The 57,671-nt window shown below is 65.9% G+C and carries 47 protein-coding genes, 1 tRNA gene and 3 pseudogenes (2 of these 51 running past the window's edge); 28 read left to right on the forward strand and 23 right to left on the reverse strand.

What is annotated here, in order from left to right; translation table 11 throughout:
- The 3 genes in view from J2853_RS35845 to J2853_RS35855 are tightly spaced (each overlapping or abutting the next) and all read right to left on the reverse strand, a layout consistent with a single transcriptional unit that may run on beyond the window.
- On the reverse strand, nt 1–1,530 hold the 5' portion of the coding sequence (locus J2853_RS35845) for a DUF499 family protein (protein ID WP_307565177.1). The gene continues 1,407 nt to the left of window position 1, outside the view; the window shows 1,530 of its 2,937 coding nt (coding positions 1–1,530); the start codon lies at nt 1,528–1,530; the stop codon falls past the left edge of the window.
- Nucleotides 1,527–4,391: a hypothetical protein gene (locus J2853_RS35850; RefSeq protein WP_307565179.1), complete on the reverse strand. Its 2,865-nt coding sequence runs from the start codon at nt 4,389–4,391 to the stop codon at nt 1,527–1,529. Before J2853_RS35850 ends, J2853_RS35845 begins: the two co-directional genes overlap by 4 nt.
- On the reverse strand, nt 4,388–7,612 hold the full coding sequence (locus tag J2853_RS35855; RefSeq protein WP_307565181.1) for a helicase-related protein: 3,225 nt from the start codon (nt 7,610–7,612) through the stop codon (nt 4,388–4,390). The genes J2853_RS35850 and J2853_RS35855 overlap by 4 nt, the downstream gene beginning before the upstream one ends.
- A gap of 249 nt (nt 7,613–7,861) precedes the next feature.
- Here J2853_RS35855 and J2853_RS35860 point away from each other — a divergent pair, with 249 nt between their 5' ends.
- Nucleotides 7,862–8,263, forward strand: a complete 402-nt coding sequence (locus J2853_RS35860; RefSeq protein ID WP_307565183.1) for a transposase — start codon at nt 7,862–7,864, stop codon at nt 8,261–8,263.
- Here J2853_RS35860 and J2853_RS35865 read toward each other — a convergent pair.
- The 9 genes from J2853_RS35865 to J2853_RS35905 all read right to left on the reverse strand — a co-directional run bounded on the left by J2853_RS35865 (nt 8,214) and on the right by J2853_RS35905 (nt 17,408).
- The gene (locus J2853_RS35865) at nt 8,214–9,035 is read right to left on the reverse strand and encodes a transposase (RefSeq protein WP_307565185.1); all 822 of its coding nucleotides are present in this window, start codon (nt 9,033–9,035) and stop codon (nt 8,214–8,216) included. The two genes, J2853_RS35860 and J2853_RS35865, sit on opposite strands and share 50 nt — an antisense overlap.
- A gap of 41 nt (nt 9,036–9,076) precedes the next feature.
- Nucleotides 9,077–10,195 (reverse strand): hypothetical protein, encoded by a 1,119-nt coding sequence (locus J2853_RS35870; RefSeq protein WP_307565187.1) that lies wholly within the window; start codon nt 10,193–10,195, stop codon nt 9,077–9,079.
- Nucleotides 10,196–10,209: 14 nt separating this feature from the next.
- Nucleotides 10,210–12,258 carry a methyltransferase, FxLD system gene (gene fxlM / locus J2853_RS35875; RefSeq protein WP_307565190.1) on the reverse strand — a complete coding sequence of 683 codons (2,049 nt, stop codon included), beginning with the start codon at nt 12,256–12,258 and terminating at the stop codon, nt 10,210–10,212.
- Between the two features lie 36 nt (nt 12,259–12,294).
- Nucleotides 12,295–13,356, reverse strand: a complete 1,062-nt coding sequence (locus tag J2853_RS35880) for a lanthionine synthetase C family protein (RefSeq protein ID WP_307565192.1) — start codon at nt 13,354–13,356, stop codon at nt 12,295–12,297.
- Entirely contained in the window at nt 13,353–15,377 is a 2,025-nt protein-coding gene (locus J2853_RS35885) for a lantibiotic dehydratase family protein (protein WP_307565194.1), read from the reverse strand. The genes J2853_RS35880 and J2853_RS35885 overlap by 4 nt, the downstream gene beginning before the upstream one ends.
- 62 nt (nt 15,378–15,439) lie before the next feature.
- The gene (locus J2853_RS35890; RefSeq protein WP_307565196.1) at nt 15,440–15,613 is read right to left on the reverse strand and encodes an FxLD family lanthipeptide; all 174 of its coding nucleotides are present in this window, start codon (nt 15,611–15,613) and stop codon (nt 15,440–15,442) included.
- Nucleotides 15,614–15,681: 68 nt separating this feature from the next.
- On the reverse strand, nt 15,682–16,002 hold the full coding sequence (locus tag J2853_RS35895) for a hypothetical protein (protein ID WP_093892002.1): 321 nt from the start codon (nt 16,000–16,002) through the stop codon (nt 15,682–15,684).
- Between the two features lie 349 nt (nt 16,003–16,351).
- Nucleotides 16,352–16,972, reverse strand: a complete 621-nt coding sequence (locus tag J2853_RS35900) for a hypothetical protein (protein ID WP_307565199.1) — start codon at nt 16,970–16,972, stop codon at nt 16,352–16,354.
- On the reverse strand, nt 16,965–17,408 hold the full coding sequence (locus J2853_RS35905; RefSeq protein WP_307565201.1) for a recombinase family protein: 444 nt from the start codon (nt 17,406–17,408) through the stop codon (nt 16,965–16,967). The genes J2853_RS35900 and J2853_RS35905 overlap by 8 nt, the downstream gene beginning before the upstream one ends.
- Nucleotides 17,409–17,565: 157 nt before the next feature.
- On the opposite strand from J2853_RS35905, the gene J2853_RS35910 reads away from it, so the two are divergent.
- From J2853_RS35910 to J2853_RS35955, 10 genes and pseudogenes are all read left to right on the forward strand, one after another.
- Complete coding sequence (locus tag J2853_RS35910) at nt 17,566–18,684, forward strand: helix-turn-helix domain-containing protein (RefSeq protein ID WP_307565202.1); 1,119 nt, start codon at nt 17,566–17,568, stop codon at nt 18,682–18,684.
- A complete protein-coding gene (locus tag J2853_RS35915) occupies nt 18,681–19,352 on the forward strand; it encodes a YdcF family protein (protein ID WP_307565204.1) in 672 nt (223 codons plus the stop codon). The genes J2853_RS35910 and J2853_RS35915 overlap by 4 nt, the downstream gene beginning before the upstream one ends.
- Complete coding sequence (locus tag J2853_RS35920) at nt 19,294–20,094, forward strand: WbqC family protein (RefSeq protein ID WP_307565206.1); 801 nt, start codon at nt 19,294–19,296, stop codon at nt 20,092–20,094. The genes J2853_RS35915 and J2853_RS35920 overlap by 59 nt, the downstream gene beginning before the upstream one ends.
- Before the next feature lie 355 nt (nt 20,095–20,449).
- Nucleotides 20,450–22,195: an HsdM family class I SAM-dependent methyltransferase gene (locus J2853_RS35925; RefSeq protein ID WP_307565208.1), complete on the forward strand. Its 1,746-nt coding sequence runs from the start codon at nt 20,450–20,452 to the stop codon at nt 22,193–22,195.
- A complete protein-coding gene (locus J2853_RS35930) occupies nt 22,192–23,427 on the forward strand; it encodes a restriction endonuclease subunit S (RefSeq protein WP_307565210.1) in 1,236 nt (411 codons plus the stop codon). Before J2853_RS35925 ends, J2853_RS35930 begins: the two co-directional genes overlap by 4 nt.
- Complete coding sequence (locus J2853_RS35935) at nt 23,427–26,600, forward strand: type I restriction endonuclease subunit R (RefSeq protein WP_307565212.1); 3,174 nt, start codon at nt 23,427–23,429, stop codon at nt 26,598–26,600. Before J2853_RS35930 ends, J2853_RS35935 begins: the two co-directional genes overlap by 1 nt.
- Nucleotides 26,601–26,838: 238 nt before the next feature.
- Nucleotides 26,839–26,972: pseudogene (locus J2853_RS35940) on the forward strand (IS701 family transposase); the annotation flags it as partial.
- Nucleotides 26,973–27,084: 112 nt separating this feature from the next.
- On the forward strand, nt 27,085–27,531 hold the full coding sequence (locus tag J2853_RS35945; protein ID WP_307565214.1) for a hypothetical protein: 447 nt from the start codon (nt 27,085–27,087) through the stop codon (nt 27,529–27,531).
- Between the two features lie 121 nt (nt 27,532–27,652).
- Nucleotides 27,653–28,435, forward strand: coding sequence for a transposase family protein (locus J2853_RS35950; RefSeq protein ID WP_307565215.1), 783 nt, complete (start codon nt 27,653–27,655; stop codon nt 28,433–28,435).
- A pseudogene (locus J2853_RS35955) lies at nt 28,436–28,714 on the forward strand (IS701 family transposase); the annotation flags it as partial.
- 218 nt (nt 28,715–28,932) lie between these two features.
- Here J2853_RS35955 and J2853_RS35960 read toward each other — a convergent pair.
- From J2853_RS35960 to J2853_RS35970, 4 genes are all read right to left on the reverse strand, one after another.
- Complete coding sequence (locus J2853_RS35960) at nt 28,933–30,198, reverse strand: MFS transporter (protein ID WP_307565217.1); 1,266 nt, start codon at nt 30,196–30,198, stop codon at nt 28,933–28,935.
- A gap of 65 nt (nt 30,199–30,263) precedes the next feature.
- Nucleotides 30,264–31,019 (reverse strand): putative dsRNA-binding protein, encoded by a 756-nt coding sequence (locus tag J2853_RS35965; RefSeq protein WP_307565219.1) that lies wholly within the window; start codon nt 31,017–31,019, stop codon nt 30,264–30,266.
- Nucleotides 31,020–31,448: 429 nt separating this feature from the next.
- Entirely contained in the window at nt 31,449–31,826 is a 378-nt protein-coding gene (locus J2853_RS48040) for an STAS domain-containing protein (RefSeq protein ID WP_370879476.1), read from the reverse strand.
- 231 nt (nt 31,827–32,057) lie between these two features.
- Nucleotides 32,058–32,345, reverse strand: coding sequence for a hypothetical protein (locus J2853_RS35970; protein ID WP_307565221.1), 288 nt, complete (start codon nt 32,343–32,345; stop codon nt 32,058–32,060).
- 6 nt (nt 32,346–32,351) lie between these two features.
- On the opposite strand from J2853_RS35970, the gene J2853_RS35975 reads away from it, so the two are divergent.
- Entirely contained in the window at nt 32,352–32,840 is a 489-nt protein-coding gene (locus tag J2853_RS35975) for a P-loop NTPase family protein (protein ID WP_307565223.1), read from the forward strand.
- A 60-nt stretch (nt 32,841–32,900) separates the two neighbouring features.
- Here J2853_RS35975 and J2853_RS35980 read toward each other — a convergent pair whose 3' ends face one another.
- The gene (locus J2853_RS35980; RefSeq protein WP_307565224.1) at nt 32,901–33,923 is read right to left on the reverse strand and encodes a serine hydrolase domain-containing protein; all 1,023 of its coding nucleotides are present in this window, start codon (nt 33,921–33,923) and stop codon (nt 32,901–32,903) included.
- 330 nt (nt 33,924–34,253) lie between these two features.
- On the opposite strand from J2853_RS35980, the gene J2853_RS35985 reads away from it, so the two are divergent.
- Complete coding sequence (locus J2853_RS35985; RefSeq protein ID WP_307565225.1) at nt 34,254–34,418, forward strand: hypothetical protein; 165 nt, start codon at nt 34,254–34,256, stop codon at nt 34,416–34,418.
- Between the two features lie 147 nt (nt 34,419–34,565).
- Nucleotides 34,566–36,197, forward strand: coding sequence for an ISL3 family transposase (locus J2853_RS35990; protein WP_307565226.1), 1,632 nt, complete (start codon nt 34,566–34,568; stop codon nt 36,195–36,197).
- A 53-nt stretch (nt 36,198–36,250) separates the two neighbouring features.
- Here the strand turns inward: J2853_RS35990 and J2853_RS35995 are convergent, their stop codons facing one another.
- Nucleotides 36,251–36,721, reverse strand: coding sequence for a hypothetical protein (locus J2853_RS35995; protein ID WP_307565228.1), 471 nt, complete (start codon nt 36,719–36,721; stop codon nt 36,251–36,253).
- A gap of 293 nt (nt 36,722–37,014) precedes the next feature.
- Here J2853_RS35995 and J2853_RS36000 point away from each other — a divergent pair, with 293 nt between their 5' ends.
- The 4 genes from J2853_RS36000 (at nt 37,015) to J2853_RS36015 (ending at nt 41,204) form a co-directional block, all read left to right on the forward strand.
- A complete protein-coding gene (locus J2853_RS36000; RefSeq protein WP_307565229.1) occupies nt 37,015–37,836 on the forward strand; it encodes an HAD family hydrolase in 822 nt (273 codons plus the stop codon).
- Between the two features lie 567 nt (nt 37,837–38,403).
- Nucleotides 38,404–38,916 carry a plasmid mobilization protein gene (locus J2853_RS36005; RefSeq protein WP_307565230.1) on the forward strand — a complete coding sequence of 171 codons (513 nt, stop codon included), beginning with the start codon at nt 38,404–38,406 and terminating at the stop codon, nt 38,914–38,916.
- On the forward strand, nt 38,913–40,481 hold the full coding sequence (locus J2853_RS36010; protein ID WP_307565232.1) for a relaxase/mobilization nuclease domain-containing protein: 1,569 nt from the start codon (nt 38,913–38,915) through the stop codon (nt 40,479–40,481). Before J2853_RS36005 ends, J2853_RS36010 begins: the two co-directional genes overlap by 4 nt.
- 216 nt (nt 40,482–40,697) lie before the next feature.
- The gene (locus J2853_RS36015; RefSeq protein WP_307565234.1) at nt 40,698–41,204 is read left to right on the forward strand and encodes a hypothetical protein; all 507 of its coding nucleotides are present in this window, start codon (nt 40,698–40,700) and stop codon (nt 41,202–41,204) included.
- A 309-nt stretch (nt 41,205–41,513) separates the two neighbouring features.
- Here J2853_RS36015 and J2853_RS36020 read toward each other — a convergent pair whose 3' ends face one another.
- The 3 genes from J2853_RS36020 to J2853_RS36030 all read right to left on the reverse strand — a co-directional run bounded on the left by J2853_RS36020 (nt 41,514) and on the right by J2853_RS36030 (nt 43,660).
- Nucleotides 41,514–41,948 (reverse strand): hypothetical protein, encoded by a 435-nt coding sequence (locus tag J2853_RS36020; protein ID WP_307565236.1) that lies wholly within the window; start codon nt 41,946–41,948, stop codon nt 41,514–41,516.
- A gap of 302 nt (nt 41,949–42,250) precedes the next feature.
- Complete coding sequence (locus J2853_RS36025) at nt 42,251–42,478, reverse strand: hypothetical protein (protein ID WP_307565238.1); 228 nt, start codon at nt 42,476–42,478, stop codon at nt 42,251–42,253.
- A gap of 162 nt (nt 42,479–42,640) precedes the next feature.
- On the reverse strand, nt 42,641–43,660 hold the full coding sequence (locus J2853_RS36030) for a phosphotransferase (protein WP_307565240.1): 1,020 nt from the start codon (nt 43,658–43,660) through the stop codon (nt 42,641–42,643).
- A 904-nt stretch (nt 43,661–44,564) separates the two neighbouring features.
- Between J2853_RS36030 and J2853_RS36035 the strand changes: the two genes are divergently transcribed.
- The 5 genes from J2853_RS36035 (at nt 44,565) to J2853_RS36055 (ending at nt 48,872) form a co-directional block, all read left to right on the forward strand.
- Entirely contained in the window at nt 44,565–45,902 is a 1,338-nt protein-coding gene (locus tag J2853_RS36035) for an AlbA family DNA-binding domain-containing protein (protein ID WP_307565242.1), read from the forward strand.
- A gap of 77 nt (nt 45,903–45,979) precedes the next feature.
- Nucleotides 45,980–46,225, forward strand: coding sequence for a hypothetical protein (locus J2853_RS36040; RefSeq protein ID WP_307565244.1), 246 nt, complete (start codon nt 45,980–45,982; stop codon nt 46,223–46,225).
- A gap of 537 nt (nt 46,226–46,762) precedes the next feature.
- Entirely contained in the window at nt 46,763–47,074 is a 312-nt protein-coding gene (locus J2853_RS36045) for a hypothetical protein (RefSeq protein WP_307565246.1), read from the forward strand.
- The gene (locus tag J2853_RS36050) at nt 47,071–47,568 is read left to right on the forward strand and encodes a sigma factor-like helix-turn-helix DNA-binding protein (RefSeq protein ID WP_307565247.1); all 498 of its coding nucleotides are present in this window, start codon (nt 47,071–47,073) and stop codon (nt 47,566–47,568) included. The genes J2853_RS36045 and J2853_RS36050 overlap by 4 nt, the downstream gene beginning before the upstream one ends.
- A 218-nt stretch (nt 47,569–47,786) precedes the next feature.
- Nucleotides 47,787–48,872, forward strand: a complete 1,086-nt coding sequence (locus J2853_RS36055) for a tyrosine-type recombinase/integrase (protein WP_307565249.1) — start codon at nt 47,787–47,789, stop codon at nt 48,870–48,872.
- Between the two features lie 481 nt (nt 48,873–49,353).
- Here J2853_RS36055 and J2853_RS36060 read toward each other — a convergent pair whose 3' ends face one another.
- Nucleotides 49,354–49,695 (reverse strand): GntR family transcriptional regulator, encoded by a 342-nt coding sequence (locus J2853_RS36060; protein WP_307565251.1) that lies wholly within the window; start codon nt 49,693–49,695, stop codon nt 49,354–49,356.
- 703 nt (nt 49,696–50,398) lie between these two features.
- On the opposite strand from J2853_RS36060, the gene J2853_RS36065 reads away from it, so the two are divergent.
- The 3 genes and pseudogenes from J2853_RS36065 to J2853_RS48045 all read left to right on the forward strand — a co-directional run.
- Nucleotides 50,399–50,797, forward strand: coding sequence for a hypothetical protein (locus tag J2853_RS36065; RefSeq protein ID WP_307565252.1), 399 nt, complete (start codon nt 50,399–50,401; stop codon nt 50,795–50,797).
- Nucleotides 50,798–51,685: a hypothetical protein gene (locus J2853_RS36070; protein WP_307565255.1), complete on the forward strand. Its 888-nt coding sequence runs from the start codon at nt 50,798–50,800 to the stop codon at nt 51,683–51,685. It begins immediately after the preceding gene.
- 381 nt (nt 51,686–52,066) lie between these two features.
- A pseudogene (locus tag J2853_RS48045) lies at nt 52,067–53,179 on the forward strand (recombinase family protein); the annotation flags it as partial.
- A gap of 541 nt (nt 53,180–53,720) precedes the next feature.
- On the opposite strand, the gene J2853_RS36085 reads toward J2853_RS48045, so the two are convergent.
- A tRNA-Leu gene (locus tag J2853_RS36085) sits at nt 53,721–53,806 on the reverse strand.
- Nucleotides 53,807–53,972: 166 nt separating this feature from the next.
- On the opposite strand from J2853_RS36085, the gene J2853_RS36090 reads away from it, so the two are divergent.
- Both J2853_RS36090 and J2853_RS36095 read left to right on the forward strand, forming a co-directional pair.
- Nucleotides 53,973–55,280 carry a M20/M25/M40 family metallo-hydrolase gene (locus J2853_RS36090; protein ID WP_307565263.1) on the forward strand — a complete coding sequence of 436 codons (1,308 nt, stop codon included), beginning with the start codon at nt 53,973–53,975 and terminating at the stop codon, nt 55,278–55,280.
- 973 nt (nt 55,281–56,253) lie between these two features.
- Nucleotides 56,254–57,671, forward strand: the 5' portion of a protein-coding gene (locus J2853_RS36095) for a chaplin family protein (protein WP_307565265.1). The gene runs 862 nt beyond the window's last position; 1,418 of the gene's 2,280 nt are visible here — the first part of the coding sequence; its start codon is at nt 56,254–56,256; its stop codon lies beyond the right edge, outside the window.

Consider the following 57,671-nt stretch of genomic DNA (forward strand, 5'->3'; position numbering starts at 1 on the left):
CGCGTACTGCACGTCCTGGCCGGCGATGGCAGCTATCAGCTCGGGCTTGGTTGCTCCACGGGCAGCTTGGGCCCGAGGAACCAGGCTGTAGGCAAAGCACGCGGTTGCCATCCGTACGGCGGGTGCTGGTTGGCCGGCCGACACGCCGTTGACGGCGAGCGCGGAGTCCATGATGAAGGCTGTGCCGCCACCTCCGCCGGAGCGGACGATGTCAGTGTTGGCCACCGCGCGGAATCCTTGTATGGCGCGGGCGCTGCCAGCCAGTACACCGGACGACAACAGGGCCTCTAAAGCGTTGGTGTGCAGAGGGATGTCTCCAGGACCGATCAGATCGGGTGCCCATCGTCCCGCTTCATGCTCGATCGCCCAGTGTAGGACTGTGCGCGCGAAGATATCGACGGTGGAACGAACCTGCTGGAAGGCTTGGACGACCGACCATTCTTTGGCGATCAACTCGAAGAGGTCAGGGTGGAAGGGGTAAGTCTCGGCGGTCCGGTCGGGGAGGCTGGTAAGCGTACGGGCCGAACCGAGCTTGCTGTATACCTCCTTGGACCAAGTTTCATCAGCGGCGATAACGTAGGCGGTGCCGATCCTTCGGGCGGCTGCGTCTTCGATGTCGTTGGCGAACAGACGACGGCGGATGATCTGAGCGAAGTCGGCAGGCTCAGTAACCGTGACGGTTTCGCCGTTACGTCGCAGCCGAGTTGCGATGTACTCTCGGATTTCTTCGGCAGCCACAGGGTAGCCAGCTTGGTCCTTGTCGCTGCGAATCATCACCACGATCAGTGCGACGTGCGGTTGGTCATCGACAGCGTCGGCAAGAGCGTTGAGGAAAGCTTGTTCTCCAGGCAGACCGCCGATGGCATCCTGGTCATTCAACATCATCACGTAGTCCATGAGCTCATCGATGACTACCAGCACAGGGCGATCGATCTCAGCGAATGCAGCCTGCAGAGTTGCCTTGTTAGCGCCGAGGGAAACGTAGTGTTGCCAGCGGCTCATACGGTCTGGGTGGCTATGGAATAACAGCCACAGGAACCGCCCGAACAGGTCTGTGGCCGGTCCGAATCGAGGATCGGTTTTTCCTGGGGACATCGAATCACCGATGAGAATGATCGGGGCGACCGCGCTGAGATCCAGTTCATGTCCGCCTGCGGTGGCTTCGGCAGCGACAGCAAGCCCGAGCTCAGTGGCGAGGAACAGTCCAGTGTCGTTGATCATATGCCAGATACCGACGAGTGCATGGCTTTTACCTCCGCCCATGCCCTGGTCGAGGTGGAAACATGCCTTGGCCTCGACACCCGCCACCCAGAGCCGACGAGCGACCCGTCCTAGAAAGCCGACCAGCAACGGAGTGGGCTGAGTGATGTCGGTGTAATAGCCACACTTGGCGTAAGGGACCGGAACGGTCTGGTAGACAGCCTTAGCCAGGCTCATCTGCAGTTCGCCCACCGACCCGTCAGTGCGGCGGACTTCGTCACGGAGGTTGAGGACATTGGCCCAATGGGCGCCGTGAGCGGGTTCGGTCACGAGGTCTCCTCGAACAAGCTGAGGGGGGTGGCCGCTACATGGGTGGTGCCGCTAGACACGGCAATGGCTTGGATGGACGCGCGGTTGCGCTTCACTGCAGCCAAGGCGACTCTGACTGGGTCAGAGGCAGGAAGTTTGGTGGCCAGCCAATCGACCAGCGCCCATACCTGTGCATCGGTCGGGGAGCGTTCTGCGGAGGTGAGACATGCGGCGGCGGCAACCGTTCCCTCAGGCCACCTCGCCGCCATTCCGCGAACGACCTCATAGGTGCTGGAAGTGGAAAAGAGCTGGCCGGGGGCGTCGTGGCGGAGCCGGTATCCGGCCTTGGTCTCGATCAAGATGGGACCGCGTAGGTCCTCTATTCGCAACGCGTCGGATTGGGCGAAGAAACGGGCTTCTCCCTTGGGGACATCCATGCGGCCATGGACTTCATGCCAGAAGATTGCCAGCCGGGTGTGTGGGTCGAAGATCTCCAGTGGCGATTCGTCTAGTCGCAGGGCGACGGCATCACGGACGGCGCGGCGGGCCAGGGTCATGTAGTGCTCCAGGGACACGGCGGTCCCATCTGGCGTAATGACTTTGCTATAGCGACCCACTACCTGAAGGGCCGCCCCGTAGGAGGCCATGAGTTGGTCTTCGAGAGCTAGCCCATCGCCATCCCAGGTGCGGCAGCGGGTCTTAACTTGGTTGATCACCTCGGCATCGACCTGTGCTGCGATACCAATGGGTCGGTTGGGTGGGGCGACCCGCGCCCCTATGGAAACGGTCACGGAGATGGTCGCGACACCGGTGACGGCCGTCTCGGTGCGCGAGGGCCAAGACGAGGTGACCACGAAGCCGGCATTCGTCAGGGCGGCCAGCAGTCGTTTCCAGGCTTGGGGATCGGAGTGACCGAAGATGACGGTCATGTGCCCGTTAGCCTTAAGTACGCGCCGGGCTTCTGCAAAGGAGCGGGCCAACATGGACTCGTAGAAGTCCTGCGTGCGGTGATCACCGTTTGCCTTGGCTCCGCGTTTGACGATGATCTCTTCGCTCTTGTCCTGTAGTCCGTCCGTGCCATCGAGTGCGCCATCGAAGAGATCCTTGAGAGCCCCCCGCAGCGCGCGCTTGAACCAGGCGTAGGACAGATCTGAGGAATCAGCGTAAGCGATCATGTCGTAGTAGGGCGGATCGGTCACGATCACATCGATTGTAGCGTCGCGAAATGGTAGTGCCACCGAGGAAGCACGGCGCAAGCGGGCAGGGGGTGACTCGAATGTGTTCTCGAGCAGCACTTTGCGAAGCGCGTTCAGCAAACTGGAGGAGACTGAACTCCAAGTTCCCGGTCCGGCGCCCGGTCCTACTTCGAGGTAGTCAAACGCATGCGTAACGGTGCTCTGGTTGGTGAAGACGTCACCTGAATAGACACGATTCTGCGCTGACCCATCAGGCCTTCCACGACTTTCTTTACGCGAGCCGCGGGTCGCCCGGCGTAGTTGCCGAGCAATGTTGGAGGCGGCATATGAACACAGAGCGGCGGCGTACTCTGGGCTCACCGCTTCGCGCAGCTCATGATGCAGTTCAGCGATGATTTTCGCAGTGGTGGCGAACAATATCGTTTGCCGAGGGTTCATCAACGACCCATAGGTCGTGTAACCGTAGCCACTTGCGCGGACGTTGTCCTTGTTTCCGCGAGGGATCGCCTCATCGGGGAAGGGAGACAGCCCAGCGATGGTAGATAGGGCCGATAGATCTGCACGTGCAGCAGCAGCGCTCTCGTCTGGCCGGGGCACCCGGAATTCTTTGCGGTTCGTGTTGGGGTCGATCTCGGCTACGGCCAGCATCGCGTCGATGTACTGACCAGCGAATCCTTTCGCTTTGACCACGTCCAAGGTGTGAACGTGGCCGCAATTAGGGAACGGGCACCGTGCGGATTTGCCTTGCTTTCCGACAGGCGCAGAGAATGTTGGCTGTTGTTGTGGAAGGCCGTCCTTGACGTGCGGGAGCCAGTGATCGCCATCTACAATCAGCTCAAGGGCTTGTCCTTCATCCCTAGTGCGGTTGTAAGGGTTCCGCAAGACCATCGAGCCGATCAAGGGAAACCGACGGCTGCAGCCGTCGCAGGGAATGGTGACAGCCCACAGATACGCCCACGGCACCTGGCCACCCAGAGCGGCGTTTCCAGGGTAGTGGGCGGTCATCTGTTTAGCGACGCGGCGACCTACCTCAGATAGAACAGTCCGCACATCACCGAGTAAGCGTGGCTCTCCTGCCAGACCTGCGAGTCCCAGCTGACCGGTTGTGGCCGACTTTCGCCGTTTACTGTTCGGTGAGGCGGCTTCTTTTTCCTCCCTGGCAAATTCAGTTGCGGGAGAATAAGGTAGCGGGGGTTCAGCGGACCAATCACGTAGAGGGTAATCGGCCAGCAGTCGACCAGCGAGGGTTGCGACGGGGGAGAGGTCAATGCCGATGGCTGTGGCCCCGGCGCGGGTTGCCTCTAGCGAGATGATCCCTCGGCCAGAGTAGATATCGAGCACAACGGGTGGCTTGGCCCCATACTGCTCGGCGATGCGACTGCGCAGGCGCAGCATCGCGGCCTTCTCGCCCTTGAGGACAGCCGCTTGTATGTCGAAACGATTCTCCAGGGTGTCCGGCAGAAGCGAGCACAACACGGCAGCACGTGCCTGTGCGATGGGCCGGGAGGCAAACCAGGTGAACAGCGCCTTCTCGCTGAGACCTGATCCGGCAGGAGTGCCGACTGCTTTGTCCACCTCAGGGCAGGGAAACCAGGTGTCGATCAGGCGAGCAGGTGTCGCAGTCTGATCGGTCAAGCCACCGGTGGCGCTACTTTCGGCAGCGGTGACGGTCGGCGAGGTGCTCATGCCTGGGCTCCGATCAGTCGCTTGAGCTCTGACAGGGGGATTTGGAAGCGTTCGATACGTCGCGGGCCACCGAGCACCGCGGCGGGATCTTGCTGACGGAGCCGGACAGCGGGCTTGGTGACGCAGGAGTCGACCACGTATAGCCAGTACTCGCTGCCGCGCTGCTGAGCTTGGGCCCATTCGTTCTGCTCCAGCCATACCGCGCGCAGCGGTCCTTGCACTCCCTTGACTTCGACCAGGCGCTGCTCACGGGTGGCGCGGTGCCGCGCGTAGAGGTCGTAACCGAGGCCGGCAGTCTGCCTGTCGTCGACCTCGTAGCCGCGCCGTTCCAGTTCGGAGACGACCACAGAGATCGCGACCTTCTCGGAGTCTGGGTCATAACCCAGTTGATCCACGCGGGCGCCGCCAGTAACCGCGATCCAGCCGACCAGTCGTACGGCGCTGCTGTTGACCTGGGCGATGTCTTCCAGTACAGCCAAGCGCTGGTCCTTGGCGACCGTGAATTGCCTCAGCAACTGGGTGCGGTCGAGGAGTGGTCGGTCGGCGATGGATTCCTCGAACCGGTATTGCGTAGCGTCCAGTTGCTGCCTGGCGGCTTTGATCCACGCTTGACGCTCGACGGCTAAGGCAGCAACCTGGGTGCGCAATTCGGTCTTGGCTGCTTCAGTGGCATCGTGGCGGGTAGCTGGCGACAACGAGGTGGGCCCTGCCGGTGGTGGGTCATTCGGATCCGGACTGCGCAAGGTCAGAAGCGATTCCCACGCCACGGGTAGGGCCTGACCAGCCGAGCAGCGGATGAGCAGCGGGGCCTTACGTGTGGCGCGTGTGGCACCGTCATGGAGCTGGATGTCAGCGTCGAACAGGGCCAGCACATACGAGGTGAGTGCAGCGCTGTCGACGAGGGCTGCGCCGCGGACCAGGTCTTCCTCTCCTGTGGAGAGTGCGTGCGCGATGAGCTGCTGAAAGGGATCCTCGGTCGGCCCCAGGACGATAACGTCGTCCAGCCCAGTCGCGCCATCATTGATTGCTTGGCGCACCGAGGCGCCGTCAGCTGCGATGTACGCGTGGCTGCCCCCGCCAAGCGACTCGGGAAGCTTCCCCTTGTCGGCGACGGTGAGCCGGCGGATTCCCTTTGCCGGGCCTGGCCCGATGTTCCAACTGCAACTGCGGGCAAGCTGGTCGACCATCGCGTCGACGATGACCGGATTGATCGCCTCCAGTCGGTCAGCGGCGAAACGCTCCAACGCGTCGCCAGTCTTGGCCGGCGTGCTCAGCGAACGTTCATCGGCGACCAGGACGCGAGCGGTCTCGATGAGCGCGGCGGCTTCGGGGATGGTGACATGCCGTCCGCTCTGGGCGTCGACCATCGCCTTCCCCCAGTCGAAGCCAGCGCTGAAAGAAGTGGCGTCTAGTAGGTCATACAGCTTCCCCTCTAGCGCTTCGGCTGCGCTTTCGAGGTTGTTCAACATGACCTCCTGGACGCGGCCCTCGCGGGTGTGCGGGGCGACCAGGTGGTAGACGTGGACCGGGTTGCGCTGGCCGACCCGGTGCAGGCGTCCCATCCGCTGTTCGAGGCGCACCATCGACCAGGGCAGGTCCCAATCGACCATGACGTGAGCCGATTGCAGGTCGATGCCTTCCCCGCCCGCGTCTGTGGACACCAGGACTTGGAATTGTCCGGCAAGGAAGCGCTCCTGGAGTGAGTCCCGGCTACGGTGGTCGACGGCACCTTCCAGAATGTCGGCGCTGAAGCCCGCCGCAGTAAATCGTGCGAGTAACCATCGGGCGGTGTCCGCGAATTCGGTGAATACCAGCAATTGTCCGTACTTGTGGCGGATGTTGTGCTGGTCGAGCAGCGTTAGGAGTGCCTGCCATTTGGCCGGGGAGGCTGCCTCTTCGGCCTGGCGCAGCGTCTCCAGGACGGTGGCGACACGAGAAAGTTCAGCGCTCTTGTCGCGTGTTCTGGAGGTGACGAGAGCGCTTTCTGCGCGTGCCCAGGTGTCGTCGTCGTCGGCAGCTGCTCCTAAGCCGTCAGCTGTGAGGAGATCATCGGGTACTACGACGGTACTGCGTTCGTGCGCGGCACCCTTAAGGGCGGCCTCGCGGCGACGAATCGTCTGCGTGACGGCGTACAAGCTGGATGCCGCCCGCTTGCCATAGATGGAGCGGGCCAGGGTGGCGTTGTCAGCATAGAAGGCGTCGACGTAGTCCATTACGGCGTCGTAGGCCACTTCCTCGTACGGGTTGAGACGGACGGGTATCGTCTTGGAGAAGCGGCGGGGGAAGAGCTGGTTGCCGTCGTGGTCGACCAGATCCTCTTTCATCCGTCGTAGAAAAGACAGCTTGCTGGGTACTAGCGCGATGTCGTAGTCGCTCTGGCGCGGCTCCCACGGGTACAGCGTCGGATCCAGCAAATTCATCAGGCCGCGAAAATAGTGTTCCTTGCCGCGATGAGGGGTGGCGGTGAGCAGCAGCAGGTGATGAGTCCTCGCCGCCGCCTCACGTGCTGCAGCAAGGAGTTGGCTGGTGGGGGTCAGACGGTGCGCCTCGTCAAAGACGATCAAGGACCAGGAGGCGCGGTGCCCAGCCACCTTGCGGCGCACATCTGGGTTGTGAGTGAACAGGTCGACTGAGATCAGCCAGGTGCCGTAGCGGGGGTCGAGATCCGCAGGGTCGGCGGCGATCTCGGTGGTGATCCGACGGGCCTCCACGCCGAACAACCGCTGCAGGTCTCGCTCCCATTTGATAACCAGGTGCGCTGGCACGATGATCAATGATCGGCCCTGTATGAGTCCTTGCCGTCGCCCCTCGGTGAGATACATCCCCGCCATGATCGTTTTTCCGGTCCCGGGCTCATCGGCCAACAGGAACCGCAGGCGGGGCTGGCCAAGCATGTGCCCGTGGACGGCTTCGTCCTGGTGAGCGTACGGGCGCAGTGGACGGGTGGCCAGGACGGCTGATCGGATACGCGGAAGCGCGTGCTGCATCCATCGTCCCCATAGGGCCGTCAGCGCGCGTTCGGGATGGCCGCCGCGGTCATTAGTGGGGACAAGTCCCTTGACTAATTGCTGTTCAGATAATAAGAGGCGTCGCGGCTGGCCCTCGGCGTCGATAACGAAGAGTTCGATCGAACCGTCTCCAGCCCAGTCGGCATCCCTTACCGTTACCAGCGCGCCGTCAACGCGTACCTGTCGCCCTCTCGCGGGCAGTTCACTCGTCATCGCTTCCTTGTGCAAGCCTGCGAGTGCAGCACAAACAGGGGCCGCAGCGTAGTCCGTACGGCCACCCATGGGATCGGCCAAGGCTCTCGGTCCGGACGCATGCTCCACCTACAAAACGAGAAGATGAAAGGCAAAAATAAATCCATCCAAAGATGTCGATCAATACAGGAGCGGCATTCAGAGATCGAATTGTTGTACTCCCGGGCAGACGTGTATCGGCAGGGAAGGAAAAGACATGAAATGTCCCGAATGTCAACCTTGGACTTGTCCCCTTCTAGCGTGGAGATCTGCCCTAAAGAGAAGGTTGGGTCGTGGGAGAGATCCAGACGCAGGTTCGATCCGGAGTTCCGCGCGGGCGCGGTGCGTATCGTGCAGGAGACAGGTAAGTCGATTGCGCAGGTCGCCAAGGATCTGGGCATCAATGCGGGCACGCTGGCCAACTGGGTGCAGATGGACCGGCTGGCCCGCGAGCAGGACACCAACGGTGGTGAGCTGGCCGAGTCCGAGCGGGAGGAACTCGCCTGGCTGCGCCGGCAGCGGGCCGAATGGGCCAAGGAACGCGCCGAGCTGGAGATGGAGCGCGATGATACCCCTATGCTTGTCAAGCAGCGATGGTCGAGGTTGATGCTGGTGACAGGGCTGCAAGGATGATCGGGAAGACCTCGCGGGCGACGTAGCGCTTAAGGCAGCGGATGATCTCTTTCTTTGATTTGCCTTCGGTGGTGCGGCGTTCGGCGTAGTCGCGGGTGCGCTGGTCGCGGCTCAGCCGGGTGAGAACGATGAGGTAGAGCGCGCTGTTGGCGCGTCGATCGCCGCCGCGGTTGAGTCGGTGGCGGGTGGTCTTGCCGGAGGATGCCTCGATCGGGTTGACCCCGCACAGAGCGGCGAAGGCGGCCTCGCTGGCCAGCCGGTCAGGGTTGTCGCCCGCGGTGATCAACAGCGTTGCGGCGGTGTCCGGGCCGATCCTGTGGCGCTCCAGCAGTCGCGGAGCGCAATCGGCGATGATGGCGGCCATGCGCTGCTGATGGGCGCGGATCTCCTCGGTCAGCGCCAGAACACGACGAGCCAGAGTGCGCAGCACGGCGGTGGCGGCGGTATGGATGTCGTGCATCCCGGCTTCGGGCAGTTCCGCGCAGCGGCGCATCAGCGCGACCGGGCCGAGCCCGGTCAGGGATTCGCGCAGGCACGGATCGGCGCGCACCAAAACGGCCCGCAGCTGGTTGGTGGCCTGTGCGCGGGCCTTGACAGCTGATTCCTTGGCGACTTTGACCATGCGCAGCATCTCCACGGCCCCGTCGCCGGACTTGGCCACGGCGGTGGTCCGTCCGGACAGGACCGCGCGAGCAGCACTTTCCGCATCGAGAGCGTCGGTCTTGCCACGCCGGCGACGGGTGGCGCGGTCGGGCCGGTTGACCTCGATCACGTGATCGTCTCCACGCTTTCAGGGGATTGGCATAGGTCGGCTCAGGCCGCTCCGTGTAGCTTGGCAAGCAGGGCACGCAGGCTGTTCGCGCCGTGACGGACTGCGGTAGTGAGGGCATCCAGGTGGGCTGCTGGCAGGTGCCCGGCGCCGAACCCCGAGGCGGTGAGCACGCCGGCGACTTCCTGTTCCTGCTGCGGGGTCATGCGGGAGCGCATTCCGTGGTGTCCCATGACCTCTCGGGCAGCATAGGCGTCCGTGCAGGCCACGCCGATGACAGTGGACCGCAGGTCGGAGTCGTGTGCCGTGGGCCGGTCGGCGGTCAGGTCGAGCACGGTCAGGGCGAGCCGAGTCCGGAACGCTGCGGTCATCGGGTCGGGGTCGACGATCAGCGCGAGGGCTTCCCGCGCCGCATGCTCCAGTTCGTCCTGTGATGTCGGCGTGGCCGGAGGACGGCAGTAGATACGCAGGATGGCGGCGACGGCGTGTTCCCAGGGCTCTGTGGGAGCACTGGAGTCGATCATGGTGGCGGCCTGCTGCGGGAGGCCCTGTTCCATCAGCGACATGATCGTGAGCTGGCGGCCGTCGAGAAGCCGCTGGCCGACGCCGCGGTGCGAGGCCATGGATTCGGCTGCCTCGGTCCACCGGCCGACGCTCGCGAGGGCTCTGGCGCCGTCGATCAGCAGGGCGACCCACAGCTCCGTACAGATCGTGCGGTGGTCTGCGACGGTCCGGATCAATGGCGACAGGTCGACGGCGTGATCGCGGATGACGGTGGCGCCGCGCTGCTCGGCGGCCCGGTACAGCTGCTGAAGCACCGCGAAGGCGGCGCCGCCTTCGCCTTCGCGGATCAGGAGTCGGGCGATGTTCACCAGCGGCATCAGCGACATCACGGCGATGTCCTGGTCCAGGCCCTGGGCGTCGGCGAAGACCTTGTGCTGCCTCCAGCACAGCGAGGCGGCCAGGTCGGGCATGCCGCTGTCGGAGGCGATGAGCGCGGAGAAGTTGAGGACACCGCAGGCGCGGGCCACTCGCTGGGAGTGGTCCGCGCCGGGTGTTTCGGCGGTCAGCGCGGTGAGCTCTGCAATGCGCTTGTCCAGTGGAAGCCCGGGGGGTTTGGGTCGGCAGACCAGCGGGATGCGGGCGGCGATCGCAGGGTTCATCGCGCTGCTCCCTTCTACGGCCAGTCGATGACGAGTCGGCTGTTGGACTTGTCGATGACGAATCGGGGGTCAGCGGCCTTCAGCAGGTCGCGGTTGGCGGCCGTGGCCATGCGGAAGCCGGGGGCCGGGGCGTCGTTGCCGTAGTCGCGGTCCCATTCCTGGATCGCGGCGGCGACCTGCTCGGCGAGGGTGGCGGCGCTCGGGCCGTGGCCGATGACGCCGATCTCCCAGAACCGGCTCACGGTGTCTTCGCCCTCGCGGACGGTCAGATAGGCCAGGCTGTCGCCGTCGAGCGCCGCCATGGAACCCCACCCGAAATGCGGGGTGAACCCGGGCCGCTGGCCAGGTAGCCGGGACAGGCCGTTGGGCAGGACGCACGCCAGCCACAGGTAGACCCACTCCCAGGGCGAGCCCTTCCGGAACTTCACCCCGGTGTAGACCTGGTGGGAGGGCTCGTCCAGGACGGTTCGCATCGCTTCCCGGTCCACGAGCTGCTCACTGTAGGTTTCCAGCCGGACGTTGCCCTCCCCGGCCATGGGGACCATGGTACGGACGTCGTCACATATGCCTTTGCGCAGCGGGACGAACGTGGCCATCTCGCAGGAGACAGTCCTCCAGGTCTCGCCCTCGCCGTCGCGCTCGAACGCGAAGGAGCGGGAGATACTGCCCCGGATCCGCATCGGGATGACGAGCCGGCCGCCCGGGGCCAGTTGATTCAGGACGGGGAGGGGGATGTCACCGGCGCCCACGGTGAACTGGATCCGATCGAACGGGGCATGCTCGGGCAGACCGGCCGCGCCATCGGCAAGCAGCGCGGTCACGTTCTCCGCGCCAGCAGCGGCCAGATGCTTCGCGGCGGTGTTGACGAGGTCAGTGTCGACGTCCACCGTCCACACGTGGCCGCCGGGGGCGACGAGCCGCCCGAGGAGAGCGGCGTTGTAGCCGGTAGCCGCCCCGGCCTCCAGGACCTTGTGGCCGGGCTCTGCGCCCAGTTGCTCCAATTGGGTGGCGACGATAGACGGCGCGGAGATGCAGGAGATCATCTCGCCGTCTCGGTCGTTCTTCACCGACACGGCGTCATCGACGTAGGCGGCGACGACCTCGACTTCGGGGATGAACCGGTGGCGCTCGACGTCCCGGAAGGCGTCGATGATCTCAGGGGTGCGCAGGTGGCCGGAGCCGGTGAGCGTGTCCACCATGGTGTTGCGCAGCTCGGTGGGGTCGGTCGTAGTGATGGTGGTCTCCATCCTCTTGAAAATAGGGGTTGCGGGTGCGGACTGACTGGTAGACACGGTGGCTGGTACGTCGTCTCCGAAGGCGACGTACCAGCCCAGCCAGGCCGCGGCGGACTGCTCTGCCACGGGTGTGGCGGCACGGTTGAAAGTGAAGATCGCATGGTGGGCGAGGACCGCGCGCAGCCCTCGCCGGAGTTGCCCGCTGGTCGCGAGCCGGGCCAGGCGGCGGCCGGCGTCCTCGAACGCAGCAACGCGGTCAGACCAGCCGGGATCGGTGGTGTCCCGCTTGGCGGCGTCGGCGTTCATGAGACGCCGCATGGCGGTGATCGCAGACGCCTGGTGGGCCGCCTGCGGTGGGTCGATCGCCGGACGGAGGTCACGGACTTTCGCCCACACATCGCCGATCTCGAACGGATCCAGCCCGGCCGCCCGGTACATGGCGGAAAGCAGCAGGATGCACCGCTCACGGGCGTACGGGCTGCCGGTCTCGGCCAAGGCCGCGGGGCTGTCGGCGCACCACACCTCGTGGGCGATGGCCATACCCTGCTCGCCGCCGAAGGCGTCGGTCTCCGGTTCGTAGATGCCGCCAACCCAACCGGCCGCGACCTCGTCGGCGACGAGCTGGTCGAGCAGGTCGACGGCGGGCCGTTCGGTGCGCAGCCGAAGGCCGCCTTCCTTGCGCATGAAGTGGAAACGCCAGCCGGACAGCGCGGCCGCGAGTTCGGCCGCGGCCTTCGGGGTCGCTCCGGTACCGCCGGGAAAGCGGATGGTGGCGTGCCACCACTCCGGCTCATCGGGCAGCGGTAGTTTCTCGTCGTCCCTGTTCATGTCCTCGGTTCGCTCCTGCTCGGTTGTGGTGGTGGGTCAGTCGATCAGCAGGGCGCGGGTCCAGCCGGTCACGTTGGAGCCCTTCAGCGCCAGGACCGCCCCCGCCCTCCCTTCCATCAGGCCGGGTTTGGGCAGCGCGGGAATCCCCGCTTCTAACCTCTGGCGGGTCTGCCGGATGGGCTCGGCGAACCGGTCAGGGGTGAGGCTGTCGGCGGCGAGCGCGGTCGTGACGGTCAGCAGCCCGGCCCAGCCGTGGCAGAGGGACGCATCGGTGACCCGGCTCAGGCGGGCCGGATCCGTGAGGGCGGCGATGGCGAGCCTCTCGGCCTTGTACCTGCGGGCGTCGTCGCCGAGCGCGCACGCTGCCAGTTGCAGGGTGCGGGCGATACCAAGGTCGCCGTAGCACCAGGAGGGACGCAAGGGCGGCGCCTGCAACGTCTCGGCGGCGAGCGGGTCCAGGGTGATCCAGTAGAAGGAGCCGAACTTCTCCAGCCAGGCCGTGAACGTCTTGATGGCGCCCATCTGGCCGTCCACCAGAATGCCGCGGCGGGCGGCGAGAGACAGCAGCGCCAACGGGCCAGCGATGCCGTGGGCCACACCGTTGTTCGCGTGGCCACCGGTGATCTCCTCATGCGTAGGGCTGTCCAGCGACCACCACCCGGGCAAGACCTGGGCATCGGCTTCGGCCGGGACCGCCAGCGTCACCAGGTAGGCCAACACCTCCTGCAGCAGCGGCGACGGCAAGCCTGCTCGGGCAAGCAGCACCACCCCCAGACCGGTGAGCCCCCGGATGAGATCGAACTCCGCCAGCGTCGGGAGCCGGGCCGCCTCTCGCCGACAGCGGGCCGCGGCGAGCCGAGCAGTCACGACCCGGTCGACGGCCCTTTGAACGGCTTGGTCGGCGTGCCCGGCACGGCCAAGGACGAACTCCAGGGCCGGAGCGCCGTGGAACAGAGAAGCGTTGGAACCGGCGCTGACGCCGCCGGCGATCGCCTCGGCCATCAGGGGCCGCGCTGCGGCGAGGTTGCCGCGCTCGATGTGCATCAACGCGATCCCCAGCGCACCCTCGGCCAGGGCCTGCGTCGTGGGCGGGCTCATCGGCCTGCCCTTACCGCGACGACGATGCTGTGGGCCCGCCCGCCGATCCATCCATCCACGTCCGGCGGCGGCGCCTCGTAGAGCACCGCGATAGGGGAGCCGCACAGGTGCGTACGGAGCACGTCCAGGTCCATCTCCCCGGTGAGGTCCAGCAGCAGGCGCTGATCGTCCATGGCCAGGAGCACCCGGTCAGGCACACCCGCCCGGCCGCGCCAGGCGTGTAGCTGCGCGGCCCACTCCTCCAGGCGGGCTGTACGGCCGGGCAGGGCGCGGGCCCGAAGCTGCCAGCGGGCGGCAACGATGATGCTGCGCCGATAGTGCAGCCCCGGGGTGAACGGCAGCGTCCACGCCGCGCCCCAGTCGAACCAGGTCACCTGCGGAGTCGCGGCACGGCTGATCTCGGCCAGGAACCGGGCCAGCGGCGGGGTGAAGTTGTTCCACATGAAGTTGAGCGCGGTCGGCGCGAGCAGCTCCAGGCGCTCCCCGGTGGCGGCCACCGCGAGGTAGAGGTGGCGACCGCGCAGACCTACGACCAGATCAGAGGGGACGAACACCGTGGCGTCGCTGCCCCGGTGCTCTCCGACGCTGACCAGCTTCGGCAGGACTTGCGGGGTGCGCGTGAGCAGGTCGGCCTCGACGCGGGAGGGATGGAACGACAACTGAGCCAGTTCCGCCACAGGGTCAACCGTGGGAAGGGCCGTCTGCCCGGTGGCCTGCGGGAACAGGTGCCCGAATCGTCCCGTCATCGTGCCGGCCGCCCTGGAGACGGTGTGCACGCGGACGCGGAAGTCACCTCGGTCGAGTGCCGGGAGGGAACGGGCTTGGACCTGTGCGCACACCTCGAAGTGCGGGGCCAGGGCGGTGGGTTCGCCTGCGGCTGCTTCCAGCTCCTCGATGAGCGTCTCGGACAGGGTCACCGTCTGGTGGCGTTCGAGGGTGGCGGTCCCTGCGAGATCCAACAGCAGCCGGTCGCGCCGCGACATCGGTCGTGGCGGCTCGGACACCATGCCGAACCCGTCGGGCAGGCCCAACCCGTTGTCCGGGTCAACGAGCTGCTCCAGGCCGACCTCGGCGTTTTCGCCCCATCGGGCGGCGAACTGCTCGGTGTAGCTCCGCCACGCCCGGGTGCCGGTTGGGTTGGCCGCGAGCCTGGCCAGCACGGTCGCTACGGTTTCCATCTCGACCGCGACGGCCTCCGGCAGCCGAACCGTGGCATCCAGCCGTAGGTCCACGCACGCCTCCCGATCGCGGGCGTCCAAGGCGACGGCAGGCAGGACGGCTGCCGGGTCAACGACCGTGGCGGGGGCACGCAACGCCGACAGCAGCAGCCGAAGCCGCAGCAGCTCCGCGAGGAACGCCGCCTGGCGGTCTTTCTCCACCTGCGGGAACTCTGCGGCGAGTTTGCCCGCGAGCGCCGCATACCGGATGGGTGACCTGGCCGCCTGGAGAACGAGCTCCAGCGCAGGCGTCAGCGTGAGGGAGAACTCCGACGCGCCCTCGGACGGCACGAAGACGCGGCCGCCGCGCACGTACACCAGGTTGTTGACGCACACCTCGACGGCCGCCATCGACGCGCCGCTGGCTTCCTGGGCGCTGATCACCTTGTCCAGCGCCCGGGGGCCGGCTCGGGTGACGATCTCGTGGTTCTCCCCGACCAGCACGGCGGATGTCTCGCCGAAGTCGACCAGGCAGACGCCGGCGAACAGGCCGAACGGCGTGGACCGGTGCTCGTACCTGATGGCGTACCGGGCGACCGCAAGCGCGGCGCGACGCGCCCGGCGAGCGTTCAACAACCGCCCGTCCAGGACAGCCTCCACCTGGCGGGCCAGGTCCAGGCTGGCATTGGAGACCGCACGCCGGAACGTGTCATCGGCCCAGATCGGGCCGAGCCAGGAACGCCACTGCTCGGGGGACGCGGCGGGCCCCGGCCACTGCGGCAGGGCGGGGGCGGAAAGGTTCACCGCCGCGCGCAGCATCCCGGCGCCCGTGCACCGGTACAGGGTCCGCCGCGACCGCGTCATCACTCACGCTCCGTTCTGGGAAAGAAGGGGGCGCGGGCCCGTACGGGCCCGCGCCCCGCGGACTACGAGGTCGTGCAGGCGCTCGGGCAGGAGGTCCCGCAGTTGTCGCCGGTGCTGCACATCAGCACCGTGTCGGCCGCCGGGGTGTTCTCGATGAATTCGATGTTCAGGGCGAATGGGTCGAACGTCTCTCCCGTGTCGACCGGGGCGGTCTCCTCCGGGGTCAGAGTGCTCATGTCTCTACTCCTTGTCCTGTTTCGGGTTCCTGACGTGGGGTGTCCACGCCAGCCGGGCAGGGGCATAGTCAGCCCGCTTCCGCCTGGTTCACATACGGGTCGGCCTCGTACCATTCGCCGCGGCTGGTGTGGTCAAGGTGGTGCTTGCGCACCAGGGCGGCGTACATCTGGATGACGTCGCGGTAGGCCCGGCCTCGGCTGGTTTGCTCGTGCCCGCGCCTGTCGGCGGGACGGAGCACGAAGAACTCGCCGCCCTCCGACGCCAGTTCGTACCGGCCGCAGCACGAGGTGTGTCTGACCCGGAGGATGGCGCCGTGTGACGTGTACGGCTCCCACTCGGGGGTGGGGCCCTCCTGCTTGACCGCCTGCGGCTGGCGGGTTCTCGTCATCCTCGTCTGCTCTCTCCACGGGGCGTGCGGCCCGCTGGGGGAGGAAGGCGGACAACCTGCACTCCTCGACAGGGTGCCCGCCTTCCCCCGCCTGGCCGACCCGCTGGCGAGCCTGCGCGCTCGCCACGTGGGAAGGGTCCGGCCAGGGTCTGGAGCCCGCCGCCCACGACGGCCTCCTGGGGCACATCGTGGGCGGCGGGTCGTAGGCGGCGCGGGGCAGCATGGGGGCTAGGTAGGGGCATAGGCCCACGCCGGAGTACGTGGACGGCCGCACGTTGTGAGCCTGCTCGACTGTCCACGCCAAGACGAGGAGGAGCAACACGGCCACCCGGCGACCGCCAGGAACGCGTCACTGTACGTGAACACGATGCGCTCCCGCCTGGTGCGGTTTGGGGCCCCGAGATCTTCCGGGCCGACGGGGTGCTGCCGGGTCCGGTGATCGTCTCGGGGCCGCCTCTGGCAGATCCTCACGGCCACCCGGGACGGGTGTGGTGGGTGGCCGGTCCGCGGTCATGGCACGCGGGGAGGCCCGCCAGAGATCAAGTTCAGCTTCCTGCATGCGCTGCCACAGCTCGGTGGCGCTGCGCCCCATGACGGTACGACACAGCCGCGGGTCGGAGCACTCCCATGCCTGCAGGACTCGCCGGTACGGGCGCCACAGGACAACCCAGCGGGGCGCCCGCGCCTGTATCAGTTTGGCGACCTCGACGGCGCCGGGGTCATACCGGGGCTGCATCGAGCACTTCACGAAGGTGTACGGGGAGGCGACAGCCCGCGCGATAGCCGCTGCGTTCTCTTGGACGACCTCGGTTACCCCAGGAATCGCCCCCTTCAGCTTGCTGGCGGCTACACGATCGGCCTCGAAGCCGTCCTTGTTGGAGCCTGCGAGCACGGCATACGTGCGCTCTACCGCTGGCACGTTCGGGTTGAATTCGCTGCCGGGCGACAGTGCGATGAAGGTGTCAATCATCATGGGGTCCTTGGCGAGCTGGTTCGAGTTGGTCATGGGGAACGGCGCGGGTCAGAGTCACGACCGGTCGGCCGGCGGAAGAGCGAGTGGTACGGAGGGCTCCCCGCACGACCAGCAGCCGCGCCCCAATCGCGTTCAGCTGTTCCCGCCGCCGAGCCGCGACGGGCTTCTCGCCCAGGTGGTGCGCAGTGGGCAGAACCACCCCGTAGGCGCCGGACAGGAGAAGGACGTCCAGGAGGCCGGCGAAGGCCGGGTCGTCCGATGACGCGGCCCCTCGATCGGTGAAGATGCCGCAGAGCTGCAGTTCGTGCTGCTCGCAGTATTGGGCGAGGGCTACCGTCAGGGCGGCGTGCCGCTCGGGCGTCGAACGATGCAGCCGCAGGTACCCGTAGACGATCGGGCCGTCCACATCGTGTTGTTCGGTGAGTGTCCACAAGGTAGCCGTCCTTACCGTGGTCGAGGCTGATGACCCGCTCTTTGAGCATGGCCAGCCCCGACCCCGCTGGATACGACCCGCTGTCGCACTTGCGTTGCACTTCCGTAGGCCCTCGGTACCTCTGCGTGCTTCCATGGCCGTGGAAGGGAGCAGCGACGTGACAACCGTGCATGAGTGGACCGGCCTCGAAGCGCGTGCACTTCGCCGCGCCTTGCGGATGAGCGTGCGGGTGTTCGCGCAGCACCTCGGCGTGGCTCCCCGCACCGTGGCGAAGTGGGATCAGCTCGGTACCACCGTTCGGCCACGTCCGGACACCCAAGCCATCCTGGACACCGCGCTCGCACGCGCGAATTCGGCGACTCACCTGCGGTTCGAGACGCTGCTCTTGGAACTCGGCCAGGACGTGGACCAAGGGCTGCGAGTCACCCGGATGGGACCACGGGCCTGGGACTACGAGACCTGGACAGACGACCTTGACCGGGCTGTGGTCGCCCTCAGCCGCCAGAGCTTCAGCTACGCCACCGACCTGCTGAACCGATGGCTCACCCGCTACGACCCGCACGCCTTGGACGACAAGGGCCTTTACCTGTTCGCACGATCGACGACGCTGCTCGGCGACCTCCAGCGCGACCAAGGAGCAGTCGCCGGCCCATTGTCCGCTCGCCGCTCCTACCTCAACGCCCGATCGATCTACGGACAGCTCGACATCCCCCGTCGTATCGCGCAGCTCGACCTTTCGTTGGCGGTGGTCGCCGAGATGGCGGGCCGGTTGGACGAGGCCGCCAAGGAATATGAGGCGCTGGCGGTGGACGACCGGCTCTCACCACGCGATAGGGCGCGAGCCCGGCTGTGGGTGGGGACCGCCCTGAGCAAGAACGACAAGAACGACTACGCCGCCCGCCTGATGACGACCGCCATCCGCGAGTTCGAGAACCTCGGCGAACCCGAGGACTGGTCCGTCGCGCACCAGAAACTCGCTCTGGCCCACCGTGGCGCAGGAAACTTCTCGGAGGCGCTACGCCTGATCGACCTCGCCCGCGCCACCGCAGTCACCGATGCGCCCATGCAGCGGGTCCGGCTGGAGACGGCTTACGGGCACGTCCTGCTTTCGGACCGGGCCACCGTGGATGATGGGGTGGTGATCCTCGACCGTGCCGCACGCGAGGCCGCGCAGCATGGGCTCGCGCACCAACTACGCAGCATCGAGGGCATCCAGCGGACCATCCAGGGGGAGATCCGCCTCCCTCTGCACGGCGACCAGGGAGCAACCGAGTGAGCATCAAGCAGCAGCAGGTCATCACCGACAAGCAATGGCAGCACGCCCACACCATCTGGGACTACCACCAGATGCACCACGACCTGATCCGGTGTGACGTGGCCATCGGCCTGGGCAGCCACGATCTGGGGGTGGCACGCGCGGCGGTCGACCTGCACCGCGCCGGCTGGTTCCCGCTGCTCGTCTTCTCCGGCGCCACCAGCCCCACCACCGCGGCGCGCTTCCCCCAAGGCGAGGCCGTCCACTACCGCGAGCACGCGCTCGACCTCGGCATGTCCGACGAGGCGATTCTGCTGGAGCCGAACGCCACCAACACCGGCCAGAACATCGCACTGTCCCGCCAGGTGCTGGCCGATTCGGGTATTCAGCCCGGTTCGGTGCTCCTGATCTCCAAGCCGTACATGGAGCGCCGGGCCTACGCCACGGCACGAAAGGTATGGCCCGAGGTCGAGGTGGTATGCGCCTCTGAGCCGCTTGAGCTGGATGACTACGTCAGCTCGATCGGTGATCCGAAGTTGGTCATCGACATGCTCGTCGGCGACCTCCAGCGCGTGATCGAATACCCCAAGCTCGGCTACGCCATCGAGCAGCCCGTCCCAGGAGAGGTCCATGACGCCTACCAGGCTCTTCTCCGCGCCGGATTCGACAGCAGGCTCCTTACGCCCTGACCTGCCGTACGGCGAGGTGTGCGCCATCCACCAGCCCAACCTCTTCCCCCGGCTGGTGACGCTGGCCAAGCTGTTCACCGCCGACTACTGGATCGTCCTGGACGACGTGCAGTTCGCACGCAGGGACTACCAGCACCGCGCGCGCCTTGCCTCACTCGACGGCTCGTGGCAGCCGCAATGGCTCTCCATTTCCACCCATCTGCCATACGGCCGCTCCACCTCCATCCGCGGAGCGCGCCTGGCCGATCCCACCCGCTGCCGGCGCCGTGTCGCCCAGCTCCTCGCTGACCACTACCGGCACAGTGCTTACTGGCCGCCGTTCAAGAGGCGGCTCGAATCCGTACTCACCGCTTTCGAGAGCACGGATCGACTGGCGGACGTGACGGAGCTGTCGACGCGCCTGCTGCTGGAGGAGGTCGGGTGGCGGGGGCAGATCCTGCACAGCAGCGATCTGCTCGCACCCGGTGAACGCTCGCAACGCCTGGCCGACCTGGCCTGGCTGACAGGTGCCACGACCTACCTGTGCGGGACCGGGGGCATGCGATACCTGGACCCGGCCGCTTTCCGGGTCCACTCGATCGAGGTCCTCCCGTTCCAGGCCCGCGGATCGGGCATATGGGCATCCGCCCGGGAGGTGAGCGCGGTATACGCCCTGATGCTCGTCGGGTCGGGCGCTCTGGGGCGGGAACTGGAGGCCCTACGCGGACGAGTTCTTGAGGACGATCCCCGATCTGGTGCCTAGCCCTGCTGGGCTTTGGAGATCGGTTCGCACTCCTCGCCATGCCGGGCTCATGGCACTCCGGTTCCTCGGCAAGGATCCCGACAGCCCCGACGGTGACTCGCCAACCGTCTAGGAGGACGGCGACGACTACATCCTGCAGGGCTTCACCTGCCTGACTCTCGTTGCTCGCGCTTTGTGTCGGCCCGCTCCACTACGGTGCGGGCGGGCCTGATTTCCCGGGTACGCAGAAGGCCTAGGTGCGCGAAGATGGCCTCATGACGTCCCGTCAGCGGACGTGCGTTGCTTTGCCCGGACTACGACTACCCCAGTGGGCCAGCGTAATTATGCACGTTGAGCGATTTCCGTAAGGAGCCTTGTGAGCACGCTCGGTAGTTTCATCTGGTCAATTGCCGACCAGCTTCGGGGTCCCTACCGCCCCAACCAGTACGGGAACGTGATCCTCCCGTTCACGATCCTTCGGCGCCTCGACTGCATCCTGGAGCCGGACCGAGAGACCGTCCGAGACCTGGCTGCAGCATACGAGAACCCGAACCGGCTCCGGATTGAGGTCAAGAAGGCCACCGACCGGCCGTTCTACAACACCTCGAAGTACAGCTTCGCCAACCTTCTGAAGGACGCGGACGGGCTCGAAGACAATCTCGTCGACTACATCGACCGGTTCTCCGCCGATGTCGATGTGTTCGAGTACTTCGACTTCAAGAAGGAGATCATCGCTCTGGAGAAGGCCGGTCTCCTGCGCGAGATTGTGAAGTCCTTCGGCGCCGTCGACCTGCACCCCAATGTCGTGTCCAACGCCGACATGGGGGACGCGTTCGAGTACATCATCCGCAAGTTCAACGAGGCCGCGAACGAGACCTCCGGTGACCACTACACGCCGCGTGACGCGATCCGACTGCTGGTCGACTTGCTCTTCGCCGAGAAGGACGCCGACCTGACCGAGGCAGGCATTGTCCGTACGCTCTACGACCCCACCGCCGGCACTGGCGGCATGCTTGCCCTGGCCGAGGAGCACCTTCTCGCGCAGAACCCGGACGCCCGGCTGAGCCTGTACGGTCAGGAGTACAACCCGCAGTCGTACGCGATCTGCAAGTCCGACCTGCTCGCCAAGGGCCACGACGCGTCCAACATTGCCTTCGGCAACACGCTCACCAGCGACGCCTTTAAGGGCCGCCAGTTCGACTTCTGCATGTCCAACCCGCCGTACGGCGTCGACTGGAAGCAGTACGCCAAGGCCGTCACCAAGGAGCGTGACGAGGCAGGCCCATACGGCCGCTTCGCGCCGGGCTTGCCCGCCACCTCGGACGGGCAGATGCTGTTCCTGCTGCATCTGGCGCACAAGATGCGCGCCCCCGAGGATGGCGGCGGCCGGGTCGGGATCGTCATGAACGGCTCGCCGCTCTTTAACGGGGCCGCGGAGTCCGGCCCGTCCAACATCCGCAAGTGGCTGCTGGAGAACGACCTGGTCGAGGCGATCGTCGCGCTGCCAACCAACATGTTCTTCAACACCGGCATCGCCACCTACATCTGGATCCTCGACAACACTAAGCACCTCGACCGCAAGGGCCTGGTCCAGCTCATCGACGGCACGTCGTTCTGGACCAAGCTGCGCAAGAACCTCGGCAGCAAGGGCCGCGAGCTCGGCGACGACGACCGTGCCAAGGTCCTCCGCTTGTACGCCGACTTCACCGACGCCGATCCGGAGCTCTCCAAGGTGCTGCGTAACGACGAGTTCGGGTACTGGACCGTCATCGTCGAACGACCCCTGCTCGACGATGACGGCAAACCGGTCGTCGACCGCAAGGGCAAGCCGAAGCCCGACTCCAAGAAGCGCGACACCGAAAATGTGCCCTTCACCTACAGCGGCTCGACTGCTGGCGCCGCGGCTAAGACCGAGGTCATCCAGGCGTACTTCGACATCGAGGTGAAACCACACGTACCTGACGCCTGGATCGACTGGGCCAAGGTCAAGACCGGCTACGAGATCCCCTTCGCCCGCCACTTCTACAACTACGTCCCGCCCCGCCCCCTCGCCGAGATCGACGCTGACCTGGAGAAGCAGGTCGCCAAGATCCTCGACCTGCTGCACGAGGTTGAGCAGTGACCAACGCCCACACCGATCTAGCCGCAGCCTGGACCGCCTCGATTCCACGCCACTGGTGCTGGATGCGGAATAAGGAACTGCTGTTCGAGGCGCAAACGCTGTCGACGGACGGCTCTGAGGAACTCCTAAGCGTCTCGCATCTAACTGGAGTCGGTCCCAGATCGGAGAAGAACGTCACGATGACCGAGGCCGAGAGCCTCGACGGCTACCGTGTTGTCGAGCAAGGCGACCTCGTGATTAACACGATGTGGGCCTGGATGGGCGCTCTTGGCGTCGCTCGACATGCAGGCATCGTGAGCCCGGCCTATGGTGTCTACCGGCCGCGCCCCTCGGCACCGTTCGAGCCGCGATTCTTCGACTATCTGTATCGCTCGACCGAGTACGTGATTGAGATGACTCGGGTCTCTCGAGGAATCTGGTCGTCGCGGCTCCGTATCTACCCAGAGGTCTTCCTTCGCATGGCGGTTCCAGTGCCGCCGCTGGAGGAGCAGCGTGCCATCGCCGACTACCTCGACCGCGAGATCGCCCGCATCGACACGCTCATCGAGGAGCAGCAGCGCCTGATCGAGATGCTCCGCGAGCGGCGCGAGGCAACGATCCGCTCGGTACTCCTGTCCGGCCTCGATGCCGCAGATAAAGGGCCGTCCGGAGTGGAGCTGCTGGGTGCCATACCGAGGCACTGGCGAATGGTTCCGACCCGACACCTTTGCACAATCACCACTGGTTCCGAAGACTCGGGAAACGCCACTGAGGACGGCGACTACCCGTTCTATGTGCGCGGCCGCGAAGTTCTGCGGATCGACCACTACTCCTTCGATGGCGAAGCGGTCATGACGCCTGGCGATGGTCAGGGGGGCACAGGCAAGGTCTTCCACTACTTCAAGGGCAAGTTCGAAGCACACCAGCGTGTCTATGTCTTCAAAGACTTTGCAGGCGTCTCAGGCTGGTACTTCTACTACTTCCTGTCCACGTTCCTCCGGCCGGTCGCGCTCGCGGGGAGCAACACGGTCACCATGGAATCGCTACGGCGTCCACTGCTCGCTGACTTCAAGATCGCGGTGCCCCCCTTGGATGAGCAACGACGGATCATGGCATACCTTGATGATCAGACTGCAAAGGTCGATACGCTCATCGCTGAGGCTGAGCGGTTCATCGAGCTCGCCCGCGAACGCAGGTCCGCACTCATCACGGCGGCTGTGACGGGTCAGATCGTCATGCCTGGGGTGGCGTAGTGGCCGACCACAACGAGGTTGTCTTCGAGACCGAGATCTGTGAGCACCTGGTGGCCCACGGGTGGCTCTATTCGACTAACGACGCCGGCTATGACCGTGAGCGGGCGCTGTTCCCCGAGGACCTCTTCGCGTGGCTGGAGGCGACCCAGAAGCCGGCGCACGAGAAGGCATTGAAGGCGGCAGGGTCGCAGGCGAAGTTCCTCGATGTGCTGACCACGGCACTGGACAAGCCACTCGAACATGGCGGTGGGATGCTGAACATCCTGCGGAGCGGGGTGCAGTACATCGGCGGTGGCCGGTTGAAGATGGCGCAGTTCCGGCCCGAGACGACGCTGAACGAGACGACGAACGCCGAGTATGCGGCGATGCGGGTCCGGGTGATGCGACAGGTGCACTTCTCGACCGCCGACCAGCGCAGCATTGACCTGGTGTTCTTCGTCAATGGGCTCCCGGTCGCGACGGTGGAGCTGAAGACCGACTTTACCCAGTCACTGAACGAGGCGATCCAGCAGTACCGCAAGGGACGCAACCCGCTGACCAGCGGCCGAGTCGAGCCGCTGCTGTCGTTCGGACACCGAGCGCTGGTCCACTTTGCGGTCTCCAACGACCTGGCTGCGATGACGACCCGGCTGGAGGGCGAGAAGACGCAATTCCTGCAGTTCAACACCGGCTTCGACGACGGTGCCGGGAACCCGCCTGGTGCGGACGGAAGGTCGGCGACGGCGTACCTGTGGGAGCGGGTCTGGGAAAAGCACGCCTGGCTCAACATCATCGGCCGGCTGATGATGGTGGAGACCAAGGAGGAGTGGGACGTCGCGACCGGCACGTCGGTGCGCCGTACGAGCATGCTGTTCCCCCGGCTCCACCAGTGGGAGGCGGTCACGAAAATTGTGGCCGCCGTGGCTGAGGAGGGTGTCGGCCAGCGTTACCTGATCGAGCACTCCGCAGGATCGGGGAAGACGAACACGATCGCCTGGACCGCGCACCGTCTCGCGCGGCTCCACGTCGACGATGAGAAGGTCTTCGACTCGATCATTGTGGTCGTCGACCGCACGGTACTCGATGGGCAGCTTCAGGATGCGATCCGGCAGATCGACGGCAGCGGGAAGATCGTCGCGACGATCAGCCCCGAGGACGTGCGCAAGGCCGGTGCGAAGTCGAAGTCCGGCCTGCTGGCACAGGCGCTGAAGAATGGCGAGTTAATCATCGCGGTGACGGTGCAGACCTTCCCGTACGCACTGGATGAGATCCGGGCCGACTCCGGCCTGAAGGGAAAGCGGTTCGCCGTCATCGCGGATGAGGCGCACTCCTCGCAGTCGGGGCAGATCTCCTCGAAGCTGAAGAAGGTCCTGACCGCCGAGGAGATCAAGGAGATCGAGGACGGCGGCTCGGTCGACGTCGAGGCGGTCCTGGCCTCGGAGATGGCCGAGCGGGCCGAGTCGGAGAACATCTCCTACTTCGCCTTCACCGCAACGCCGAAGAACAAGACCCTGGAGCTGTTCGGCCGCAAGGGGCCGGACGGCAAGCCGCACGAGTTCCACCTGTACTCGATGAAGCAGGCGATCGAGGAGGGCTACATCCTCGACGTGCTCAAGGGCTACCAGTCCTACGACACCGCGTTAAAGATCGCCGGCAAGGCCGAGAGCGGCGATGGCGGCGAGGTGGAGGAGTCGGCTGCACGCAAGGGGCTGATGCGGTGGGTCCAGCTCCACCCAACCAACATCAGCCAGAAGGTGCAGATCATCGTCGAGCACTTCCACGTCAACGTCGCCCACCTCCTGGAGGGCAAGGCGAAGGCGATGGTCGTCACCGACTCGCGCAAGGCCGCGGTGAAGTACAAGAAGGCGATCGACGCCTACATCGCCAAGCGGGCCGCGGAGGACGCGTCGTACAACTTCCGGACCCTGGTCGCGTTCTCCGGGTCGGTGTCGATGACCGAGAACGAGAAGTGGAGCCAGGACTGGGGGCCGACGCCGTCGAACGACGACGAGTTCACCGAAGCCAAGATGAACCCCGGAGCGGGCGCCGACCTGGCCGCGGCGTTCAAGGGCGAGACGTACAAGATCATGCTGGTCGCCAACAAATTCCAGACCGGTTTCGACCAGCCGCTGCTCTCGGCGATGTACGTCGACAAGAAGCTCTCTGGGGTCACCGCCGTGCAGAGCCTTTCCCGGCTCAACCGAACTCACCGCACCGCCGGCGGGGAGCAGAAGGCCAAGACGTTCGTCATCGATTTCGTCAACAAGCCCGACGACATCAGGGCCGCCTTCGAGCCGTACTTCACCAACGCCACCCTGGAGACCGAGACCGACCCGTACGTCGTCGTACACCTTGCGAACAAGCTCGCCCAGGCGGGGATCTACACCGAGGAGCAGGTCCGCCAGGTCGCCGAGCTGTGGGTCACCCGCAAGGGCAACAACGCGCTCTCGGCGGCAATCAGCCCGGCCCAGCATGACTTCCGGCGTCGCTACGCGGCAGCGATCGAGGCCGAGGACAAGGTCACGCTCAACACCCTCGACCTCTTCCGCAAGGACGTCTCCACCTACGTGCGGCTCTATGACTTCATGAGCCAGATCGTCGACTACGGCGACCCGTACATGGAGATGCTCTCGATCTTCCTCCGGCTTCTGGAGAAGGTCATCGCCGAGTCCTCCTGGAGCGCCGACGTCGACCTTTCGGACGTGGTCCTGGTCGGTGTGAAGCACAGCAAGGCAATCGCGGTTGACATCTCGCTGACCGGAGACGGCGAGCTGAAGGGGATCAGCGGAGCAGGCACCGGCACCAAGAAGGAGCCGAAGTACGTCGCGCTCCAGGTCGTCATCGACAAGATGAACGACCTCTTCGGTGCCGAGTCGTTCGCCGAGTCCCAGATCCGGGAGTTCGTGCAGGGGCTCGTGCAGCGACTGCTCGCCGACCCGGACCTGGTCCAGCAGACCCGGGTGAACTCGAAGAAGCAGTTCATGGAGTCGCAGGACTTCCAGTCCGCCGTCACCGAGGTCGTCGCCGACAACCAGAAGGCGCACACCACCATGGCTGACTACTTCTTCACCGACGGGCCTGCGATCAAAGGGATCATCATGGCCCTCGCCGACGCGTTCTACGAGGCCGCGATCGACAAGGGGCATGTCGGCCTTGCTCAAGATCTTGAGGTATCCCCTCACAGTTCACTCTGAATTTCCCATGGCCAGTAGAGACCACACCGTCTATTGGGTGTCAGGCGCTATCGGGGTTGGAGAGGTCATCGCGGGCGATGACCACACGGGTGGCTTTGCCAGCCTTACTGGCGGTGGTGGTCGGTGGCAGGGCCCGGACGTGAATGAAATACACCCGGACGCCAGCGAGTTCGGCATACGGCGGCCAGGCGTCGGGGGTGCCGTCGGTGGGGAAGTCGAGGAGCTTGTCGGTGAGGATGCCTGGCGGCGGCTCAGTTGTGGAGCAGGCAGCCGCGGACCGCGCACCGCCGACTGGGCGGCGATCGACATCCGGCCTCTGCGCCGTCCGGGGATGGGCATTGGCTGCTGGCCCGTCGATCCATCAGTGAGCCCTTTTCATCCTGAAACCGCAGTTCACAGCAGGTGAACCGGGAGTCCAACGATCCTCAGGGTCCTGGCCAAGCTGACCACAAGCAGTTCAGCACCGGCCTGCGATACTGGAGTCATGACAGACCCCCAGCATGTGGGCCTGGACCTACTCGCCGAACTCGCAGCAGAGCTCGACCCATTCATGCGCGGCATCCTCGCCAGTGACGACGTGGGACAGGCGGGCGACTTCGTCTATGACGTGATGCACCACTGTATGGAATCACCCCACTCGGAGGACCTGTGGCCTGCGGGCAGCATCTACTGCATCTGGATGGACATTGACGACATCGTCGACGGCTGGCCCGTCGATTACGGGACCGACAGCGAGACCCTTGCCCTGCGCGAGTTCAAGCGCGCGGCTCAGGAGTGGCTGGACATGGCGCGAACGCAGGCAGGCCTCCAGGACTATGTGCACCGGTGGCGGATGCGAATGGCAGCAGACACCTGGCCGGCACCCGGGGGGTGTTCACCGGCGGCAACGGCAAGCCTCTGCGGGAGATCACTACGATCCAGGCAGCTTTGATGAGCTTTTCCCACCTGACGGCCCTGGTCACGCCGGGTTAACGGAAAACGGTGGCGGATGAGGGGAGGCTCCCGGGAAGACAGCAGTCGACCAAGATCCGCTGCCCCAACCGGGAGCCTCGTTGCTGTCTTACCGTGCCTCGATTCCGCTGTCCAACCACCCCCTGGCTCGCCTGGCCGAACTCATCTGCACTCGGCGCGCTGAACGTCGCTCCCGATGGCGAAGATTAGATCCGGCCCGGCAAGCGCTGCTGGTCCTGGCCCACCTGCGCAACGGCGATACCTATGCCCGCCTGGCCGCCGGGTTCGGCATCGGCACCACCACGGCCTGGCGCTACATCCGCGAAGCTGTCGATCTCCTGGCCGTGCTGGCCGACGACGTGCACGCCGCCGTCCAGCGCGCATGCCGGCTGGCCTACACCATCATGGACGGCACTTTGATCCCTATCGATCGCCTCGCCGACGAGCGGCCGTACTACAGCGGTAAGCACAAACAGCACGGGATGAACGTGCAACTGCTGGCCGACCCCGTAGGCCGGCTGGTGTGGGCATCACCTGCGCTGCCGGGCGCTGTTCATGACGTGACCGCAGCCCGGACGGTCGGTCTTGTCGACGCCCTGACCAGCGCCGGCGTGAAGACCTTCGCGGACAAGGGCTATCAAGGAGCGGGCGGCACGGTCAGGACGCCGTTCAAACGGCATCGCCATCGGCCCTGGTTGTCGCGTGCGCAGCGGGAGGTCAATCGTGCCCATGCCCGTATCCGAGCTATCGGTGAGCGTGCCGTCGCGACCTTGAAGTCCTGGAAGGTGTTGACCAAGCTGCGCTGTTGCCCGCATCGTGCGACCGCACTCGTGCAGGCGATCCTCGTACTGCAGCTTGTCGAAGAGGGCCGATACCCAAGATGAAAAGAGCTCAGTGACCCCGGCGACATCGCTTACTACCTGTGTTTCGGTCCGGCAGATACTGGCCTGGAGGAATTGGTTCGGGTCGCGGGCACCCGGTGGGCGATCGAGGAATGCTTCCAGATGGCTAAGAACGAGGTTGGCCTCGATCATTACCAGGTCCGCTCATTTCAGGCCTGGTATCGCCATGTCACCCTGTCGATGACCGCTGCGGCGTTCTTGGTGATCACCCGGGACGGCCTGCAAAAAAGGGGCTCGCGACCAGCTCTGCAACCGGCCTGATTCCGTTGACGGTCCATGAGGTGCGTCGGCTGTTCAACCGCATCACCGCACCCATCGCTCATCCGGTCGACCACATCCTTGCCTGGTCGATCTGGCGCCGGACCAGCCAAGCCCGAGCTCGGATCAGCCACCATAAACGAAGATCCCATAACAACCTGTCGTTGTCGTATTAAGGCTGTGTCACTAGGCACACGCGATTAAGACCCCCGATGGAACGATTAGTCGAGTAGGTGCTCGCGGTCGCTCAGTGTCGGTAGTTCACGCAGGTGCCGTAGCGGGGAAAGGATCAGCGGCAGGACCGGGATCGCCGCGCCGATGGCGGCCAGCCACAGTGTGGGGCGTGGTCCGAGGAGTTGGCCGAGCACGCCGCCGATGAGGGCGCCGATCGGGGTGGTGCCCCAGACGAGGAAGCGCATGGTGGCGTTCATCCGGCCGAGCAGGTGCTCGGGGGTCAATCGTTGGCGGAAGCTGACCTGGGTGACGTTGTTGACCACGACGCAGCACGAGATCACCAGGTAGGCGCAGGCGGCCGTCCATAACAGCCAGCCGGGCTGGGCCATCGGGATCAGCAGCTGGAACGGTGCGGCGATCGCGATCGGGACCCAGATCGCCGGGCCCTGGCCGATCCGTGTGGCGATCTTCGTGGCCGTCAGCGCCCCGAGGAGGCTGCCCACCGAGGCGATCGAATAAAAGATCCCGATCGTGCCGGCGGACAGGTGCAGCTCTCGGGCCAGCAGCACGAGGAGCATCGCCACCCGCGCCGCCGACAGCAGGTTGTACAGCGCGATGGACAACGCGATCGCCCGCAGCAGCCGATTGCCGAACACGAACCGCAGGCCCTCCATCACCTCGGCTCTGAGACGGGTGTCGCGCGTGCGCGCCGGCAGCTCTTCGCGGGTGTGGATCCGCCGGACGAACAGGGCCGAGGCGGCGAAGCTCAGCGCGTTCAGCGTCACGGCCAGCGGCGCGCTCACCACCTGGATCACCACGCCGGCGAGGGTCGGTCCGGCGACCTGGCCGGTGGCTCGCACGGCCTCGAGTTTCGCATTGCCCTCGACCAGATGCTCACGGCCGACCAGGTGCGGCAGGTAGCTCTGATAGGCCACGTCGAAGAACACCGTCAGCACCCCGGTCACCAGCGCGACCAGATACAGCTGGATCATGCTCAGCGCGCCCATGGCCCAGGCCAGCGGCACCGAGCCCAGCACCAGGGCGCGCCCGATATCACCGAAGATCAGTACGTTGCGCCGGCGCATCCGGTCCACCCATGCTCCGGCGGGCAGTCCGACCAGCAGGAACGCGATCGTGCCGCAGGCGGTCAATGCGCCAACCTGGAAGTTGGACGCGTCCAGCGCCAAGACCGCCACCAACGGCAGCGCCAGCAGGCTGACCTGACTGCCCAGCTGGCTGATCGTGGTGGCGATGAACAGCTGCCGAAAGCCGAAGTCGCGCAGCAGTCCCCACCGGGTTCGCGGCCCCACCATTGCACCATGGTTACGCGGTCCGGACCTGTCAACGCCCCTACGCGCCGGAGCTTCTCGGGGAGGGGTCAGGAAGAGGTGAGCTGGGCCAGTAGCGCGGCGGCGGCCGCGGCCCGGGCGGCGGTCTTGCTCGCCCCGCTGCCTTGCGCGGAGATCGGCTCCTTGCTCCCGGCCGGGTGGGTGGTGGCGGTCGCGGTGAAGGCCGGCGCATGCGATGGGCCGGTGGCCTGCAGGTGCCAGTCGATGCCGTCGATGCGGCCCTGCTGGGTCCACTCATTGAGCACGCTGACCGGATGATGCTCCCCCGGCGCCAGCACGGGCGCGCCGGAGGCCGGCGTCGGCGTCGCGGTGTGGGAGATACTCGCCGGGACGATCTGGATTCCGGCCTCTTTCAACCACGCCTTCAAGGTGAAGGTCGCCACGTGCAAGCTCTCGGCGGCCTGGCGGATGCTCAAGCCCCCCGACAGCAACGTCTGGGCGACCTCGATCACCCGCTCCCGCTCCCGACGCCGGTCGGCCTCGGTAGGCAGATCGAGGCGGGCGGCGTGTTCGGCCGCGCCCTCCCCCAGCATCTCCCCCGCCCGCACCAGGCAGGCGACGCTGCAGTACAACCCGAGCCGGATATGGCGGCCCTTGCCGCCCGGGGCGCGCTCCAGCAGGTACCAGCCGGCCGGCACCCACACACCGCGCTCGGCGCGCTGGCACACCCGGCAGAAAAACGACCGCTCGCTTTCTTGGTGCCCGCCCCGGGTGGCGGCCAGGCCGCCGCGGCGACGCGAGGCCGGAGGCGGCTGCAGCTGCTGTTGTTGTTCGTCGGTGCTCACGGCATCTCACCCTGCCAGAGACACCCCGGCCCGGCAGAACCCATAGAGGTCCGAACGGTTTCGGGGCGGAGACACGTCGACTCGCCCCCGGCCCGGAGTGTGGCCGACGCTTGCCGCCGGTCAAGTCCGCTCCCTCGCTGACGCTCGGTCGACGGACTGGACAGTCGGCCGCGCGCCAGCCGAACAGGCCGCAGGAGGGCGAACTGGGGAGCGGTGAGGGAAGAAGGGGTGCCGGGCTCGTGACCGCGATCTGTGACCAGCGTTGCTGTTGACGGCTGGGTCAGCGGCTGAGGCCTCGAACCAGCGTGGATAGGAATCGAATCGAGTCCTCGACACGGTGCTTGATCATGCGAAGGGTGGGGATGTCGAAGCGTCCTGCCGTGCCGTGTGTGTCCTTGTTGAACTGGGAGAACAGGTTCGCCCCGCCGCCTACCTGGGAGCGCGGAACTCGTTTACGGCCTGCTCAACGGTCTCCCGAAGCTCCAACCGCTGATCCAACCGCTGCCACCGAAAACGCTCCATGAGATCAGCGGGAGTCGCCGCAACAACCAGACGGCCACCAGCCACCATGACTCGCTTCAACGTAGCGATGACGGCCCCGACTCCCTCCTCATCCCAAGCGGTAATTCCCTCCAAGTCGAGAACCAAGCACGGAGGACCATCGATGTTCAAACTCACTATCTCGTCTCGTAGACGCATGGCCGGAGCAGTGTTCTGGTTGAATTCGCCTCTCACATGCAGAACGGTGCACTCGCCATGGCCCACCGGCTGAATCTCCAGCCTGGTTGCAGGTTCCTCACTCGACATGGCACATCCGCCTTCCCGTCCCTGCCCGGCCCTGTTTCATTCTGCCTCCGGCGGGGGCACTCAGCTCCGGGATGATCGCAATTGCAAGGACTGAGAGCCATAAAGCGTCCGCGGGCAGCCGGGGGCGTTGTTGCTCAGTTGTTCACTCACCTCTTCAGTGCTCACTGGCTTGAAAACAGCTCCTGTCGTGGGATCAACGATGGACGAAGTAGGCCGGGGTAGGCAGGATGATCACATGACGATGAGGGAGAAATCATGAATTTCGGTGTCTCTAGCGTGGGTTTGCTCTTCGTGCTGCTCGGTGCTCTCCTTCAGTTTCTGGTCATCTACTTCGCCGTACGCCTGGCTCTGAAACACGACCGTGAACGTGCCGAGCGTGGTTGGCCCCAGAGGTAGCAACCGCGGCCCCGGGCTGGCGTAGCGCCACTGGTCGTTTCGTTGTCGATCAACCCCCGAATCGCGATCAACGGCATGGACGAGCCCAAGGCAGGACATCGACCCCCAACACCAGGTCATCATGAGAGCATGAGACGGGTAGTGATCCTCGGTCGTGGCGGCGCGGGCAAATCGGCCCTCGCTCGCCGCCTGGGCGACGCGGCGAAGCTGCCCGTCATTGAACTGGACACTCTGTTCTGGGAGCCCGGTCTCACCGCGACGGCTCCCGGCCAATGGGCGGCTCGTCAACAGAAGCTGGTCCAGCAGGACGCCTGGATCCTCGACGGCGACCTCGGACCCTACGACACCGCCCTCGACGTGCGACTCCGGATGGCCGACACCATCATCGTGTTGGACTTTTCCTTCCCACGATGTGCCTGGCGGACGATCCGGCGAGGCCGCGAACGTGCCGACTTCTGGCGCTGGGTCTGGGCCTACCGGCGACGCAGTCTCCCCCGCGTGACGCGGGCAATCGCCGCGCATGCTTCTCACGCGGACACCCACCTGTTGCGCAACCCTCGCGCGGTCCGGCGATTCCTCGCCCAGCTTTCCAGAGACGACCAGGCCCACAACCGATAGCTGTCCCGAGATCCGGATAGCTGGACGACGGCTTCGGGGTAGGACTGGGCACTTCTCGTGTCAGTTCACGGGAGTGCTGAAGGCCGCGCGGAGGAAGGGGCTGTCACGTGGGATGGCGCCCGTGACACGGTCCCAGCTGTTTTGGTAGAGGACCACGGTGCGTCCGCTCTCGGACCGGAAGGCGTAGCAGTTCACTCCGAAGTGGCCGCCGCCGTGTCCGTAGAGGGCGATGTCGTCGGGCAGATGGTAGCCGAAGAGCCCGAGCCCGTAGCTCATGTCCAGATGCGCCGGCTGGGTGGAACGCATGGCCGCCAGCCAGGCGGGCGAGAGCAGGCGGCCGCCGAGCAGAGCGTCGAGGAAGCGCGCGACCTCCAGCGGGGTGGAGACGATCGCACCGGAGGTCCAGGCTTCCGAAGGGGTGTAATCGGTGCAGTCGATGTATGGAGACTGGGCATCCATGCGCAGATAACCGCGCACATGCGGCCCTCGGATGTGCAGATCGGTGGCCGGCAGGTCGGTCGAGGTGAGGCCGAGCGGCTGAAACAGACGCTCGGCCAGGACCTCCTGGACCCGCTGCCCGGTGACGCGCTCGACGATGAGCCCAAGCAGGATGTAATCGGTGTTGGAGTAGCGCCATCGCCGGCCCGGCTCCCACCGGTCGGGCTGGGCCAAGGCGATGTGCACCAGCTCTTCAGGCGCAAAATACCTCTGCAACCGGGCGACGTCCGGCGGATCGCCCAGCACGGCCCACACGTAGTCGGGGAGCCCGGACCGCATCCGCATCAAGTGCTCCACGGTGATCCGCTCGCCGCCCGGCAGCAGCCCGGGAAGCCAGCGGTCGAGGGTGTCGGTCAGTGACAGCCGACCCTGTTCCGCCAGCTGCAGCACCACCGTGGCGAGATAGGGCTTGGTCACACTCGCGATGCGGAAGCGGTCGCCGGCCTCGATCGGGCGCGGGCGATCCAGATCGGCGGTACCCACGCTGCCGGTGAACACCACCTCGCCGGCGTCCGCCACGAGCGCGAACAATCCCAGGCCGCGTCCTGCCGCCAGCTCCTCCAGCGCAGCCTGTAAATGATCCACTTATTGACTCCTGGGGGATCGACGTCGTATGCCGGGCTCACCAGAGCTCGGCATCGGATGGGAACCGGCGTAGGAAGCGTTCGACGGCGACGACTCAGCCGCGAGGGGCACAGGGTACTTCTGACGGCCCTGTCCTCGGAGCGACACAAAGGCTCAACAAGGTAGACAGCGTGACGTGATCTTACGTGCTTTCGGGACGATGTGCTGTTCAGCCTCGGATACGTCGCACACGACACCAGCGACCACGAGGGCGCGTGGTGGGTGATTGACTTCCCAGTGGCTCACACGGACGAAGACACGCCGCCGCCACCGTCACGTCATCATCGTGCGATGCGACGCCGTGACGCCGAAATGGCTGGCTGGGAAGCGCAGGACGACTACTACGGCGAGCATCCCCGGCCGCCCAAGGTGACCGGCAGCCGTTCACTGACATTAAGTCCGCGCGACCCACTGACAACAATCGGCTCTGGCCCGCTCTCGATGATTAGTGACTGAGGGTGAGTTCGGAGAGAGCTCGGAGAGTGCTGGGCGCATACCGTCGTTGATCGCGGTTTCGTAACGGGTCGCACATACAAGCGGCCGCTCGTCAACGATCTGGTTTGTCGAGAACCCAATCACCAACGAGCGGCCGTGGAGTCAATTGTGCTGCATTCCCCGGCGGGCGACGATGCCTGCTGCCTTCACCTGTTCTGCCCTGCCCTCAAGGACGTGCACGTCCAGGGTGTTGAGGACCACGGTGACACCGTGCTGATCACGGCGCGGACCATGGCAGCCGAAGCCGAGTGTCCGCAGTGTGGTCTGTCCTCGGCCCGGGTGCACAGCCGGTACCGGCGGACTGTGTGGGACTTGGCGGCGGGTGGACGGCCGGTCATGGTCGCACTGCAGGTGCGCCGGTTCTTCTGCGGTGCGTCCGCCTGTGAGCGGGAGATCTTCGCCGAGCAGGTTGACGGACTGACGCAACGACATGCCCGTCGCACCGGCGCGTTACGTGCTCTGCTCACCTCGATCGCGATAGCGCTGGCCGGGCGGGCCGGTGCTCGCCTGGCCGCCGTAGCCGGCGTGCCCGTGGGCCGCTCCACGCTGTTGCGAATGCTGCGGGCACTGCCCGATCCGGAGGTCGGGGAGGTCACGGTGCTGGGCGTCGATGACTTCGCCAAGAAGCGGGGAAACTCCTACGGCACCATCCTGGTGGACATGGACACCCACCGTCCTATCGATCTGCTGGACGGCCGAACCGCCGGCGACCTGGCCGCCTGGCTGAAGGACCGTCCCGGGGTGCAGGTGATCTGCCGGGACCGGGCCGGCTCCTACGCCGACGGCGCCCGGGAGGGTGCTCCCGAGGCCGTCCAAGTCGCAGATCGCTTCCACTTGTGGCAGAACCTCGCCCAGGCGTTGGAGAAAACGATCCGCGCTCACCGGTCCTGCCTGCAGGAAGCCCCCGAAGCAGGCACCGTGGCCGAGGACGAGACCGGCGGCCAGGTCGAACCCGTCGAGCGACCCACGTCCCTGGACTCCTACGGCAACGAGCGGCCGATAGTGGCGCGGACTCGGGAACGCTACGCCCAGGTGCAGATCTTGAGGAGCAACGGCGCGTCCCTGAATGCGATCAGCCGTGAACTCGGCCTGGCGTTTCGCACCGCCCGCAAGTTCGCAGGTGCCACCAGCGTGGAGGAGCTCCTGGCCCCGACGCTCAACCGCTCCAGCAAGCTGGATGCGTTCAAGCCCTACCTGACCCGGCGGTGGAACGAAGGCTGCACCAACGCCACCCAGCTGCACCAAGAGATTCAAGCCCAGGGCTGGACCGGTAACCGGCGCGCGGTCCAAGGCTGGCTGACTCCGTTGCGCGGATACCAAAAAGTACAGCCCGCGCCCTGCCCGCCGCCCAAGCCCCGGCACATTACCGGATGGATCATGTCCCATCCCGACCACCTGACAGCCGGCAGCCACGTTCAGCTGAAAGAGGTCCTCGGCCGCTGTCTCGAACTCGACACCGCCGCCAGACACATCCGCAGCTTCGCCACGATGATGACCAACCGCGATGGTCACCTGCTCGACGACTGGATCGCCGAGACCGCGGCGGGAAGCTCACCCCAGCTGGCCGCCTTCGCCACCGGCCTGCGACGCGACCACGCCGCGGTGACCGCCGGACTGTCCCTACCTCACAGCAGCGGTGCCGTCGAAGGCATCGTCAACAAGATCAAGTTTCTGAAAAGGCAGATGTTCGGCCGCGCCAACTTCGATCTCCTGCGCATCCGAGTACTCCACTATCGCTGACCCGCACACCACGCTCGGTCACCTCGATCATCGGATTTACCCGAGATCGCCCTTCAAAAAGAGACCCTTGCGATTGAGGCGCCGGAGCCGGGCTTGTGGTGGGGAGTCAGGCGAGCGATGGGGAACTCGCGACGCCGCACGATCTCGTGCCGTTCGTTGAGGGAGGTGTGTCTGAGCAGCCGGTCGAGGAGTGAGGCGCGTTCCACGTCGTCGGTCAGCACGGCGATATCAACTGCGACGTGCTGACCTGGGGTGAACTCGGCGGACACGCTGGTAGCGGCGCGCAGGGCCGTCAGCTCGTCAGCCTCTGCCTCGTCAGCCAGAATTATGTAGTCGTCGCCGTCGGGCAGGTAGCCGACAATCACGGTTTTGCCCATCGGCGCGTCCGTCTCGGTGATGGTGAGCATGACGCCCGACCTGCCCTGGAATCGGTAGAGCACTACACGACTCCGCGAGGCCCAGAACACCATCTGATTGACACGGCCGATAGCCGAGAGAATCACCGTCTCGATCACATGACGCACCGCAGATCCCCTTCGCGAAGTCGGGTCTTCTCTGGCTCCCGGAAAGCATGGCACCTCGTGCCTGGGACGACCATCATCTGACCGACGCCTCCGTCACCCGAATGAGGTTCGATCCAGGCACCAGCCACGCTCCTCACGTTCCGTAATTCGATCATCGAGAGCGGGCCAGAGCCCAACAATCCCGCGCACCCACTGACATCATTTCCGCGTGCAACAGTAAGTCTGGAACCTGAAGAGATGACCCGCACCGGACAATCGTTGTCCGGTCCGGGTGAAGGTTTCCACTGATCGCGATGGCGAACTGGATGATTTTGTCGATATCGCTGGGGCGCAGGATGATCGCGTCGCTGGGGTGCGTTCAATTCCAGCTGGATAGTCCCACCATCCCATCTAGCGGCAGGACCGGTTCGCGCGCTTCTGAGTCGCGTTATCTTTACGCTGTGATCCGCGCCGTGGCGATTGATGTGGACGACACCCTCTGCCTGACCGAGGCGGTGTGTTTCGAACTGGAGAACGAGGTGTTAGCGCGAATCGGCCGCGAGCCGATGCTACGTGCTGTGCACATGTCGACGTGGGGACAACCCCTGCTCGACGCGATGTCACAGCGCTCACCAGGCGTGAACCTTGAGAGTTTCACGGCTGTTTATCAAGTTGCGCTCCGAGAGTACGTAGCAGATGGCCGGCTGGATGTCGTCGCGCCGGAAAACCTCCAAGCACTCGACAAGCTTGCCATCGCAGGACGCAGCATCATGCTGTTGACGTCGCGCACCGAGGCGGAGGTAGAGCACCTGCTTGCTCCAGACCACGTGCTCGCTGACCGGCTCACCGCCGTCTACCACGGGGGCAACATGCGCTTCAGCAAGCCTGACGCTCGCGCCTTCGACGAACTCCTTGCAGCCGCTGGGCTACAGCCCGGCCAATGCCTGTACGTTGGTGACTCCCCCAGCGATGCACAGGCCGCCAACGGCGCTGGCTTGCGCTTCATCGCGTGCCTGCAAAGCGGCGTCAGGCAGCGCGATGACTTCGATGCTTACCATGTCGACGCGTTCATCGACGTATTCCCGGACGTGGTCGACGCCGTAGCGCACCTCGAAAGCAGCCATATCCAGGGTTAGCAGTTACAAGATCGTTTAATTAACAGACCCGACTTCGGCGCCTTCGTCCGTGTTGAAGACTCGCTCCACGGCTTCGAGGGACTCCTGCCCAACTCCGAACTGGCCGACAGCACTGCCCTTTGTAGGGACAGAACCGGCGGACCGGCTGTCCCGTCTCCCGCGGTGCCGCCCACGCCTCCGTGAGCTCCTGCCGGACTTCCACTCCGTTCGCCGTCACGTACGCGAACTCGAAGTCATCAACCGGCCGTATAGCTCCGCCCGGCATCACAGACAACTCAGCCACACAACGCATCTTGGGCTATCAGCAGTCGCCGGGTCGCAGCCCTAATCCGAACGTTGCAAGATCCCTCGCAAGGTAAGTCCGGAACTCGCAAGGTTCACCCGGACGGGACAATCGTGTACACACCTGATGCAATTGCTCACAGAAGTTTCAACACCAGCAAGATATGTGATCCGGCGCCGGATCACTTCGGGGGCTTTCGCCCTGTTGATCTCCTCTCCTATCGTCGGCGAGGAGATGTCCCGCCGTGGGCGGGTCGCTCCGCTGGGGGTTGAGGGGGAAGCCGGATGACGGAGGGCGATCGGGACGAGAGCGCGGGCCGGTCGCTCAGAGAGCGGCAACCTGTTCGGCAGAGGCGGCAGCAGGGCGGGCGGCCGCACAAGCATTCGGTGCGGATGTCGCAGGAGGAGCAGGCCGTCGTCGAGGCGCGGGCCGGGCAGGCGGGGGTGAGCGTGCCGCGGTTTCTGGTCGAGGCGGGGTTGGCCGGGGACGCGGCGACCGCGTCGCAGTTGCGTGCCAACGCCGCGGAGCTGCTGGCCGCGCGCCGGTTGGTGGCCGCGGTCGGGGTCAATCTCAACCAGCTGGCCAAGGTGGCCAACGCCACCGGGGAGGTGCCGGCGGCGTTGGAGGCGACGATGGTCGCGACGCTGCAGTTTTTGAACCGGCTGGACGCGGCGGCCGCCGTCTACGGGGCGTTCGGCCTGCCGTTCGGCCGTCGCGCCGAGGCCGGGGACGCCGGCCTGGACATCGAGGTCGAGCAGGGCCAGGAGCACGGCCGAGATGGGGGCCGGGACCGGTGAACAACTTCATCTCCGCTCGGCGTGGCAGTAGCCCCGGCGGGCTGGTGCGCTACCTGTTCGGGCCCGGCTCCAGCCAGGAGCACACCGATCAGCGGATCATCGCGGCCGATGTGACGCTGGGGCTCGCCGAGGGAACCCGGCTGGATCACCTGGTCGACGCCGAGGCCATCTACGCGCTGGGCCGCGACATGGATTCGCACCGAATCTTGCTCGGGGTCGCGCCGCCGGGCGGGTGGGTGTGGCATTGCGCGATCTCGCTGCCGCCGGAGGAGTCGCTCCAGGGGCGTCGGCTCGGTGATGAGCAGTGGGCCGACATCGCCCGCACCGCGATCAGTCGGATGGGGTTCGACGAGGCGGTCGGCCGGGCGCCGTGCCGGTGGATCGCGGTGCATCACGGCCGCTCGGTCGGCGGCAACGACCACATCCACCTGATGGTGAACCTGGTGCGCGAGGACGGCACGCTGGCCTCGACCTGGAATGACCGGCGCACGATGAGCCGGGTGTGTGCGGACATGGAGCGCCGCTACGGGCTGGCGGCGGTGGAGGGACGGACCGGGCGGGGCATGCCGGGGTATTCCAAGGCCGAACACCAGCGGATGCGCGCCGGGCAGGTCCCTGAGCGGCAGCGGATCGCCCGCCTGGTGCGCTCGTGCGCGCTCATCTCCGCCGATGAGGCGGAGTTCGTGCGCCGGGCCCGCCGCTCGGGGCTCTCGGTGCGCGCCCGCTACAGCAAGAACAGCCAGGAGGTGGTCGGCTACAGCGTCGCCCTACGCGGTCAGGCGAAGGACGGCCAGGACCGGCCGGAGATGAAGGACCGGCGGGTGTGGTTCGGCGGCGGTCGGCTCGCGGCCGACCTGAGCTTGCCGCGGCTGCGCGAGCACTGGCCGGCCCCCACCGCCGAGAGCGCGGCCAAGGCGCTGGCGCAGTGGAGACGGGAGGCCGACGTGGCCGGCCCCAAGGAAGCCGACGAGCGGGCCGCCTATGGGACCGCGGCGTGGGGCCAGGCCGTCGCCCGGGTCGACGCCGTCACCGCCCAGCTCGGCAGCAGTCGGCTCCAGGACGTGGCGCTGTGGTCGAGCGCGGCCCGGCACGCCGCCGCGCTGATGGCCGGATTATCGGACCGGATGGAACACCAGGGGCCGGGCCCGATCGCCGCGACGGCCGACCTACTGGCGCGAGCCGCGCAAACTCCGGCTCACCCCGATCGGCGCCTGGTGCGCCGCGGCGGCCTGGCCGATCTGCGCGGGGTGGCGATGGTGATCCGGCACGCCCGCACCTCCCTGGGGATGACGCTGTTGCTGCTGGCCGTGGTGGCGTTGGCGCATGCGATCTGCCTGTGGCAGGCCGCGGCGGAGCGGCCCCGGCTGGCCGCCGAACTGGACGCGGGCCTGGAGCGGGTGCGTGCCGCGTATCCGCCGCCCAGCGCCCGGGAACTCGCGGCCCATCTGGGGTCGTCGACCGCGCCCGCCCCGCCAATGGGCCCGCCCGGCACCGACCCGGCCGCGCGGGCCAGGCCCGCGGTGCGCCGCGATCGGGGCGGGCCGTCGCAGGGACGCGGCCGGTAGACCACCGAAGATCACGAAGGCAGCAGTCCACGAGTAGGAAGCGGAATTTCACGACCGATACGAACCAGGCTGATCATCACTAAGCCATCAGCAGAGAAGGCATCGAGCCGTACCGACAAGCACGCAGGACAACGAAAAGCGCCACAAGGCCATCAAAAAGTAGTGCTAAGGTATCGACGCTTTCGCGTCGATACGTCCGGGACGAAAAGGAGCGCGATGCCCACCGAGCCGCAGCCCGATGTCCCGGTCGAGGTGCACGTCTACGAGCAACTGCTGGGCCGTTCCTGCGGCTGGTGCCGGCAGCACGTGTCCTACTCCGGGCGCGGCCGCCCGGCCTCTTATTGCTCGAAGTCGTGCCGCAACCGGGCCTGGGAGGTGCGCTCGGCCGAGGCCCGGCTGCAGCGCGACATCGCCACCGGCGCGGTGCGCACCGGGCCGGTGCGCGAGGTGATCCGCGAGACCGTCGTGCAGACTCGCCTGGTGCCCGAGCCCGCCGCGCAGCCCCGCGTCGAGACGACGACGGTGGTGCCGGCGACGGCGAACGCGTGGCGGGTGCACCTCGATGAGCTCACCCGGCAGCTGCGCGAGGGCGAACTGGGCCGCCAGCACTGGCACCACGAAAAGCTCTACCGGGCCCTGATCGACGTGGTGGCCGCGCTCGGCGAGGCCTACCCAGGCGGCATCGAGCACCTGCAGCGCAACGCCTCCCGCCGCTCCCGGTGACCGTGGTCACGGGCTCCTCGCGGTGGCGGCATGTCAGACAGCGGCGCCGCTTTCCCCCACCTTGCGAGGGGCTCACCGGGCGGTCCGATGCGTTCCGGCGGGGGCCACGACCACGGCGCCGGTGCGATTTGTGGAACCGTTCGCGATCGCCACTTCGGTGCCCGCCGTGATGGTTGACGGCGATCGACGCCACGCCAACTCCTTCGTCGCCGGCGTGCCACCGAGCCACGACGTCGCCCTGGTGCTCAACGACAACGCGAGGCGAGGCCTCGCCGACGGTCCGAGGCGGTCTCGGTGCGAGCTCGGAACTCATCCATCGCTGCTGCCTTTTTCGGGATCAGCGTGGTCGACAGGGTCGACGGGTCGCAGCATCAAAAGCATGATGGCCAGCACGATGGGCCTGGAGATGATCTCAAATGGCGAGCCGCCGGCCTCCCACTGGATGATGGTGGACAGAGCGATCAGACCCCATGCGGCGATGAGGATTCGGCGCGCGCTGTAGCCGCGTCGCCAGTCCAGTCCGGCCTGCAGCGCCAGCGCGATGGGGGACAGGGTCAGCCAGAGCGCCACCAGCCACGCCCAGAACGCCGACTGGCCGATCCCCTGCGGCGACTCTGCCCATGCCAACAGGTCGGTGAGCGAGAGCCACACCATCAGCACCGCTCCCAGCACGATGACCACACCCTGAGTGGTCAGCCGCACCCGCCGGAGCCACTTCGACTCGATCGGCGACGTCTCACTCATCGGGGACTCCCCTCCGCGACAAGATGACGGTCGCGATCACCTTTGACGTCGAGCTAACCGCATCACGGTTGGTGCCGGTGGGCAAGCGAGGCAACCCGGCGGACTTCCGCGGTGGCGGCCGCCGACGCATTCGACCACAGGATCGACACCGAGTTCGGCGAGCCGCCGATGGCGACCAGGTCACGATGCGATGGAGTCCCGGTGCAAAAAGTGAGATCGGCGCACAATGACGTTCCCGTCCCCTTCTCCGGATTAGCGACAGAGGCTAAGCACGGCAGTTCGTGGTTACTCTCCGTTGCGGGCTATGCAGGGACTCCGAGGATAGGCATCCCGAGATGGATGGGCTTGCCATCTTGGGTGCGGTTAATCCGGTCGAGGGTGGTGAGCTTGGCCTTGGCCGCGTCGAGGCTGACCTGGAGGGCTTGGACTTCACCGAGCCAGTTGTTGGCGGTGGCCGCCTCGATGCGGTCGGCGAGATTATCGATGATCCCGACGAGATGGCCTCGCCGACGGGGGTCGACTCGCAGCATCGGGCACCGAACACAGGCTTAACTTAAATGATCTTGGTCAGTGTGCGATGAGGGACGGGGCTCGATCTGTTGCGCTGAGCAGTTGAAGGGATCTCTTCGGTTCCCGCGGCTTCGGAGCGTCGAAGACTTTGTCACCCTTGTGTGCGGAGGGCGCCGATCGGGTCACCAGATCCCGAGTTCGTGTGCGAGATGGTCTGCCTCGCAGGCCCATTGGGCACAGAGTGAGAGCCCGGCGGCTCGGGCGGCGTAGCGGGCGTCTGCGTCGACGGTGGTGTCGCCGCCGTAGTCGGTGTGCTGGTCGGCTGAAGCCCTTTCGAGGCTTCTGGCGGTGAGCCAGTCATATTTCACCGCGGAGGCGCAGATCCCGAGCCTCACCAGGCGCTCGTCGCCGGCCCAGCCGGCCTCATTCAGGCCTTCGAGGTAGGCCCGGGTGGCCTGGCGATCGAGGTCGCCGAGCAGTTGGTGGGGGATGAGCAGGTCGAAGACGGAGTCGGGGATGAGGTTGCCGATGTCTTCGCCCAGGGCGCCGTCACCGACGAAGGCCCAGTCGAGCAACACCACTTCGCCGGTCGGGCGTCGGATGATGTTGTTGGGCCAGGCGTCCAGGTGGCAGACGGTGCGGGGCAAGGTCTGCATGAGCGACAACAGGCGTTCCTGGTTGAGGTGCAAGTGGCGAAGCCCCTCGCGAAGCTCCGGCGGGAAGTGGTCTTTGATCAGTTGCTGGGACCACGCTCGGTCCTCTTCGAGGAGACGCCAGTCCGCAGGTCGGGAAGTGCTGTAGTCCCGGAGGAAACCTCGGCTGAGCCATGGGTATTCAGGAAGGTCTTTGCGTCCCTGGCTGCGACCGAGCGCCCGGGCGGTCTCAACGAGGTCTTGGACGGACAACTGTGACGAGTGGTGGCCTTGCACGTCCTCCAGCAGCAGTTCGATCTCCTCGTCGCTGACTTCCCGAATGTCGAGGACCGTCGGTGCGCCGAGGCCGAGCTGTCGGGGGAGGCCGGTGTCGTAGGCAAGTGCCTCTCGACGCCAGTAGTTCCAGTGTGCCGGGTCAGCTGAGGAGGCCCAGTGGCCAGGGGCGTCATCGCGGCGATGGGTGAGGACCTTATGGACGATGTTGCCGTCCCGCCAGATACCGCCGGTCACTCCGTTGAGTCGGTTGTGGGTCAGATGCTGGAGGGACATTCAGTCATTCTAAAGGTCCTGTGGTTCCTCGCTCCGGGAGGAAAGCGGCGAACACGGCAAAACTCCGCGGAATCTCGCGGACCGTTGCGGAGCCTCGCGGAAATGTCGGTCTCTCCAGATAGTCTTACCGCAACAGACCGCACATTACGTTGCGGCACAGCAAGGGCTCCGATCCGACGTTGCGGGAAGAACCGGAGCCCCGCTGCCTACGGGCCTGGGAGGCGAACGCCTACCTGGGCCCGCTTGCGTTGACCCACCAGTCCACGACGATCAAGAGCGCTCGGATCGCGAGCGGTCCCCAGTCGTCGAGGGCCAGCTTCTTCTTACGGCGCCGCCTGTGAGCAGCCATGGGAGATCTCTCCTTACTGGGCCCCATCGTCCCGGGGGATCAACCGAGGGGCCCGTCCGGTCGACCCCCGCGGGAGACCGACCGTTCATGACTGCCGCTTGGCGGCAGACAAAACGGTATCGTCGCGGGCCGACAAAAAACCGCACCTTCGCCGACGAACCCGGAGATGTCGAAGAACGCCGAGCCGTGGGATGTAGCACGAAAGAAAGATCACCAAGCGGGTGACTGAACGTTAGTGTCGTTGGTTGTCGCTGTATGTCGTTGGCTGCGTTGCGGAGATCGGGTCCACAGGAAGAGCCCAGTTCTCCCCCCGTTCCCTGGACGCGCCATTGATGTGATGAAGATCACATCGAGAGTCGGAGTGCGGCTTGGACCACATCGCTGGGACGCCGCGGGAAAGGTGGTCTTTCGAATTGCGTCGCGCCAAGCGCCACGAGAGGGTCAGTGCGCGGGCGTTCGGCTCATCGTGCTCTGGGAGATGGCATTTCAGGAGCAGATGATCAGCGAGAGTGAAGGACGCGACGTTGTCGCCCGCGGCGCGTACTGTGCCCGCTCATGAGTACATTTCGATCTCAGCGGCTGGAGAAGCTGCTGGGCACGCAGATCACCGCCGAATCCCTCACCTGGGAACATCTCGTCACGCTCAAGGACGTCAAGGTCCGTGAAGCGGCCGACCTGGATTACAAGATCATGTACGGGGCCCAGCCGAGCGACCGCCACAAACCTGGCGGCGACGTCGCGGCAATGGCCAACACCCAGGGCGGGCTCATCATCATCGGCGCTGAGGAGGACAACGACGCGCAGCTCACCGACCTGCCCGGCGTTGCCTTATCCGATAAGGAGCACACTCGCCTGCTCAGCCTCATCGGCGACCACGTCCACCCGTACGCGGAGTTCGAGGTGATCCCCGTCCCCGATCCTGAGCGCGACGGCATCGGCTGCTACGTCATCGCCGTTCCCCGCAGCCCCCGGACACCGCACGGTGTCCTGATCAACGAGGGCTACCGGTGGCCACGACGTATCGGCCACAAGACCACCAACATGTCCGAGCCGGAGCTCGCCACCAGGTACCGGGCACGGTTCGCCCTTGCCCACGATCAGCTGGGCCGCGTCGACGACATCGAGAGGGTCGCGCGAAACCGGTGTGCTATTCGCTCGGGGGGCTGGGTGGTGGTGTCTTTCGTGCCGGACCTGCCCGGTGACATGGTCGTCAACTGGAACACCTTCACCGCCTTCAAGCAGGAGTTCGGCGACAAGGATCCGGTGCTGCTGTCGGGCGGCTTGAACGCCTGGGAGCACACCACCCCCGGTCCCCGCTGCCTGATACTGGACACCGGTGTCGATCTCGGGCACGACGACCAGGTGAAGATACGCACCGCCCAGTTGTACACCGATGGTGCCGGCGTGTTCGCCATGCACCTCGTCGACGCCAACAAGGAGGCCCGCCGCGCCAAACCAGAGGAGAACCTGCCCTGTCGTCTCGGTGAGCAGTCCCTCATGATCGCTGTGCTGTCCGGCGTCCGGTTTCTCGCCCGGTACGCGCGTGACTATGCCTACGCCGGGGGGGATGCGCTGATTCGTGTGAGGGTCGGAGACGCCGAGCCGGTGAGTATGGACCTCGGCACGATGGCGTCCGGGATAACGACGCGGCTGGGGCGGTTCGTCCGGCTCGGGGCGACCGCGGAACGGGCCGCCCCGTTGGACGAACTCGCCGACGACACCCCTCAGTTGGTGGCCACCGCCGCGTACCTGGTTGGAGACATCATGCGCTCCTTCGGCCACCCCGATGTCCTGCACATCACCACCGACGGCCAGGTTGCCCCAGACCGGTGGGGCAAGAACGCGGCCTTGATACGCTCCTGGGCCGAGACGGCGGGCATCGAGACGGTCTAGACCCGTGGTCAAGTGCGTTTAGGGGCTGGTGGCCATAGCCGTTAACGGCAAGCCGCCACCCCCGGTGGAGAGGGCTGATGACTGAGGAGAGTGCGCCTGGCCTGTACGAGGCGCTGGCCACGATTGCCGCAGCGGCGCGAGCCGCCTACGCAGACGGTTCCAACCTGCGGGTGCGCTCCTCGGGCATCGTGCACGCGGTCGTGATGACGCGCTGGCTAGGCGGGGAGCGGATGCCCGGCCTGGCCTGCATGGTCGGGGGAGCGGTTGGGATCCGGGCGCGGCGCATCCGGGCCGGGGCGCGGTCACCTGCCGACGCTGCCTGAAGCTGATCCGAGGCCCCCAGGAGACCGGCAGCCAGCCGCGCCCTGATCGCTCCTGACGCCAAGGAGGCGTGCGAGAGGGCGCTAGATCTTCACTTTCTCGAGCGGCCGGATCGCCGACCACGGCGGCGATCTGAGCGAAGGTCACCTTGTCCAACGGTGCGCCAAAAGATCGTCTTTAGGCGGCGCGGGCTGTACAGTATCGCGGCGTGGTGCTCCTTCGTGAAGTCAGTGAGTTTAGCATCTACCCTTCACCCGCTGGCTGGCGTAAATCCGCAAACGTGGTGATCATGAATCCAGCGTTACGAAACTGCCCAATGATAAGAGGTCTACGGTTCAGGTCGCTCTGACCTGCCCAAATAAAGAATTGCCGTAAGGCGGCAGCGATGTTATTATCTCTCCCGTCGGGCATACATGTGCCCACTCACCGAAGCCCTTGGATCCCTAACAGGATGCAGGGGCTTTTCGCGTTTCTGCCTCTGTCCGTCTGAAAGCGGCTCCGCCTCGCGGAGTCGCTTTCGTGTTTTCTGGGAGAAAGCCATGTTCCCCCGTTCTTCATCGCTCACCGCGCTGCCCTGGCCGGTTCTGCTGATCGGTGCTTGGCTGGCGACCATCGCGGTAATCGCCCTTCTGGTGTACGCGATCGCCAAGGCGGCCATCAACAAAACCGACGCACGCGACCTGCCTACTGTTCTCCCCGTGCTCGCTCAGTTGCTCGGTGGTCTGGCGCGTCCGCTCAACCGCGCCCTCACCATGCCAGCTTCGGTCGTCTCCCCCGCCATGGTGCAGGAGGCCAGCCCGCAGGAGCAGACTGGCAGCCAAGGCATCGACGCGATAGGGACAGGACAGTGACCAGGCGACGTCGCACGATCAACGACCCCGTCTCCCGGCTTGCCCTGGACGAAGGACCGCTCCTAGCCTCCCTCTTGGAGACCCTTCCTCAACGCGAGCTTGATGCGGTCTGCATGGCCTTCGGCATCACCACAGACCCACCCATGAGCCTGCGGGAGATCGGAAGGCTGTACGGGGTCAGCAACAATGAGATCTGGCGAATCCTGAAAAAGGCTTTTGACACGTTGAGCCATCCATCCCGAAGCAGTGTGCTGCGAGTGATGGAAGAGGGTGAAGCGGTCGACATCATCGACGTCTGGCGTATGCCCAAGACCTCCGCTGTTGGGGTGACTGTCCCGCAGGCGACCGACATCATCTGGTGCTCTCACTGCCGCGAGCGCCGCTTCGCCTCCGCCAACCTTGCTTTCGGCGGCGGCCGCCCGCGCAAGTACTGCTCGAACCGGTGTCGGCAGGCGGCCTACCGAGCTCGCCGCACTCGCGCGGACTCCCCATAACTCGAGGGTTGACGAGCATCGGAACCGTGATCTTTGATCTACGGTCCGGTTGGACTTGCCACGCTCGACATCGTGGCGCGACATCCTCCATCGCAATTCTCCCCGGATAAGTAAGATTATCCGGGGAGTCTCAGTAGGATCTCCCCGGATAACATCCAGCCGGGCCCGGAGCTAACGCCGGAAAAACTCCCCGGATAATAAGGGGAGAGGTCCGGAGGGTGACCGCGAGTGCCGACACCAAGATCAACAACGGTGGCGAGGACACAACCGGCAACCAGGTTGACGAGCGGGGCGGCAATCAAGGTGGCGATCAGAACGGCGGCCCAGTCGACAACCGCATTGCCGATCGGCGAGGGATTAGCGCGGGCAACGTGGTGGCGATCCGGCCTGGCCTCGACCCGGGATCGGTGACCGCCGCCGCGGAGGTGGCGTTGGCCGCGTTCGGCACGCATCTCGATCGGTGCGCGCTGGCGGCGAACACGGTGACCGCCTACCGCCGCCAAGCGATCGCCTACCGCGACTGGCTACTCGCGCATGCGGCCGAGCACGCGGACGCGTTCGTCGACCTGGTCGGCGCCGAGGCCGCGATTACCGCCTGGCGCCGACACCTGCTCGCCGCGGGCGCGTCGCCGGCGACGGTGAATCAGGCCTTGGCGGCAGTGACGTTGCTGTATGAGCACGGGCCCGCGCTGCGCCTGGCGGTCAAACGCGCCCGGGTCCCCAAGCCTGGAGCTCCGGATGCGTTGTCGCGGGCGCAGGAGAACGCGGTGCGCCGCGCCGCCGACCGGCGCGGCCCCCGCGACTCAGCCCTCATCGCTCTGCTCCTCGGCGCCGGAGTCCGCGCCGAGGAATGCCAACGCCTGCGCGTCGGCGACATATCGATCACCGCACGCAGCGGCACCGCCCGCCTGCACGGCAAAGGCGACGAGGTCCACACCGTCCCGCTGCCGGTCCCGGCCCGCGAACGCCTGACCGCCTGGCTGCTCGCGCGCGCCGAGTTGCTGGCCGCGCGGCCCGCCCTGGCGGACGCGGTCGGCGAAGGACCGTGGGCCGGCCAGCGCGGACGGCTGTCGGTCGACGGCGTCACCGACGTGGTCCGCGCAGTCGGCAAGGATGCCGGACTGCCAGGCCTGCGCCCGCACCGACTGCGCCACACCTACGCCACCCGGCTGCGCGAAGCCGACGCCGACCACGCCCAGATCCAAGCCCTCCTCGGACACGCCTCCATCGAGACCACCGCCCGCTACTTCCGCGCCTCGGCCACCGAGGTCGCCGACCTCGTCGACCGCGCCCTCGACTACTGATCATGGGGGCAGACAAGTAAGCCGGAAAGGGCTAATAGGGCTGGTCGGGCGGTGGAGGCGGAAGTTGAGGTTTCGGCAGTGGGTAGCTGTGCCCGGTATGGGGCCGGATTGGTTCCCACAGTGATCTCGCTGCGCTGACCTGGTCAGACACCCTGAGGGGCTGAGATCATTCCGGACAGAGTTGATGTTTGTCCTACGTGCCCGCCGCCGTTGCCCCTTTCCGGCTTACTTGGTCTGCCCCTCACTGCCTTTCGCGAGCTCTGGGAGAAGACGCCACCCAGCCGGAACCGTCAGAAACGATCTTATTCAACGGCCGGTGAGAATCGCGGTTGCTCGGGTCTTCCTCGCAGGCCGATGATGGCCGATTCGGCTGCTGCCGAGGAAGAGCCCGGAGTCCCAAGAAGGAGGAACCTCGAAGGTGCGTGGCATTGCACGCGCGACGTTCTGAAGGGACGGAGCTCGAAGGAGCGCGTGGAGGGGGTCAGCGGCCTTCGAGGTCTTTCACGCGAGACTCCAGACCTTCTACGCGTTCGGCCAGCCGGCGCACCTCGGTCATCGCCTGCTGAAGTTCGGAGAACGGCTCATTCTGGTCAGGAGTCTTGACCACGTATGTGCCGCGCGTCGATTGCGTGCTGATCAGGCCATCGTGCGCGAGTTCGTCCAAGGCTCGACGGACCGTCTCGACGGCCACGCCGTAGCGCTGGGCTAACTGCCGCCGCGCCGGAAGCCGCTCGCCGAGCTTGAGTCGACCTGCCGCCACCTCTTGACGCAGGTCGTCTGCAATCTGCAGGTAGGCAGGCTGAGGATCGCTGAAATCAGGCACGGACACAACACCAAGGCTAAGCCCTTCAGCTGTACTAGGAAAGCACAGTTGAGCTATACCTAAATTGAACTAGTACAGTACTATCTACCTAGACCAATCTGATCGCCAGGCAAGGAGGAAAGGTGAGAGCGATCGCCATGGGCTGATGGCTCCGGCCTGGTGTGATGTCGGCCGTACTTTGGATCACTAGACGGATGGATGTGCGCGCATGGCAAACCAGCGGTGCGGTGTGAAGGTGATGAGAACGGCAGGGGGATCACGAGGCACTGAAGCGCGAGGCGAACCTTCTGACTTCATGAGTCAAGAACAGTAAAGTTATTTGTGTCATCATGGTAGATACGTCTGCTACGTACGTGGTTCCTGGAACACAAGGGGGTGGGACGTCTGGGGAGCACCAGTAGATGAGAAGCGGACAACTGCGTATGTCGACGTAGCTGAACAGCTCCCCGCCGAATCATGAAGTTGGCCCTCTGCAAGTTCACTACAGGAGGACCCGGCGCCCGCATTGCTTGCAGGCTGGCTGGCGCCGGGCCTCCCGCTAGACCCACTCGAAGGGAGTAGGTCATGTTCAGCATCCCATCCATCGCGAGCACGGACACCCTAGGGATGCCTCGATGGCTCATGCGTCGGCTGCTGACTCTCGTCACCACTCTGACGGGACGCAGGCATCTTGACAAGATCTCAGCGATCGGAGTCAAGGTCGATGGCTGACACCGTCTGGCTGTCGTCAGATGGCCCCCATGGTGACGACTACACCAGCGAGGTCGCCGCAGCCGTATCCGAGGCTGTCCGCGTCCTCAACCACGCCACGCTCTCCCATGTCGGCGTCACCTATCCGTCCACCGTGTACGACGTCCTCGGCCGTATCAGCATTTCGACAGCTGGGCTTGATCAACTGCTGGGGCAACTCGGCGAGGCGTTGCGGCGCATGCAGGAATCCGGGCAACTGGGTGACGACCATGGCGACCCCGACGAGCGTCTTGACAAGGCTCTGTCAGAAATTACGGCAGCTCAGAAGACAGCACGTGACCTCGCGCTCCGAATCGACCGTGCCTTCAACGCCACGGCCGGTCTGCATCTGACGTACAGAGGCAAGCACTAGATGAAACGGGAAGGGCTGTATTTCGACGACCGATTCCCGACTCGAAGGCAGGTAGCAGGCCTGTCGGACGCCGCATTTCGTATACATTTCACAGCGATCTTCTGGTGTGCCCACAACCTGACCGACGGTGCGGTACTCCAGGAAGACCTGATCGACGTGTGTCCGCGAGTGCGAAAGCCGCTGCGCTTCATCACCGAACTCGTGTCCCGGGGTACCTGGCATCTACCTGGCGAAGAGTGTCCCTCCGATCTTTGCCCGGCGCCTGTGGCGAAGGGGTGGGTGATCCATGACTTCTTCGCATTCGTGCCCGCTAAGGAGCGGGTGGAGAAAGAGCGGAAGGCCAACGCCGAGCGGCAGAAAAGGTGGCGAGACAGGCGACACAACCGGACCGAGCCACACGCCGTCGACGGTGGCGTTAGTAACGCCAAACGTAACGCGTTACTAACGCCACGCAGTTCCGTCCAGTCCCCGAAGGGGACTAGGACGGAAGAAGATGAAGACAATCAGTCGTCTTCTCGTCCGTCTTCTCGTCGTAACGCGCGTGCCTGGGCGAACGACGACGACTCCATCGATCGCGGTATCGTCCAGCTCCTGGCTGAGTTGACCGGCCGCGAGATCCGCCTCCTCGACGCGGCCGCGATCCGCCACGCGATCCTCGATGGCCGGTCCGTCAAGTACCGCAGTCGCTACGTGGCCAAGGCAATCGAGGAAGACCCTGACAAGTTCCTGCCTGCGGTCGAGGGCGTCGAGCCCAGTCCCTCGCTGAGGATCGCCCCAGATTGGTGCGGTCACTGCGACGAACGCACCCGGCAAATGGAACTTCGCGACAACACCGTGGCGCGCTGCCCGGCGTGCCACCCACTCGTAGCTAAGAGACCTGCATCATGACCAGACGCAAAGCACCGTCCTGCTTGAGAAAGCACCGCAGGCAGCCTGCGCTTTCGACGTCACGGAAACATCCGACTCGCTGCGCTGCCGAGGTGCTAGCCGCGACGTGCGGATCTACGCCAAGGTACGGCGGCAAAACGGCCCCGACTCCAGTACCGCCAAGCACGTCGCCGGGGCCGCACCCCTACCCGCCAGCAACGAACGCATAGGAGCGCCTCTCATCATGACCGCATCCACCACTCGTAAACAGCCGACTCCGCACATCGTCTTACCAAGTGGACCGCCCCGCCTGACACCCAGCGCCGCCACGGAACTGCTCGCCATCCTGCTGGAGGCTCACCCCGCCATGCTTGTCAACCACCCCAACGCCGCATAGAACCCATGAACACCATCCGCTTCGCCTTCTACGGCCGGGTCTCCACCGAGGACAAGCAGGATCCGCAGTCCTCGCGAGGCTGGCAGATCACCCGCTCCCGCGCGCTCATCGAGTCGCGCGGGGGCGTGATCGTCACCGAGTTCTTCGACGTCGACAAGTCCCGCTCGATCCCCTGGCAGCGCCGCCCGCACGCGGCGGCGCTGCTCGCCGAATTACGCAACCCCGACCGCGGCTTCGACGCGGTGGTGATCGGTGAGCCGCAACGGGCCTTCTACGGCAACCAGTACGGCCTGACCTTTCCCGTCTTCGAGCACTTCAGGGTTTCGCTCTGGGTGCCCGAGGTGGGCGGCCCGATCGACTCGAACAACGAGGCCCATGACCTCGTCATGAGCGTGTTCGCCGGGATGAGCAAGGGCGAGCGCAATCGCATCAAGATCCGCGTGCGCAGCGCCATGAAGGCCCAAGCTCAGGTGGAAGGCCGCTTCCTTGGGGGCAGGCCGCCGTACGGCTATCGCTTGGCTGATGCCGGTCCCCATCCCAATCCCGCCAAGGCGGCCGAAGGCAAGCGGCAGCACCGATTGGAACTCGACGAGTTCGCCGCTGCCGTCGTGGCCCGGATCTTTGGTGAGTTCCTGGAAGGCCGTGGTCTTTACGCCATCGCCGAACGCCTGAGCGCCGATGGCATTCCCTGCCCTTCGGCCCACGACCCGGGCCGCAACCGCCACAGATCCGGGATCGCATGGTCCAAGAGCGCAATACGGGCCATCATCACCAATCCTCGCTACACCGGCCGCCAGGTCTGGAACCGGCAGCGAAAAGACGAAGTCCTTATCGACGTTGACGACGTCGGCCTCGGCCACGCCACCAAGCTCCGCTGGAACACGCGCGAGGAGTGGGTGTGGTCAGACGAGATCGCGCAACCGCCGATCGTGACCGCAGAGGACTTCGAGGTCGTCCAAGAGTTGCTCGCCGGGCGCGGTGGGCGGCAGACCGGTCGCCGCCTCAAGGCCGCGAGCCACACGTACATCCTCCGAGGGCTGCTCTTCTGCGGGGTATGTGATCGACGGATGCAGGGCAACTGGTCCAACGAGGCGCCGTACTACCGGTGCCGCTTTCCCGAGGAGTACGCCCTGGCGAATCGGGTCATGCACCCTCGCAATGTCTACATCCGAGAGAACGCGATCGTTCCGAAGCTTGATCGTTGGCTGGGGAGGTTGTTCGTTCCTCATCGAGTCGATGAGACGCTCGACCTTCTGGTCGAAGCTCAACGGATCGAGCCGTCGGAGCATGAGAGTCTCGCCGTGGCGCGGCGTCAACTGGCTGAATGCGATCGAAAGCTCGCCCAGCATCGCGCCGCGCTGGAGGCGGGTGCGGACCCGGCTGTCGTCGCCGGCTGGATTAGAGAGGAACAAGCCAAGAAGATCCGAGTCGAAGCACAGCTGCGCCGTGAACCGAACCGCAGGCGGCAGCTCACCCGAGACGACCTTGCGAAGGTGATGAACACCATGGGTGACGCAGTACAGCTTCTGGGAAAGGCTGAGCCGGTCAGGAAGGCCCGGCTGTACGCCAATCTCGGCATTCGGCTGACCTACCACCCCAGCACACGAAGAGTCCTGGTCAGCTCTACGTCTGACCAGGACCTCATGGGCGAATCGAACGTGTCCGAGGGGGGACTTGAACCCCCATGCCCCGTAAAGGGCACTAGCACCTCAAGCTAGCGCGTCTGCCTATTCCGCCACCCGGACGTGGTGCCTGCACGAGGGACCGTCATCCCTCGTCGGCGGACCTTAGGTTAGCAAACTCTTGAGCCCGCGTCATATCGGTAAGCGATCAGCTCCTGGAGGGCTGTGGGAAGCGGCCCGGCGGCGGCAGGATGGGAGGTGTGAGTCGTTACGAAATAAAGGAGTCGACATGACCGTGCTCAATGGTGAGGACGAGGTCGTCGAGCTGTGCAGTGACCTGATCCGGATCGATTCGACCAACGCGGGCGACAACGCCGGGCCCGGCGAGCGGGCCGCCGCCGAGTACGTGGCCGAGAAGCTGGCCGAGGTCGGGCTGGAGCCGAAGATCCTGGAGTCGGACAGGGGCAGGGCGAACGTGATCGCCCGCATCGCGGGTGAGGACTCCTCCCGCGACGCGCTGCTCCTTCACGGGCACCTGGACGTCGTCCCCTTCAACCCCGGCGACTGGACCCACCACCCGCTCAGCGGGGAGATCGCCGACGGATGCGTCTGGGGGCGCGGCGCGGTCGACATGAAGAACATGGACGCGATGATGCTCGCGGTCGTCCGGCAGCGGCTCAGCGAGGGCCGCCGCCCGCCGCGGGACGTCGTGCTGGCGTTCACCGCCGACGAGGAGGCCGGAGGTACGTACGGCGCGCAGTGGCTGTCGGACAAGCACCCGGACCTGTTCGAAGGGTGCACCGAGGCGATCAGCGAGGTCGGCGGGTTCAGCGTCTCCATCGACGACGCGCGCAGGCTCTACCTCATCCAGGCGGCCGAGAAGGGCATCGCCTGGATGCGGCTGACGGCCAAGGGCCGGGCCGGGCACGGGTCGATGCTCAACAGTGAGAACGCCATCACCGAGCTGGCCGAGGCGGTCGGCCGCATCGGGCGTTACGAATGGCCGGTACGGCTCACGCAGACGGTCACGACCTTCCTCACGGAGATCTCCAAGACGCTGGAGCTGGAGCTCGACCTGGACGACGCCGAGGCGACCGTGGCCAAGCTCGGCCCGCTGGCCCGGATGATCGGCGCCACGCTGCGCAACACCGCCAACCCCACGATGCTGGAGGGCGGATACAAGGCCAACGTGATCCCGCAGAGCGCGACCGCGCACGTGGACGGCCGCTTCCTGCCGGGATACGAGGAGGAGTTCTTCGAGACGATCGACGAGCTGCTCGGCCCCAACGTGAGCAGGGAGTTCGTCTATCACGACATCGCCATCGAGACCGGGTTCGACGGGGCACTGGTGCGGGCGATGACCGACGCGCTGCTCGCCGAGGATCCGGGCGCGCTGGCCGTGCCGTACACGCTGTCGGGGGGCACGGACCTGAAGGCGTTCAGCAGGCTGGGTATGCGCGGATTTGGGTTCTCGCCGCTGAAGCTGCCGGCGGGCTTGGACTTCTCCGGCATGTTCCATGGAGTAGATGAGCGGGTGCCGGTGGATTCGCTGCGTTTTGGAGTCCGGGTGCTTGACCGGTTCCTGGACGGAAGCTGACGTTCTCTGGAAACTCATTGTGCTGACTCATCGTAGTGCTAACGTAACTCTCCGTTGAGGCATGGCTCGTGCTCAAGCGGGCCCGATCAGGAGCTTTGGGAGGTCGCGTGGCACGCACGCCGCAAGAGCAGTGGAGGGCGTTCTCGCCCGCTGCTCGGCGCGTGCCCGTGACCGTTCCCGTCGATGAGACGATCTTCGCCCGGGGTGACCGGATGGCGCGGTTCGCGGCCGGCACTCGGCAGATCGTCAGGCGAGTTCTCGCGATCGGCGGCCTGCTGGCCGCCGGATGGCTCCTCACGATCGTCTTCGGGCTTATCTGCGCCGCTCCGGCGGCCGCGCACACCACCGCGGAGGCAGGAGCAGCGCGCTCCGGAGCCCTCGACACAGCCGCTTCCGGATCGGCCCTCCGGGCCGGTGACTTCCCCACGGGAAGTGGCGTCCTATCGGCGACGGACACCGCCGAAGCCATGGCGGGGCGAGGTGTGGACGGGCTCACCAGCCAATCGAAGCCGGGATCCCCGGCCCCCGCCACCGTCGGCCACAGTTCTGGCTCGAACGGATTCGTACCCCAGACCAGTGGTGGATCCGGCCTTTCAGGACCGGGTCCGGGGGATGTCGCGAGGTTCGTCTACGACCCGCGGCTCATGTCACAGCGCGCCCCCGCGGCGTGTGTGCTCCCCCCTGTCGTCCGCACAGCGGCGGACGATCCTTCTTTCTCTCCTGACTGATCCCGATCTCGCAGACCGGTCTCGCCCCTTCGGGCCTACCCGGAGCTCACGGAGCGTGCCTCGATCCCCGTACCCAGGGGAGCCACTCCGTCGGCGAGTGACAAGCAGGACGACAAGCAGCAATTTCCATCCCTCGTGACGGTCGTCGGAGCTTCCGCTGTGCGAGCTCGTCAGGACCTCGTATGGCTTCGCATGCCGTCACGGGATGTCAGGTCCCCCCAAGAAAAACGCTAGGAGCTTCAATAATGCGTACGTGGGTTAAGGGCACAGCCCCCGCGGCACTGCTCGCGCTGGGTGTCATGACCATGGGCGGCGGCACGGCCTCCGCCGACACCATCGGCGACCACTCGATCGGCGGCGGCAACCAGCTCAAGGTGCCGATCAAGCTGCCGATCGACATCAGCGGCAACGCCGTCGGCGTGCTCGGGGACGCGACCGCCTCCTCCGAGGGCGGCGCCTCCGTCGAGAACTCGGGCGACGGCGACGGCGGCGGGGCCGGTGGCAACCGTACGAGCGGAGATGGCTCGATCCTGGGTGGCAACCAGATCGTGGCGCCGATCAACGCGCCGATCAACGCCTGCGGTAACGCCGTGTCGGTGTTCGGGCGTGCCGAGGCGGGCTGCGAGGGTGGCGCCTCCGTCGAGAACTCGGGCGACGGCGACGGCGGCGGGGCCGGTGGCAACCGTACGAGCGGTGACCACTCGATCCTGGGCGGCAACCAGATCGTGGCGCCGATCAACGCGCCGATCAACGCCTGTGGCAACGCCGTGGCCGTCTTCGGCAAGGCCACCGCCGGCTGCGAGGGCGGTGCCGCGGTCAAGAACTCCGGTGGAGGCGGGGCCGGTGGCAACCGTACGAGCGGCGACCACTCGATCCTGGGTGGCAACCAGGTGGTGGCGCCGATCAACATTCCGATCAACGTCTGCGGCAACTCCGTGGCCGTCCTGGGCGACGCCTTCGCCGGTTGCAAGGGCGGGGCCAAGGTCACCGGCGGCGGCAGGCCTGGCGGCCCCGGCGGCCCCGGCGGCCCCGGCTGGCCGGGTGAGCCTGGCTGGCCGGGCAAGCCCGGTAAGCCGGGTAAGCCTGGTAAGCCTGGTAAGCCCGGACACGGTTCGAACCCCGGGTGGAACGGCTCGGGTTCCGGCATGCACGGTTCGGGTCCCGGGTGGAACGGTTCGGGTTCGGGTTGGGACGGTTCGGGGTCCGGCGTCCACGGCTCGGGTTCGGGGTGGAACGGCTCGGGTTCCGGCGTCCACGGCTCGGGTTCGGGGTGGAACGGCTCGGGTTCCGGCATGCACGGTTCGGGTCCCGGGTGGAACGGCTCCGGTTCCGGCGTCCACGGCTCCGGCTCCGGTTCCGGTTCCGGCGTACAGGGTTCGGGTCCCGGGTGGAACGGTTCCGGGCCCGGCATGCATGGCTCGGGTCCCGGGTGGAACGGTTCCGGGCCCGGCATGCACGGTTCGGGTCCCGGGTGGAACGGTTCCGGCTCCGGATCCGGCGCGGGGGGCAACCGTACCTCCGGGCAGGGCAGCGTCCTGGGCGGCAACCAGATCGTGGCGCCGATCAACATTCCGATCAACGCCTGCGGCAACGTCATCGGCGGCGGCAAGGCGGGCTGTAAGGGTGGCTCGTCCGTCGAGAACGGCTGGGGCGGTGGCGGCGC

Source organism: Streptosporangium lutulentum, assembly GCF_030811455.1.
GTDB lineage: Bacteria > Actinomycetota > Actinomycetes > Streptosporangiales > Streptosporangiaceae > Streptosporangium > Streptosporangium lutulentum.

Bases quoted from the DNA above. Each gene is read 5' to 3' on its own strand.
- J2853_RS35985 (WP_307565225.1), top strand. From the start codon at position 34,254: ATGCGACGCCGTGACGCCGAAATGGCTGGCTGGGAAGCGCAGGACGAC.
- J2853_RS36000 (WP_307565229.1), top strand. From the start codon at position 37,015: ATGGCGAACTGGATGATTTTGTCGATATCGCTGGGGCGCAGGATGATC.
- J2853_RS35885 (WP_307565194.1), bottom strand. From the start codon at position 15,377: ATGACGCGGTCGCGGCGGACCCTGTACCGGTGCACGGGCGCCGGGATG.
- J2853_RS35945 (WP_307565214.1), top strand. From the start codon at position 27,085: ATGACAGACCCCCAGCATGTGGGCCTGGACCTACTCGCCGAACTCGCA.
- J2853_RS35970 (WP_307565221.1), bottom strand. From the start codon at position 32,345: ATGATGACCTGGTGTTGGGGGTCGATGTCCTGCCTTGGGCTCGTCCAT.
- J2853_RS48040 (WP_370879476.1), bottom strand. From the start codon at position 31,826: ATGTCGAGTGAGGAACCTGCAACCAGGCTGGAGATTCAGCCGGTGGGC.
- J2853_RS36035 (WP_307565242.1), top strand. From the start codon at position 44,565: ATGAGTACATTTCGATCTCAGCGGCTGGAGAAGCTGCTGGGCACGCAG.
- J2853_RS35895 (WP_093892002.1), bottom strand. From the start codon at position 16,002: ATGACGAGAACCCGCCAGCCGCAGGCGGTCAAGCAGGAGGGCCCCACC.
- J2853_RS35890 (WP_307565196.1), bottom strand. From the start codon at position 15,613: ATGAGCACTCTGACCCCGGAGGAGACCGCCCCGGTCGACACGGGAGAG.
- J2853_RS36040 (WP_307565244.1), top strand. From the start codon at position 45,980: ATGACTGAGGAGAGTGCGCCTGGCCTGTACGAGGCGCTGGCCACGATT.
- J2853_RS36015 (WP_307565234.1), top strand. From the start codon at position 40,698: ATGCCCACCGAGCCGCAGCCCGATGTCCCGGTCGAGGTGCACGTCTAC.
- J2853_RS36045 (WP_307565246.1), top strand. From the start codon at position 46,763: ATGTTCCCCCGTTCTTCATCGCTCACCGCGCTGCCCTGGCCGGTTCTG.
- J2853_RS35920 (WP_307565206.1), top strand. From the start codon at position 19,294: ATGACGCCTACCAGGCTCTTCTCCGCGCCGGATTCGACAGCAGGCTCC.
- fxlM (WP_307565190.1), bottom strand. From the start codon at position 12,258: ATGAACAGGGACGACGAGAAACTACCGCTGCCCGATGAGCCGGAGTGG.
- J2853_RS35860 (WP_307565183.1), top strand. From the start codon at position 7,862: ATGTCAACCTTGGACTTGTCCCCTTCTAGCGTGGAGATCTGCCCTAAA.
- J2853_RS35975 (WP_307565223.1), top strand. From the start codon at position 32,352: ATGAGACGGGTAGTGATCCTCGGTCGTGGCGGCGCGGGCAAATCGGCC.
- J2853_RS35870 (WP_307565187.1), bottom strand. From the start codon at position 10,195: ATGAACCCTGCGATCGCCGCCCGCATCCCGCTGGTCTGCCGACCCAAA.
- J2853_RS35855 (WP_307565181.1), bottom strand. From the start codon at position 7,612: ATGACGAGTGAACTGCCCGCGAGAGGGCGACAGGTACGCGTTGACGGC.
- J2853_RS36030 (WP_307565240.1), bottom strand. From the start codon at position 43,660: ATGTCCCTCCAGCATCTGACCCACAACCGACTCAACGGAGTGACCGGC.
- J2853_RS36020 (WP_307565236.1), bottom strand. From the start codon at position 41,948: ATGAGTGAGACGTCGCCGATCGAGTCGAAGTGGCTCCGGCGGGTGCGG.
- J2853_RS36025 (WP_307565238.1), bottom strand. From the start codon at position 42,478: ATGCTGCGAGTCGACCCCCGTCGGCGAGGCCATCTCGTCGGGATCATC.
- J2853_RS35880 (WP_307565192.1), bottom strand. From the start codon at position 13,356: ATGAGCCCGCCCACGACGCAGGCCCTGGCCGAGGGTGCGCTGGGGATC.
- J2853_RS35960 (WP_307565217.1), bottom strand. From the start codon at position 30,198: ATGGTGGGGCCGCGAACCCGGTGGGGACTGCTGCGCGACTTCGGCTTT.
- J2853_RS36070 (WP_307565255.1), top strand. From the start codon at position 50,798: ATGAAACGGGAAGGGCTGTATTTCGACGACCGATTCCCGACTCGAAGG.
- J2853_RS36090 (WP_307565263.1), top strand. From the start codon at position 53,973: ATGACCGTGCTCAATGGTGAGGACGAGGTCGTCGAGCTGTGCAGTGAC.
- J2853_RS35850 (WP_307565179.1), bottom strand. From the start codon at position 4,391: ATGAGCACCTCGCCGACCGTCACCGCTGCCGAAAGTAGCGCCACCGGT.
- J2853_RS36005 (WP_307565230.1), top strand. From the start codon at position 38,404: ATGACGGAGGGCGATCGGGACGAGAGCGCGGGCCGGTCGCTCAGAGAG.
- J2853_RS36065 (WP_307565252.1), top strand. From the start codon at position 50,399: ATGGCTGACACCGTCTGGCTGTCGTCAGATGGCCCCCATGGTGACGAC.
- J2853_RS35900 (WP_307565199.1), bottom strand. From the start codon at position 16,972: ATGATTGACACCTTCATCGCACTGTCGCCCGGCAGCGAATTCAACCCG.